This is a genomic window from Anaerohalosphaeraceae bacterium, from assembly GCA_035378985.1.
Classification (GTDB): Bacteria; Planctomycetota; Phycisphaerae; order Sedimentisphaerales; family Anaerohalosphaeraceae; genus JAHDQI01.
Map to the genome: position 1 here is coordinate 57,672 of DAOSUR010000014.1, position 42,237 is coordinate 99,908.

A 42,237-nucleotide genomic window follows, 5' to 3' on the forward strand; every position below is an offset into this window, starting at 1 on the left:
AATCCAGATTCGCCATCGGAAACGCTCGGCCGTCCACAACAATCTGACCGGCCCCGCCGATATTCAGAACGCCCATCTCCCGCCGCTGACAGAAGTACTCCGCCCGCAGCTGCTCGGCCGCCGAAAGGGTCAGCGGCGTCCCGACCGGAACCGCCGAGCCGACAATCACGCGGTCCACATCACAATACAGCATCTCAATCCGCTCGGGTGCAAAGAGCGTTTCAATCAGAAACGCATCCCGAATCTCCTGCGTCGTCATCCGGCAGAACCGCACCGGATCCGGAACATAACGTACCTGCATAGCATCCTTTCGACAAATAGGTTACGGCAGCCATTCCACCGCGACCGGATTGTCCAGCCGCTGCTTGAATGTCTTCAGATACTGCTGCCATTTTTCAAATGTACGAAACTCTTCATTTTTATCCCAGCAGGAGCCGGCATAATACACCACCGGCTTGGCAATCTTGTGGGAAAGCGTCAGGAGAAGATGTCCGTCGGCCTCTGTCGGCTCTACCGCCCAGCCGGCCCCGAAGACAACCCCGCAGCCCATATGGCCGCTGATGAAATCCGTCGGCAGCCAGTAGGCAATGCTCTGCGGGGCCTTCCAGGTCTGCTGACTGGTTTCCCGCAGGACAATGCCCGCCGCCAGCGGCAGGGTATCCGTCTGGGAACAGGTGTAGGTGCACTCGATGCGGCTTAAGCTGCTGCCCAAATCAATCGAAATCCGCTTGACTTCGCTGACGGTATAGGGACCGGCCTGCCACGGACGATACATCAGCTCAAAGACGGAACGAAGCGGGCCGTTGGCCAGAATCTTCCACTGGACAAAATTGTGCGGAGGGAGGCAGACCTTGCCGTCCACAAACGGGGCAAGACCGCCGCAGCCGAGGGTGTTGCCGACTTTGTAAAAATCCCCACCTTCACCGTGGTCATAATGATAAGGAATCTGCTTTTCATTGTAATCGCGGATGAATTTGTCGATGACCGGATACGGGACACATTTGCCCCAGGCGTCAATCCCGCTGGTGATGGTCTCATACTCCAATGCCGGGCCGTACATCCGGTACGCCGCCTTGTCGTTTTCCCATCCGAAGTCATCCTTGCGCTCCGGAATAAAGCGGCAGTACGTCCGAGCCGGTGAATCGGGCTCCGTCATCCCCTCCGGGCGCTTCAGCAGAACAAATTCTTTTTTCTGTCCGGGCTGCAAATCCGTCTGGAAAAGCAGAGTCGTACGGCCGTCAATCTCAAGGACCTGCGTGCGCAGCGGCTGCCGCGTGGAGGCATCCAGCACGGCCGTCTCCTGCGGCTTCAGGTCCGCCGAGCGATTCTGAATCTCCGCCCAATCCAGTTCGATGCTCTCCTGGACTCGCAGGATTTGGGTTGGATTGACAACAGCAACGCGAATCTCCGACTGGACCCGGCAGGCCCCTGCGAATACAATCAATCCCGCCGTCAAAAACACCTTCGACTTCATGGTTCACCTCTCTTCTCGATTCCGGCTGTTTTAGGATTCTCTATGATTCGTTGGTTTGCTTTTCCAAAAACGAAACGGGCTTGTCCTCCGCCGAGGCCGGCTGGAGAAACTCCATCTGCTTCATCCACATCAGGCAGTCCTCCAGCCAGCAGGCCGCCGGACCGGCTGTCGGACGCGTTCCGAATCCGTGCCCGCCCTTGCGGTAAATATGCAGTTCCGCCGGAATGCCCGCCTTCCGCAGCCCCTGATAAAAGAGGATGCTGTTTTCCGGCAAAACCGTCTTGTCATCGTCCGCATGGATTAAAAAAGTCGGCGGCGTATCCTTTGTAATCTGCCGCTCATTGGACAGACGCTCCAGAAGTTCCTGCGGCGGCTCCGGTCCCAGCAGATTGGCCCGGGAGCTCCGATGCGTCCATTCGTCCTGCATCGAAATCACCGGATACACCAGCACCAGAAAATTCGGCCGATAGGACACGGAACCGACGGCATCCTTTACAGCAGACGACAGAGGAATTTCTCCAAAAAACGTTCCTGCCGTCGAGGCCAGATGACCGCCCGCCGAAAAGCCCAGGATTCCGATTCGGTCCGGATGGATATTCCAGTCGCGAGCGTGAAACCGCACCGTCTGAATCGCCCGCCGCGCATCCAGAATCGGAATCGGATGCCGATAGCCGTCGCCCGGCAGGCGGTACTTCAGAACAATGGCCGCAACGTTGTCCCGCCGCAGCCGTTCGGCAATCTCCCGGCCTTCGTGGTCGATCGCCAGATGAACGTATCCGCCGCCCGGACAAATCACCACCGCCGCTGTCGGGGCGGGTGTCTCGTTCGGCAGATACACATACAGCATCGGTTTGTCCTTGTCCTGTGACCCCAGAGCCCCGGGGATGGTTTCCTGCCAGAGCGGCAGAACCAGACAATTCGTCTGCGGGCTTTCCGCCGCCCAAAGATTTGCTCCGCTGCACACGGCACAGATGGCCAGCCAATACCGCATTGTTCATCTCCCAAAATCAATTGAATAGTAAGAAAGTATCCTACCACAAACCGCACCCTTCAACAACGGGGCGAATGGGAAAAATCCGGACATGTTATCCCAGCCGACAGCCATTTTGTGCATCAAAAAAAGACAAATTGCGCAAAAATGAGCAAAAGGCCTTCCCCCGACTTTCCCGCCGTTTTCCGAATCATTATAATGCAGCAAGGGGCATTACTCCGAACCCCATATGAGGCGGACGATTCTTTGGGACAAACGTATGAAAGAACAAACGTATCAGCAGCTGTTTTTCACACTTGTCCTCCTGACTGCTTCGGCGGCCTTCTCCTCAGACCGGCCCATCGGCTTTGCCGCCCTCGACGGGCAAGGCAGTCAGTATCTGGCCGGCGGAACCACAGGCGGAGCGGGCGGAACGGTCGTAACCGTTACAACGCTGGCCGATCTGAAATACTACGCCGGACAAACCGCCAAATACATCATCCAGATTGCCGGCCCGATTATCTCCCCGACGCCGGGAACCGTTACCGTCAAAAGCAATAAAACCCTCATCGGCATCGGCAACGACGCCGCCCTCGTCAACCACGGGCTCAATCTCAACGGCGTCAGCAACATCATCATCAAAAACCTGACAATCCGCGATTATTATATGATGGGCGACTATGACGGAAAGCTGAATGATTATGATGCGATCGCCCTGCGGAATGCTCATCACGTCTGGATTGACCATTGTCACCTGAGCCGCGCCGGAGACGGGCTGCTGGATATGACCTATGCCTCCGGATACGTCACGGTCTCCTGGACGATACTCAGCCATCACAACAAAACCGCCATCGCCAACGGCCCCAGCAGCGGAAGTCCGATAGGCACCTACACCTTTCACCACTGCTGGTTTGACAACACCACCCAGCGGAATGTAACCGGCGAGTGGGCGGATGTGCATGTCTTTAACTGCTGGCTGCTGGGGCTGCGCAGCTACGGGATGCTGCCGCGCTCTCTGACCCGAATGCGGCTGGAAAACCTGTACTTCCAGCAGGGCAAAGACGCCTACTATGAGACCTCCGGCGGACTGGTGGAAGCCGTCGGCTGCATCCTCGATTCGATGACCGGGCTGGCCGTGGCCAGCGGAAACGATTTTGTCCCGCCGTATCCGTATGTCCTAAACCCTGCGGCCCAGGTGCCGGCCCTGGTCCAATCCAAAGCCGGCCCGGGCGGTTTTGACAAATGGATGGGACCGCCGGTCATTCGCATCAACTTCCGGCCTGCGGCCGCCCCGGACGTCAAAGGCATGCTCTCCGATACCGGCGCCGCATTCGCCAATCGGGGAAACGGGTATGCCTACGGATGGAACGCCGACAACACCGCCAACGCCTTCTGGCGTCATACACGCACCACCAAAGAAGGCGAAACCTACCTGGTGCCGGTCGATGCCGATTTCCGCCGCAACGCCTTCCTCACAACCGCCTCCGCAAGCCGGTTCTGGGAAATCGCACTCCCGAACGGCTGGTACCACATCACCCTGATGTGCGGCGACCCGGGCGATCCAAGAAACATCTTTCCCGAAAACAATATCCCGCGGCTCAACAGCGTCCTGCTCGAAGGCATCCTGTTCGAAGACTCGGATGGGGCCGTTCTGTGGGATTATGACGAATATCAGGCGGTGGTGCAGGTTTCAGACGGCCGGCTGACGATTGCACAGGCGCCGGGCAGTTCCGACTCCGCCGCCCTGGGTTTTGTTGAAATCCGTCCGGCGATGACGCCGGTCTCCCCGGCCGCTCGCGGGCCGGGACTGGCCTGTCGAATCTATCCGGGCAGCTGGTCGTTCCTGCCGGATTTTGACTCCCTGTCTCCCGCGGCGAAAGGAGCCGTCCGCGATTTCAATCTCAGCTCCCTGTCGGTCCCGCCTCCCTTCGGGGCGGTGCTGGAAGGTTATCTGAACGTTCCCGAAGACGGCTGGTACACCTTTTTTGTCAGCAGCTCCGACGGAAGCCGTCTATTTGTCCATTCCATCGAAGTCGTCGATAATGACGGAGTCCACGGCCCGCAGGAGGCCGCCGGCTCCATCCTGCTCCAAGCCGGTCTGCATCCGATTCGGGTCGAATGCTTCACCCGCGGCACTGCGAATCCGGCCGTCTCCTGGTCCGGCCCTTCGTTCGCCAAGCGTCCGCTCGAGGCCGAACGCCTGACGCGGGACTGGCTGTATGGAGATTTTACCGGCAGCGGACGAGTCGATCTGGAAGACCTGTCCTGCCTGGCTGAACAATGGCTGCAGGAAGCCGGCTGGGAAAGAGACGGCGGACGCATCGACCTGTCCGTCTTTGCTCGAACGGCTCAAAACTGGCTGGCGGAAACCCCCTGAGAACTGCCTGGCGTCAATTGGTGAATCTGCTCAGAAAAAAGGTCCGTATGAACACAAAAAAGCAATGTTGGTTCTGGCTGGTTTGTCTGTTTGTATTTCCATCTTTCTCATCCGCTCAGCCGCTGCGGATTGACCTGGACGTACGGCGGGATTCAACCGCCGCCGGATTTGAGTCCTGGCGGCCTGAAGAGGGGTTCCAACGGTCTTTCGGCAATGTCAAAATCTCCTTTGAGCTGCTCGAGCCGCCTGCGGGGACGAAGCTGACAATCGGCTGGCACAACAAAGACGGCCTGAAGGGCTACAAACTGGCGATGGACTGCCTGTATGCGCAGAAAGAGGATGGGAAAAATACGCACCCGAGCTTTGCCGGCGGAACCATCCGGATGACGCTGGAGGGGCTTTCTCCCGGACGGCATACCCTGTTGACTTATCACAACGCCCCCTGGCCCGCAGAGCGGTTTGGAAAGACCATCAGTCCCTGCCGAATCCGCCTCAATGGTCAGACTCTCCGGACAATCCAGCCCAGCCAGGCCACCGCAGATGACCGGCTCATCACAACGGCCTTTTTCGAAATCACCGCCGAAGACGGCAAACCGGTGATAATTGATCTGGAACCGACTGGAAAGCCGGAGGAACAGATTTGCACGGCGGTCTTAAACGGCTTGGAAATCGACCGTCCGTATGCCCCCGGCTCCGTGCCGGAAAACCCGATTCCATCAGACGGCGATTTTCACGTCTTTGCCCACAATGACCTACCCAGTCCCGGTTCGGCCGGCAAAGGCCGCACCGAATTGAGATGGTCCGCCGCTCAGGGGGCCGCTTTTTATGATGTGTATCTCGGCACAGACCGCTTATCCGTCGAAAAGGCCTCTTTAACCGATTCAGCAATTTACAAAGGGCGCCTGCCGGCCGGACAAACCGCGTTTCCCGCCGAAAATCTCCACAGCAAAGACACCTACTTCTGGCGGGTGGATGCCGTTTCCGAAGACGGCACGATTCGAAAGGGCTCCGTCTGGAGTTTCCGGGTTCGCCGTGTTGCCTTCCCCTCGGCGGAAGGATACGGACGCTTCGCCCGCGGCGGACGCGGCGGACGCGTCATCGCCGTAACCACACTGGATGATTACGACCCGCAGGCCGGCGAGCCGGTCATTGACGGTTCGCTCCGCAAGGCCCTCGAAGTGGAAAAAGGGCCGCGCGTCATCATCTTCCGGGTCGGCGGCACCATCTTCCTGAAGAACAGTTTGACTATCCCGCCGGACGGAGGCGATGTGTATGTGGCGGGCCAAACGGCTCCCGGCGACGGCATTTGTCTGGCCCGATATTCCTTTGGGATGAACAGCACCGCAGACGCTGTGATTCGATTTATTCGGACCCGTGTCGGCGATTTCGCCAAAAAACCGCTGGACGGGATGGGGATGGCCGGCTGCGACCACTGCATCATCGACCACTGTTCCATCAGCTGGAGCCTGGATGAGGGGGTCAGCACCCGCGGGGCTAAAAACATCACCTTCTCCCGCAATATCATCTCAGAAGCCCTGCACAACTCCTATCACTACGGCAAGCACTCGTTTGCGGGCTCTATCAGCGGAAACATCGGCAGTTTTCATCACAACCTGCTTGCCCATTGCGCCGGACGGAACTGGTCGCTCGCAGGAGGACTCGAACAGGACGGGCAATATGAAGGATTCTGTGATATTCGGAACAATATTGTCTACAACTGGCATCATCGAACAACCGACGGCGGTGTTTATCGCTGCAATTTTGTCAACAATCTCTATCTGCCCGGTCCGGCAACCAAACATTTTCTTCTTATGCGTCCCGATGGGGACCAAATGAAGACCGGCAATCCGCAAAAGTTCTATATCGCCGGCAATAAATTGGAAGGATACCCGCAATACGATGCGGACAACTGGAAAGGGGTCTCCCCCAATTATGCTCAGGAAACAGACATTCGAAGCGATGAGCCTTTTTTCCCGCCTTATGTGAGTACCTACCCCGCCGATGAGCTGCTCGAAAAGGTGCTCGACGATGTCGGCGCTGTTCGGCCTAAACGTGACGCCATCGACGAACGGATTGTTCGGGAGGTGCGGCAGCGCTCCTTTACCTATCGCGGCAGCAAAGACGGACTGCCCGGTATCATTGATTCGCAGGACGATGTCGGCGGCTATCCTACATTAAAAGGCGGTCCGGCTGCACCCGATTCCGACGGAGACGGCCTGCCGGACTGGTGGGAAGTCATTCATCACCTCAACCCCCATTCTCCGGCCGGCGATTTCTCCGACTCCAACGCCGACCCCGACGACGACGGCTTTACCTGCCTCGAAGACTATCTCGAATACCTGGCCCGCGGCGGCGACCCGTTCGGCAAAATTGACCGGCAAGCCCTCGTGAGCCGACACAATGTCCGACTGGATCGCTTCCATGAGTTTTCGCCCTTGTCCGTCGGGAACGGACGGTTCGCTTTTACTGCCGACTTTACCGGCCTGCAGACATTCCCGCAGGCCTATGCCAAGGGCATCCCTCTGACAACAATGGCCGAATGGGGATGGCACTCGTTCCCCAACACCGCAGGCTTCAAACTGGAGGATACATTTGTCCAGATTGACACCTACGGCCGGCTGGTCCCCTACAACAGCAACCAGAAGGGGCCGGCCGCAGACTACCTGCGGGCGAATCCGCACCAAATCACCCTCGGGCTGATTGGACTGGTTCTGCAGAAAACCGACGGCACTTTGGTTTCTTTGGAAGAGATTCAAAACATCGAACAGACCCTGGACCTCTGGGAAGGGCTTCTGGACAGTGCCTTTACAATCGAAGGACTGCCGGTTCACGTCCAAACCTGTGTGCACCCGGAACAGGACATCATCGCGTTTCGCATCGATTCGCCCCTGCTGGAAAGCGGAAGACTCCGCGTCCAAATCCGGTTTCCCTATGCCGCAGGCACCTGGGGCACCGATCCGGCGGACTGGAACAGTCCGGACAAACACACAACCATTCTAAAAAAGGAAAACGACAGGCAATTCCGCCTTGAACGGATAATGGATTCCAAGCGGTACCTGTGCACAACGATTTTATCCGGCGGAGGGGATTGGCAAAAGACCGCTGAACATCACTATCTCTGGCAGCCGAAACATTCGGGCGGCACCCTCGAGGGCCTTGTGGTTTTCCAGGAGCAGGACGGTCCTCTCCGCGCGACGGATTTCGACACCGTGCGGGCCGCCGCCCGACGCCATTGGAAAACGTTCTGGGAAACCGGCGGCGCCATCGACCTGTCCCTGAGCAAAGACCCTCGCTGGAAGGAGCTGGAACGGCGCATTGTCCTTTCCCAATACCTGACGGCCATTCAGTCCGTCCAGAAATACCCGCCGCAGGAAACGGGGCTGACCTGCAGCAGCTGGTTCGGCAAGTTTCATCTGGAGATGCACTGGTGGCACAGCGTGCATTTTGCCCTGTGGAATCGTCTGCCGATGCTGGAGTCCGCGCTCAATTGGTATCAGGAGATACTGCCTGCCGCCCGGGCCATCGCCCGCCGACAGGGCTATGAGGGGGTGCGCTGGCCTAAGATGACCAGCCCCGACGGGCAGGACTCCCCCTCCGGCATCGGGCCGCTTCTGATTTGGCAGCAGCCGCATCCGATTTATTATGCGGAACTGGTGTACCGCCAGAAACCGAATGCGGACACACTGAACAAATTCAAAGAGATTGTCTTCGAAACGGCCCGCTTTATGGCGGACTTTGCCCACTGGGACGAAAAGCAAAAGCGGTATGTCCTCGGGCCGCCCGTTATTCCGGCACAGGAAAACTACAAATACGCCGACACGTGGAATCCGACCTTTGAATTGTGCTATTGGTACTGGGGACTGAACACCGCTCAGCAGTGGCGGCAGCGGCTCGGCCTGCCGCGCGAGGAAAAATGGGACCATGTGATGAACCATCTGTCCGTCCTGCCGGTTCGCGACGGAATCTACACCGCCGTTGAACCGCAGCCTTATACGAATCTGACCGATCATCCGTCAATGCTGGCGGCGCTGGGGGTGCTGCCGAAAACCCCGCTGGTTCAGGAAGACCTCATGCGGCGAACGGCTCAATGGGTCTATGCCGAGTGGCACTGGCCGGATACCTGGGGCTGGGATTATCCGATGCTGGCGATGACCGCCGCCCGCGTAGGGCTGCCTGAACTGGCCGTGGACGCCTTCTTTATCGAATCCAAAAAGAATCTCTACTGGCCCAACGGGCACAATTATCAGCGGGAAAACCTGCCGCTGTATCTGCCGGGCAACGGCGGCCTGCTGACTGCGACGGCGATGATGGCCGCCGGCTGGGACGAAGGCCCCAAACACCATGCACCGGGGTTCCCGAACAACGGCCTCTGGGTCGTTCGCTGGGAAAATCTGCTGCCGATGCCGTAGCGGCTCCCTCATCGAGCGGGCAAAACATCAAAAAGCAAAAGAAAATTGAGGTAGCCCCTGAACTCAATTACTCAACTCGGAACCAGTCCACATCCAGATAACCGCCTGCACGGGAGCCGGCCTGCGAGACACAATACAAACCGACTTTGGCTCCCACCCATCGGCCCGGCTTGGCGGGAAACGGACGGCCTGCCGGAACGAACTCTTTCCCGTCCAGACTATAGCTGAACTGACAGAGAGCGTTTGGCGAGGACACCTGAACCCGCAGGATGAGCGTATCCGTCTGTATCGGGATTTCCGCAGCCAGTCCCTCCCGGCTGCCGGTCTCGGCCTGCATACAGACAATCAGCCGCAGAATTTTCGTCCCTTCTTTGACCGCCAGCTCGAGAGCCGAATAGTCATCTCCGAACACCACCAGCCCTCCGCGGATGTTCTGCTGTTCCGGCACAAGCCGTACCTTTGCGGTGGCGGTAAAATCTGGCGCAGGAAACTTCTGCAAAAGCAGGTTCGGCACCTGCCAGAAATTTGCTTCCGGCGCCGGCAGCGGAACAGCAAACAAACGCAGATAATCTGTTCCCCGAACTTTCGCAAACCAGGCAGGATTCGGATTTGCCTGCCACTGCCATTGAAGGCCGAGCGTATCACCGTCAAACTCATCGCTGTCAGCCGGCGTCATTTTGGGAAAAACGCCTCCGACATCCGGCTTTTTCCAGGTCAGCACCGGTTCGCCTGTTCCATCTCCATCCGAGTCTGTACCCATCACCGGCCACCCTTCTTTCCACACAACCGGCTGAAGATGAATAATCCGACCATAGGGGCCGGCATCCTGAAAATGAAGAAACCAGGATTGACCGGACGGGGTATCGACCCAGCCGCCCTGATGCGGGCCGTTGACCGGCGTAGAGCCCTGATGAAGAACGATGCGGTCCTCATACGGACCGTAAATGTCTTTGGAGCGGAGCACCACCTGCCAGCCGCCGGTTACTCCACCGCCGGGCGCAAAGATATAATAACAGCCGTCGCGCTTATAGAACTTTGGACCTTCGATTGTGGGATGCTTTTCATGGCCGTCAAAGATATGACGGGCATCCTGACTGACCCGGGTCGCCTGCCAATCCATCTCCCGCAACGTCAGCAGACTCTTCACACCCGCTCGGCTGCCCGCCCAGGCATGCACCAGCCACGCCTTGCCGTTATCGTCCCACAGCGGACAGGGGTCAATCAGTCCTTTTCCGGGAAGAATCAAAAGCGGCTCCTCCCAGGGCCCCTCCGGCCGAACGGAGCGGACCCGATAAATCCCGCTGTCCGGGTCGCCCCAGAAGATAAAAAACATCCCATCCTGAAATCGGATGCTCGGTGCCCAGATTCCTTTGCCGTGCTGAGGAACATTAAAATCCGGATTTGGATATCGCGAAACCGCATGCCCAATGAGGGTCCAATTGACCAAATCCTTCGAATGCAGAATCGGAAGCCCCGGAAAGCTGGTGAAGCTGGAGGCGGTCATATAATAATCATTGCCCACCCGGATGACATCAGGGTCGGAATAATCGGCATGCAAAACAGGATTTTTGTAACTCCCGTCCCCCTGATCCGCCGCCCATACCTTCGACACAAAAACCGCCTGGGAAGTTGAGGATTCATTCAGACCGCCGCCTGCGGCAAAGGCACACATCCATCCCGTCCACCAGAAGAAAACAACTATTCCCGACACTTTTCTCTGTCTTGTATTCATAACCATAACTATACACCATCCTCCTTTGATTTTCCAGACTTTCTAATCGAATTGAAATGATTCCCGCTCCGCTTCCGGAAGGAGCAAAAACACTGGAAAACCAAAACGGCTTCCGCTACAATCGATGTGCAAAAAGCCGGCTGTACCGATTAAGGAACATACATTGATGGAATTGTTCGGTTTTCATCCTATTGACTTGCTTATTATCCTCCTCTATTTGTCTGCCATCACTTATATCGGGCAGAAAGCCTACGGAAAAATCCGTTCTGAGGAAGATTTTTTTCTGGCCGGGCGTTCCTTTAATAAACTCCTCCAGTATTTCCTCAATATGGGCACACTCAGCGACGCCAACAGCGCTATTCGAACGGCCAGTTTTGCCTTCGAAAAGGGATTGGGGGGCGTATGGCTGATGCTGATTGGTGTCTTCACGGGTCCCTACTACTGGTTCATGGCCGGATGGTTCCGGCGCGTTCGTCTGGTCACGATGGCTGAGCTGTTCGAGGAGCGATTCAAAAGCAAAATCCTGCCGACGATTTACGCGCTCGTGGGCATCTGGCTGAGCATCCTGATTCTGGGAATCGGCTATAAGGCCTCTCTGCGAACGTTTCAGGCCATGACCATCAAACCCCCGGAAAAATACACACCGGCGGAGGCAGAAAGCGTTCAGCTGTATGAGCGGTACCGTCAGCTTTCAAAGATTCAGAAAACCACACCCCTGAATCCTCAGGAGACCGCCGAATACGAACGGCTGGACGCCCTGTATAAAAAAGGACAAATCAGTGCTTTTGTTTCCTATACAAAGCCTTTTTGGTTTTACCTGATTTATACGGTGTTCATCGGCTTCTATGTCACCATGGGCGGGTTCAGAGCAGCCGCCGTGACCGATATTCTGCAGGGCTTTCTCATCCTCCTGTTTTCCATCCTTCTGATTCCGCTGGCGCTGGTTGCCTTGGGCGGCTGGACCGAATTTACCCGGCGAATCCCGGACCACATGCTGTTTGTTTTCGGTTCCGCCGGCGATGAATTCGCCTGGAACTCGATTGCCGCCCTGGTTCTGGTCACCATCATCGGCATCACGGGCCATCAGGGCAATATGGCCCTCAACGGCTCTGCACGCGATGAGCTGACTGCCCGAATCGCCAATATCGGCGGCGCTTACACCAAACGCATCCTCACCATCATTTGGGCCCTTTGCGGTTTATTTGCCTACGCCCTCTGTTCAGACCTTGTCGCAGACCCCGATACGGCCTGGGGAATCCTCAGCCGGCATCTGCTCGGTCCCGGACTGCGCGGGCTGATGGTCGCCGGCATCCTCGCCGCCAATATGTCCACGCTGGATGCCGTCTGCGTCTATCTGTCCGCTCTCTTCGTCCGGCATATTTACAAGCCCTTCGTCCCCAACAAAAGCCCTCGCCACTACATCAATGTTTCCCGTCTGTCCATTATCGGTTTTCTGCTTTTGGGGATATATGTCTCCGTAACGACCTTCAGCATTATCCATCTGGTTAAGGCCCTGCCTTCCCTGAACATTATCTTCGGAGCGCCGGTTTTGCTGCTTTTGTTCTGGAAACGGCTGACGCGAATTGCCGTCTATGTTGAGGTAATCGCCTGCTCCATCATTCTGGCTGTTCTTCCGCATCTGCTTCCGTGCTTCGAGGCCGTCCGGCATTCGCCCTGGCTGTCGCAGCAGACGCGAGAACAGACGGTCGTCCGCTCCGTGCATGCCAGTGAAAGCGATGTCCAAAACGGGCTGGCAGAGGAAGTCGGCCAACTCATCCGCAAACCGGTGCGAATCCCGCCGGTCAGCATTTACTACGACAACATCGCCCGAATGAATCCGGAAGTTCCCGACTCCCCCTATGAAGGCATCGGCCGTCTGCATACCGAATTGATTATTGCCTATTTTCTCGGCATCGACCTGCCTTCTCTGACCCCTTCCGCCCTCCTTACGCTCCGTTATCTGATTGCGGCCGTTCTGCCCTTCGTCTTTCTGATCCCCATCAGTCTGCTCACGAAGGACAAAGGGTTTCATGCAGACATTGAACGCTTTTACGCCCGGCTGAAAACACCGGTCTATCCCGATCCGCAGAAAGATGAAGAAGAAGTTCAGAAAAGTTATGCCGACCCGCACCGGTTCGACCATCTGAAGCTGTTCCCCCGCTCCAGCTGGGAATTCTGTAAATGGACTCGGACCGATACGCTCGGCTTTTTGTGCAGCACAGCTGTCACGCTCGGAATCATCCTCTTTTTCTGGGGATTAATCCGGCTGATTGCCGGATAACAGGTTACGGACAGGCCGCCGGAACAACATCCGGCCCTGTTATCATCAGATAATCAATATTGGCCAGCCCGTTGCTGGTAGTCGGTTCCAGGCGAATCAAATGCGTTCCCGCATCCAAAACAACGCTGCCGGTCACTTCACTCCAGGTTGTCCATCCGCCGGTGGGATTAAACGCAATACTGGAAAGAACCGCTGCACCGTTCACCAATAAATCAGCCGGCCGATTGGCCGTTGTGCCGTTGGCAAACCGCCAGGTCAGCTGATACGTGCCCGGGCGGCCGATTTGAACACTCCAGTTGATTCCCATGCCCACGGCATTGGTCCCGTTGGCAAAACCGTACCCGGTGAACCCGGCATTGTTATTGTCAACCGTCCCCTCAACCAGACAGAAACCCGCCGTCCATTCCTGAACAATCACACTCACATCATTGGAATCCGCCGGCCGTGCAGAAACTTCATAACTGCGCTGAGATTCATTAAAGGATTCATCTACAGCAGTAACAACATAATGATAGAATGTGCTGTTGGAAACCGACGTATCAATAAAGTTTGACGCATCAATCAGGGCATCGTTCAGTCGGGTATAATTTCCCCCCGAAATCGTTGTCCGATAGACATTGTAGCCCGCCAAGTCGGCCTCCGTATTATCATTCCAATCCAAGAAAACCTGCCCATTGGAAGCTGATGCCCACTGTCCGGCAGGGGCCGACGGCGGAACCAAATCCACCGAACCTCTGTACAGAACGCTGTTGGAAATCAGCTGCTTGCCGAAGCCCGGCCCGGCCCAGCGTACTTCCAGCCGCTGATTGCCGTCTTTTTCAAAATAAGAAACCCGAATGGAATGCATCCCAGCCAGCAGGGCCGTACTGCCTTCCGCCTCCTGCGTTCCGTGAACGCCGTCATTGCTGACGACAATTCCGCCGTCTATGTAAAGCTTGCTGCCGTCGTCCGAGTTCAGATAAAACGTGTACAGCCCGTCCGCCGGAATCTCAATAAATCCCTCAAAAACATACGCAAAATAATCGGCGGCCGCTGCTTGCGTAATGTCAAAGTTCGCCGTCGTTCCCTGCTGCGTCGGTGTCAGGAGGGCAAAATCCGGCAAATACTCAAATGTTCCGGAATAATACCTATAGTTCAATCCCTGCGTCAGATTGGAAGGATACTTCGGCGGCAGCGCATGTCCGCCGTACTCCGAAACCAAAAGCAGCACCGTATCCGTCCAAACACAGCTGTCATTCACGGTAAAGGAAAAACGAGCCGGGCCTACGTATCCCGCATTCGGCGTAAAGCGGGCGGTATAACCGTCCGCCAGCAGCTGAACCGTTCCGTTCACCGCATCAAACACCGTATAGGCCGCCCCGGCATCGAATCCGGATGCAAACAGACGCAGGTTGATATCCCGAGGTCTGTCTTTCTGCACGTTCGCATGCGGAACCGCCAGAAAGTTCAGATAATCCTCCAGATTGGTATAACCGTTTCCGTCGGCATCCCCGTTATGGTCCGCCCCGTAAGGATTCAGTCCCGACACGGACTGCTCCCAATAATCCGGCATTCCATCCTGGTCTGTATCGGTCGGACAGATTCCTCCGTCGAGAATTCCGACCCCGTACATCGGCGAGGCATTTTCGTCTGAAATCAGCTGTCCGCTGGTTCCCAGCGACTTGAGTTCCTTAATGAGACGGCTGTCAATTCGGTCGCGTATCGGATAAACAGCCCCGGCCTGCGAAGCGGCAACCCGATAAGCCGTCGGTGCACCGAGCATTGTTTTGACACCCGGATAGTTATACGGGACCGTCTGCCAGTCTATGGTCCCGTAGGCCGCCTGGTCCAGAATGGCTCCGTCAAGCACCCCGTTTTTGTTGGAATCATGCCAGTTGTTCAGCGCGTAAATGTGAAAATTCAGATTGCCCCTTGTAAAGGCCGCCGCCCCCGTATTCGGACCGCTGATAAAATAATTGCGGATGACATTCGCATAGGAATCCGCTTCCGAATCGCCCAAGATATACGCGGCATCGTTCCAGTTGTAAACCACATTATTGATAAACTCGTTGACTCCTTTGACCTTCGGATTTCGCGTGTCGTTATCAATGTAAAGGTTGCGGAACAGACTAACCCCGTTGAAATCCTGAATCAGGCCGCCGCAGGAATGGGTTTCTAATCCCTGAGCAATAATGCAGTTTTGAATGGTGATAAAACCCGGGTCCTCGCCTGTACCGCCGCTGATGGAAAAGGTCTCATCCCGCCCCCAAGAAATCGAACAATGGTCAAAAATCATATCCGTTCCGTCGGCAATCGTCACCGCATCTTTGCCGCTGGTGCCGACCTTGCCCATTCGGTATCGCATATGCCGGGTAATCGAGCGGTTGGCATCCGTATAAGACAAGCCGTTGCCGTAAATGACAACCCCTTCGCCCGGCGCTGTCTGGCCGGCAATCGTAATATCTTTGCTGACGACAATTCGTTCGCCGATCCGTATCACACCGCCGACATCAAAAACCACGGTGCGGTTCGGAGCACTGACGGCATCACGGAAAGAGCCCGGCCCGCTGTCGTTCAGATTGGTCACATGATAAACACTGCCGCCCCGTCCGCCGGAGGCCCATTTGCCGAATCCTTCCGCCCCGGGAAAGGCCGGACGCTTGGTCTTGAAGTTCCAGACCGTTCCTTTCTCAATTCCGCTGCATCGGACTGTATCCACCCGCCAGTAATAGGTCTTGTTCGGAATTAACTGGCCGGGAGCAAAGAAAGAACCGCTAACAGCTCCCAGATAGAGCACTTCCGGTTCACTCAGCCAGCTGCGGCTAACCTGAGCTGCATCCGCCAAATCCACCCCGCCGCTGTAATCCAGGTCCGGACAGGGCGAAGACGGGCTGTCCAGCCACTGGGCGGCCACGTAAACCAGGTCCAGAATATCCACAGCGCCGCTGCCGTCCACATCACCGGTCGGCTTTTGCGCCGCCGCAACCGCCGCCGCACTCGTTCCCAGATATATCTCGCTGCGCACGGCATCCGCATCCGGCGTCCATTGAAGAGTCAGCACATCCGGGTCCACCGACTCGCCGACTGCCGGCTGCGGATTGGAAGGCGCACCCGAAATCATCCCTGCGAAAACCAAAAGACCAATCCAAACAATCCCCCATCGCTTCATAAGACAAACCCTTCTCTTCAGAGATAATCCTTCAAAGAAAAAACGGCCGGAAAGACAGACGTTTCTTTCCGGCCGCTGCCTTACTTCACAAAACACTCCCGCCTTTGAACCTTTTTATCGGCAGGGTGCTTCCATACTCGCATTGCATTCCAGCCAGCGGGAGACAAACTCCGCCAGGTCAGTCATATCCACAAAGCAGTCGTTGTTGATATCCGCCGGAATCCGCACATAGGTCGGTTTGGCCTGAGCCGCATTGCACGGCGAGGTACCAACATAAATCTGGGTGCTTGCCGAACCGATGACACTGCCATCATCCGCCGACAGTCTGAACACATACGTTCCCGTCTGCGGCAGAACCAGCGTAATGTCTTCGACATTGTTGGGAACAATCGGCACCGTCACCGGTCCGCTGAGCTGCTCCCAAAGAAGCGTATACGGCTGCGGGAAGTTATCATCCGTCACCGTCGTGTTAATGACGGCTGTGGCTGTGGCCGGATTGCCCGCATTGTTCAGCCAAATGTACTGGGAGGGCTTCTCCAGCTCCACCAGAGGTATCATATTGTTCGTATTAAACGTCCAGACAAACCCTCGCGTCGTTCCGGCAATGCTGTCATGCACATCCACCACCCAGTAATAGGTCGTGTTGACCTGAAGCATCCCCGAAGGAATCGCAACGGAATTGCCGCTGATACCGGTCGCCAGCGTGGTCAGCCCGTAGTCCGGGTCCAGCAGATTCGGCTCGGTGGTGCCGAGGAACACATCGCAGGTGATGACAGCACCTTCCTGACTGGGGGCTGGATTGGTCCAGCTCAGCTGAGCCAGCCGCGTGCTCTGGCTGGTATTGTTCGCCGGATTGGGCTTTGTGGCCCAGGTCGGGGTCGCTACATTTCCGCGGAGAATAATCCCTTTCAGACCCGTTTCGGTCTCGGTCCGGCTGTGGCTGGGAGAACAAATCTCAAAGCCGCAGCTTTCCGGATCATAAGTGATAAACATCAGCACCACACTGCCGTCCGTATCGGAATTCAGGAACTCATCCAGGGCCGGGAACTTGGCCGTGGACAGCCAGATATCGAGGGTCGGAACCGTAAAGGCCGCCAGAAGCGGAGAAATATCCTCCAGGTCCAGCGTATCAAACGTAATGGCTGAATTCAGCGGCGGCACGGGGGCATTATCCACACCCGGTGCTGTGCTCCACGTTGTGCCCTGCAGGGTAAAGTTGTCATATTCTTCTTTGATACCGTACACGTAAACATGGCTGGTGGTGTAAAGATTGCCCTTGTCCACGTTGAGCATCAAATAGCTGTTAGCAAATACTTTGCCCGCCTCTTTCTGGTCCGCTATGTTGTATCTGTAGTAGCAGACTCTTCGCCTCTGTGAAGAACCGTCGTTGAAATTTTTGACATCCGAAATTGTAGCTTTGCGAGCCGATGTCGGCCCCTGGCTGGAATCATTGCCGATTTCACAATGGTCCGCCGCCGCCAGAGCATAAGACTTTATCTGAACAGCTACTTCAACCGTCTTGACAGTCTTTTTGCCCTCACCATCGGTTACTGTCAGCTGCAGGGTATAATTGCCTTCTCCGCCCGGAAACGAGACAGAAACATCTTCCGAAGTATTGTTGGGCGAGAACACAACCTCCCCGCCGGACACTTTCTCCCACAAAACCGTTGTGGTTGTATTCTGACCGTAATCCATAATCGTTGCGTCTATCACCAGGGATTTGCCGGGCTCCACCTGTGCACTGGCGGGTACCCCCATTACCGACGGCGGCAGATTCCAGCCGGCCGGAACGGCAGCAATCAAATAGGTAATCCGGCTGGTGCCGTCGTTCTGCTCATACAGCGAAATCGTGCCGGCGCCGGAAATCGGTTTGGCATAAGCCGTCATATAAACCGTGGAGGAATCCGACGGGTTGAACACGCCGACCGTATAGCCGGTCTGCACAAAACCGTTCGTCAGGACCCAGTTCATCACCGACCCAATGGTTGGCGGGTTCGCCCCGTTGCCGTCACCGACCCGGTTGTCAATCAGCAGAAAGAGCGTGCCCGCCTTGCTGACCGTCACATCCATCTGCAGGGCTGAATTCGCTTTGTCATCGACCGCCGTCTGCACAAAATCAATGCCCTCCAAATCATTCGCATCCCGGAAAACGAATGTGCGGTCCACGTGAGTCAGGGCCCCGTTCAGAAGCCCGCTTTTAACCACAACAGGGTTGGTATCGCAGCTGGTTCCCTCAATACAATTGTACCGCACCACACCCGTAATAATATTCGGATCCGTAATACCCGCAAATCCCGCTTGGGCCAAAACCCACAAGCCCAGACATGCCATAGAAACAATCACCCACTTGCTTTTCATCATAAAAGACCTCCTAAAATGAAGTTAAGAAGAATAGGAATAAGAATAAAAAACAAGACCTCTTTTGTTTCCCAACTTGTTGTCCCCCAGTTAAGTCTCTGCAAAACAGCTTACTTATAGTCGAATGACGGGTTGCCCGCCCAATAGGGCGCTCCCCACAGCCACCGATTCAGCTGGTCGTCTCGGTCGCTCGGATTGGCGACACTGTAATCCTGCATCAGGACATTGCCGTGTGAAAAAGCACGCTGAATACTTCGTGTGCGCATCAACACCCCCAAACGCGACGGGTCGGTGGCCTCCGCGTACTTCCACAGACCGTTGGTCATATCCACCATCATCGCTCCGCTGGAACCGTTGTTCACCTGCTGAACCGACGTATCCCCATTGCGAATCTCTTTTTTCCATATCCAGGCATACGTACTCCAGAACAGCGGTCGGCGGGAATTGTCCAGAGTATCCCCCAGCTCCCGATAGATATCATCGGTGTTCCGCGGAATGGGATTTCCGCTCGTCACATCACTTAACAAATAATTGGTATCACTGGAGACGTTTTTTACTCCCGGACAAAAGAGGATTTTGCTGTCCGGAAGCAGATTGGCCTTCATTACAAAACCAATGGCGTAGGGACGCAGCTCATGGGCCAAATCCGCTGTCCCGCTTACCCAGAACCAGTGCTTTGAACGATCGGATGCAGGAATCGAATTATAACTCTTGAAATTTCGGAAATTATAACCCGTTTCCGACTCATAATTGCTAAATACCAAACCAATTTGCCGTTGGTTGGACCGGCAGACAATCTTGCGGGCATATTCAGTGGCTTTTTTTAAGCTCGGGATTATAATAGACAAAAGAAGTCCAATGATAGCAATCACCACCAGAAGCTCGATTAACGTAAAGGCAGATCTTCTTTTCATAATCCTTTCCTTGTCCAGAGGTTCTCTCTTTCTAATTGTCTCTTTATGGGATATTCCGGACAAGGCAATCTTGTGACAAAAAAAAGTGAATTTTGCGCAAAAAATCAAAAACAAAAAACCAGAGCAAATTGGTCTTTTAATGCAAAAGTTTTCAATAGCCCGTTCCGGCCCATTTGTCGGAATTCCAGAGCCATCGAACCAGTTTGGCATCATCATCCGTGGGATTTTCTACGCTGTAATCCTGCATCAGGACATTGGCATGCTGGTATTGCCGGCGAATCCCGACCGTATTCATCACCCGACCTAAGCGATCCGGGTCCCTGGCTTTGGCAAACTCCCATGCCCCGTTGGTCATATCACACATCATTGCCCCGGAGGACAGATTATTCACCGACGTCACATCCTCCCGAATTTCCTTTTTCCATATCCAGACATGGGTGCTCCAGAACATCGGCATCGGCCCCGTGCCTGCCTTCCAGCGTCTCTCCAGTTCTACGGTTTCCTGCGGAGTCAGCGAGGAAGCATCCCTCGGATAATTCTTATCATACGCCAGATTGGTATAACCCGGGCAGAAGAAAACCTTTCGATCCTGAAGAACGCCGGCATCCATAATGAACTGCACCGCAAACGGCTGCCATTCGTGGGCGTAATCCGAAGTGCCGTTCGCCCAAAACCAGCTTCTTGCAAGTTCAGTACCGGATAACCCTCTGGCCGATTTTATTTTTCGAAAATTGTATCCGGTCTGGTGCTCGTAAATCCCCATTGCAATGCCGAGTTGGTGATAGTTGGACTGACAGCTGATTTTCCGAGCATACGCCGTTGCTCTTTTCAGGGCCGGAATCAGAACGGAAAGCAGCAGACCGATAATGGCAATGACAACGAGCAGTTCGATTAACGTAAAGGCAGGCATAATTCGTCTCTTGGAGCCCATTGCTCAGTCCTTTCCTTTTTTCAACCAGACCCCAACAGCTTCCCCAAAAACTATCCCTCACTATTCTCTCTCTACCCGGAGCGGAATGCAAGTATTTATCAGATTTTACGGTTCGCTTTTCTGTTTCAAAAACGGTTTGATGGACGGTTCGGCCTCCGGCAGCTGCTGCAGAATCAGCTCCGCCATTTTCCGGGCTCCCTGCTCATTAAAATGCGTTCGGTCCTGCGGGTCATCGGACATCTTGGCGGCTTCCGCCTCTCCAAGCCGTTCAAACAATTGTCCGCTGGCTGTATGCAAATCCACCAGAGCGGCTTTCTTTTCCTCCGCCACCTTCTTCATTGCATCCGCATACGGCTTGAGGGTGTCATTCATCCTGCCGTCCGGGCTAAACTTGCGGCGGTGCATCGGTGTAATCAGGATCGGCGCTGCCCCAATCGCTCTGGCCCGCTCCACAAAATACCTCAGATTGTCCATGTATTCCTTATCCGCCGCCGTCGATTCCGGTTTTTCCGGGGCATGGTTGTCATTATGGCCGAACTGAATCAGGATAAAGAGGGGTTTCTCTTCCAGCGCCTTTTCCCAAAGCCCTTCATTTAAGAACGTCTTGGTGCTTCGCCCGCTTCGTGCGTGGTTGGCAATCTCCACTTTATCCGAAAAGTACTCGCCCAGATACTGTCCCCACCCCCGTCTCCAGTCCGGCGGCTGAAACTCACAAACCGTCGAATCCCCCGTCAGGACAATTCGGATCCTCTCGGCGGCGGAAAGACGGTCTGACCATTTCTCTTTCCATTTCTCAAAATCGCGGAAAACATCTTTGCCCCAGTCTCCATACCAGGCGTATCCCTCCGTCCGTTCCGGGTCCAGTTCATTGTAATCGTATTTTCGAACCCCGTCGCGGTCGCAGAAAAACGGCCGGTTCGTTTCAATCTCATAAAACCGAGCCCACAGCGGAGGGGCCTCGGGGTCCGGCACAGCCGTCCGCCTGCCGTTGACCCATTTGATCCGAAGGCCTTCTATTTTCGACCGCTCAAACCACCGCACGCCGCTGACAATCGCCCGTACCACAACCGGAGAGGGATTGTCCAGCCGCATCAGCAGCCGCAGAATCTCCGCACTTTCGCCTCCGCTGATTGAAACCAACTCATAACTGCGGGCCGAGCGCGGGCTTAAATCGTTTTCATCATGCTGAGCACACCAGCCGGTCAATTCCCCGTTGACGCGAATCTGACATTTCAGAATGCACCCGATGCCCCGCTGAAAGGCCGTCCGAGCCGCCTGATGCTGCTCCTCTTTCAAAAAAGCATAGTCGTCCGACCGCGCAACTTCATCGAGAAACATCAGAATCCGCACCATCGCATTGTCATTAAAGGTAATATGACGGTGATACGTTTTGGCCGGCGGGGGAAACTGCTGCGGCCAGCCGCCCGTGGGGTATTGGGCCTTCAAAATCATCTCAAACCCTTTCAGAAACGCCTGCAGATACCGCTCCTGCCCGGAGGCCTTATACACACGGGCCAGAAACCGCAGTTCCCCGGTGGTCGCCCCGTTATCAAAGGTTCCGTGAAGATTCTTGCGGTCTCCGTCATAGGGCTTGACGGCTGTATTCACATTCTTCGGCCAGCCGCCGTAGTCATCCTGCCACGTCAGAATATTGTCAGCCAAACCCAAGGCCTCCGGAGTACCGTACCAGGCGGCCTCTTTGTTAAAGTAGCTGCTCAATCGAAATGTCGGCCATTCCGAAGCCCGGCAGACCGCCGTCCCCATAACCAGCACGCTCAAAAACATTCTGAAGTTCATAATTTTGTCCCTTGGTTCGCCGTTTCTCTCTGTGTTTGTGATAATTATTCCCAGCTAAGCACATCCGGAGCACAGCCGTATTGATAATGAATCCGCTCAGAAAGATTTGAGCGGTTCGCTCCGAGAAGCCGAATATCTTTTGTCCTGCCCCCTGCCAGAACCAAAAAGCCGTCCTTGGAAGCGGAAGGTTTCAGCCGTTCCAGAAGAATGGTTCGGCTGTTTGTAAAAGTCAAATCGGGCCCTTTTTCCGGAAGAAGGGAAACCTCTGACAAGCGCAGACGCTCGGTATCCAGAAAAAGGCCGCCCAACTGAGCCGAAATGACCGTATTTTTGATTTCAACATCCCGAACCGGCATCTCCGGAAGTCCCTGCATATAGACAGCACGCTTCGCACCCCGGCAGAAAACATTTCGGATAAAAATTCGTTCAAACCGCGGTGTTCCCTCATTCACTTCCGCCGCAGGCGAATGGACACTTTCTTCCAGTGTCGGCGCAGACCCGGAATAAAACAGATTAAAATGAATTGCATCGACGGCAATATTCGCCATAAAAATATCCTGAATATAGATATTCTCCACAAGTCCCCCGCGCCCCCGAGTACTCTTGAAGCGAAGCCCGATGTCCGTCTCCAAAAAACTGCAATTGCGCACCCAGATATTCCGCACTCCGCCGGACATCTCACTGCCGACCACAAAACCGCCGTGTCCATGATAGACAATGCAGTCGGAAATAACGACGTTCTCCGTGGGTTTTCCGCGGCGCCGCCCGTATTCATCCCGGCCGGACTTCATACAAATCGCATCATCCCCCACATCAAACGTACAGTTATAGACCAGAACATTTCGGCAGGATTCCAAATCCAAACCGTCCCCGTTCTGACTCCACCAGGGATTGCGAACCTGAAGATTGCGGAGAATCATATTTTCGCAGAGCAGCGGATGAATATTCCAGGCCGGCGAGTTCTGAAACGTCGGCCCATCCAGCAGCACAGTCCGGCAGTTGACCAGCGACACCATCACCGGACGCAGAAATTCTCCTGCTGCTGCATAATCCGCCACCGGGGCTTTTCGTTTCTTCAGGTCTGCAGCGGTTTGGGGGCCGTTCATGGCTTTCTCCGAAGGCCACCACATTGTACCCGACGGCTCCACCGCTCCGCCGGAAGCCACAAGTTCCTTCCATTGCCGCTCCGTCATCTTCTCTTTTTTGACCGGGCGCCAGGCCTGACCCGACCCGTCCAAAATCCCCGAGCCGGTAATCGCAATATGTTCGAGGTTGTCCCCCGTCAAAGGAGACATCCGACGGACTTCCTGCCGACCCTCAAAACTCCTTTCCTCCAGCGGATAATCCTCGATATTCGGACTGAACAGAATCACAGCCCCTTTCTCCAGATGCAGGTCCATCCGGCTGACCAGGCGAATCGGACCCGTCAGCCACAGCCCCGCCGGAACAATGACCCGGCCGCCGCCGGCTTTGGCACAGGCCTCCATCGCGCGGGCAAAGGCCTCTGTGTTCATCGTCTGGCCGTCTCCTACCGCTCCGTAATCGGTAATCACAAATCTCTTGTCAGGAATCTGCGGTTCCTCCGGAGGCGTCATCGAAAACGGCAGCTCAGACACCGGCAAATCCGACGGCCAGGCAGCCGCAAATACCGGACAAACACACAGCAGCCCCAAAAGAGCCGAGATATTCAGAACATCTTGTCTTTTACGCATACAAACTCCTTTCTCTGTTCAGCGAACCAACACAGCAGCCATTAATCCGATAATCACCTCATTTGCCAACGCCCGCACGGTCAAAGAGCGAAGGGGCTTGGCCGGCTCCAGCGCGATATCCAAAACCGTTGCGGCTCCTCCGGGAACCATCCCGCCTTTGCCTTTGAATTCCACAGCGTCATAAACGGCCGTTTGTCCGCTTCGAAGGTACACACGAGGCGGTATGGGCTCCGGTCTGCGAAAGCCGTAATCATCCAGAAAATAATCCTGGTCAATCGGCCACCACGTGGTGGGATTGTGCAGGGCCAGCCGTTCCTGCCTGCCGTCCGCATAGGTCACAAGCACTTCGCCGTTGTCGATGCGGCTCTGCATCGAGTTCGTGGAACCGGCCATGAAAAGATACAGATGCTTTGCCTGTCCGGACAAAGGAATCGTGATTTCATCCGGAAAATTCTCCCACCGGGAAACAAAGACAATATTTTTGTCCTGCGGGTCAGCAGGCCATTCAAAAACAATGCCCTGCGGCAGTCGATAGAATCCGCCCTGCTCCTGCACGCATCGCCGCAGGCCGCTGTCGTCCACCTCAAAGGTTTTGGCAAAATCACACCAGCTGCCGATGCCTTGTTTGGGAATCGACAGCGAACAGAACGGAGAACGCGGGCTGAGATATTCATTTTGGAAGATGCGGCGGAGCTGTTCATTGAAGACCTCCGTCAGATGCACCGCTTCCATCCGCTCTTTGGGCTGAAGCGATAGTTTCCAATTGACAACCAGGCCTTCGGCACGACGGCCCTCGGAAAACTTCACGCAAACCCGATTCGAACCCGGCATCAGCGGCACTTCATCGACGGACAGGATTATCTCCTCCGACTGTCCGTAAGCCGGCACCCAAAGCGGCTGCTCCCTGTGCCAGGTGCCCACTGTCACCGCCGCCTCACTGAAAACATGGCCCGTATTGTTCCGGATGCGAAACCGAATGCTCTGGGGGTCCTGACGGACGGAAGGAATAATCTCCACAGCCGGCCGCACCTCCAGAGCAAGCGGTTCCAGCCACTTCATCCGCCCCTGCTGCACCTCCGCAAAAACCGTCCGATGGCCTTCTTTTCCGACCGTTCGGCCCTCCATCGCTGTTCCCCGAACTCGAATTTTGTCCAGCACCCCCTGCGGGTCGAAAACCTTCTGAAATCTCGCCGAGTCAATCTTCGCCGTCCATTCTTCCCCCAGTGCAGCAACGGGGATCGTCTGTGCCCGCGCCGGCGCCGGGCCCTTCCAGACTACCTGCACCTCATACGCATCCGCTAAACGCGGCGTGATTTCGATTCTTGCAGTGCCTACGGTCCCTTCCAGGACCCTCCAGAAGGCCGAGCGGCCGTTCACGGAGACCCGTTCCACATCTGTGCCGCGGGCCGGAATCTGCAGAATCAGGTTGAGCGGACACGAAAACAGCGGACGAATGCTGAAGCTGTCCGTCCACCCCGAACGCTGATAGGCAAAGACAATGTCCGGATGCCGCAGGCGAGCCCATTCCCACTCCGCCGGAAATCCCGGACAAACCACCAGCTGCCCCTGGAGGGAATCCGGACGAATGCCGAACAGACCTTCGATAACCGCCCGGCTGACAATCCCCACGGCATCCCCGAAATCCCGCTGGGCTTCCCCCCGGGCCATATCAAAATAGGTCGTCATCCCCAGATTGCCCGGACAAAGCCCCATATACATACTGTCGAGGATGCATCCTTTCAGCAGCGAAAAGGCCTTTTCCTGCCGGCCGAGCTGCCAATAGGCCAGGGCTGTATGGGCCGTTTCGGCCATCACCACATTGTTGGTGGACCAGGTATAAGGCATCCAGTTCGTCGTCGGCAGCGTACAGCAGAGCCCTTGGGGAATCTGGGGGCCGTGGATGGGAATATGCGCGATTTGCGTATCTACAAACCGGCTCATCTGCCAGGCCTGCATCGGGTCCGCCGCCCCGCAGTCTATCGTATGGTAAAACGTCCACAGCGCTGCACTCGGATGCGTCCGCTGGAGGCCCAGCCAGTCTTTCCATTCGGCATACCAGCCGTCCTCTCCAAGCCACAAATGCTTCCGCATGGCCTTGAGAATCTGTTCGGCCTCCCGCTCATAAGGCCGGGGAGACCTGCCCAGCCGCCGGGCCAGCCGCGCCGCCAGATGATTCTGATAATAATTGTAAGCGGAGGCGTGCGTGACTCCTCCGCCGCTGTACTGCAAGTCATCGCTGGCCCAGATGGCCGCATACGCCTCGTAAAGCGGAAGACGCTCCGGCCCGAAGGGACGGCGGAACAGCCGACGCTCCCACTCAAAATGCCGCTCGAGCACCGGCCAGAGTTCCTCCGCCAGCGCCCAATCTCCCGTCCACATCAGATGCCGAAACAGAGCGTCCACATACACCAGATTCATATCGTAGTGCCGGCCGCCGATGTCGCCGCGGCTCTGCTTGGCCGGATGACTGCGGGACAAATTTGAAGCCGGGTCCGGTCCGGGTTCCGCCGCCGCCTCCTGCAGATTCTGCCTTTGAGCCCAATATCGAAGGTACCGCCGGGCCCGGTCGTGCCAGCCGAGGGCATCGTTGGCATAAGCCCCCCGCCAGCCCGCCAAGGCCGTCCGCCAGGCCGCTGCACCGTGCATCACCGTACCCTGCGGTTCATCCCAAATGCCGTCCGCCGCCGCACAAAGGGCCGAAACCGCCGCATTGAGAAAGGGGTCCGGCGTATCCGCCAGCACCCGGCCGGCAATTTGTCTGCGATGCTGTTCGGTCCGCTCAAACAGCGATTCAAAATCCCCGGAAAACTCCGCCTGCTCTCCGGACGCAAGCCGATGCAAAAGAAAATAGGCGGCCTTTCCTTTCTGAAGCGGAACTGCCGCAAAAGCCACAGGATAGTCAAATGACCCGCCGGCAGAAGCCGCCACCTTTTCCAGGTTGTCCCAGTGCCGACCGTCCGCCGTCTGAACCGCCGCTTTCGGTGAAAAAAATCCCGCCAGGGAACCGATTCGGCCGGACAGAACAAAGGCATTTTCCCGAATCGAGAATGCATTCTCGCGGCAGAACTCCGGACGAAACCGGAAAAATTCCGACACGGGTTCTGTTTCACAGCCGATATCCCCTCCTCGGCGTCCGCGCCGGCCGCTTGCTCCGCCGGTAACCATCAGCCACTCGCAGGGTTCGGTTTCTGCCTGCAATTCTGCTTTGACCAAAATCCCTTCCTTTTCATAAAGGGCCAGTACGGTCAAAAGCAGAGAACCGTTTTTCAGCAGCGGGTCTTCGATTTCATAAACCATGGAACCGGCTCGGTATCGGCTGACAATTCGCCGGGCCTCATTCAGACAGCGAATGCCGTCTTTTGTGCGGATTCCAAAGCGGACATTTCCCCCATGGCCGGGCAGATATAGCGAAATCTCCGGTTTATCCCCTGCATCCGCCCGAAAGGCCGTATTGCCGCCGTACAAAGGACGATTAAAGAACTCCGGGCCGTTTTCAATCACAAAATCCCGTCCCTCCGGACGGTATCGAAGCGGCTGGGCCGTATGTCCTTCCATCGTCGGACGTTCGGCCAGAACACGTTCCGGAGGATTATACTCCCCGCCGGAAACTCTCTGGACGACTCCGGCCGTAAGCATCCCCAAAATCAGGACGCTTCGGCTAAGAAGAGAACCGCCTGTAAAACGGCAACATTGCATAGAAAACCGAATTTGTTTATTTGGCGGCAATCAGACCTGCTTTCATTTCCATTTCGAGGGAAGCCAGAATAAACGGTTCGACGGCCTTGGGGTCATTGCTTCGAACGGGCTCGCTGATGTAATAGTTAAACGAACCGTCCCGATACGGACTGCCCCCCAGCCCGGCGACGGCACAGCCCTTATGCAGATGCACTTGCCCATCCGCCGCAACCTCCACAAACTCTTTCAAAATGCCGGCATACCCCTTCTCGGCCGCCTCCGTCATACTCGAAGGCAGATATCCCTTGCGAATCCCTTTCAGCAGGGAATACACGAACATTGCCGAGCAGGAGGATTCCAGATAATTCCCTTTCTCATTTGGTTTATCGACAATTTGATACCAGACTCCGGTCTTGGGGTCCTGGACCTTGACCACAGCTTCCATCAGGCGGTTCAGAATGTCCACCAGTTCTTTGCGCTGCGGATGGTCGGTCGGGAAATAATCGAGGGTATCAATCAGGGCCATGGCATACCAGCCCATCGCCCGGCCCCAGAAATGCGGCGAACAGCCGGTTGACGGGTCCGCCCATTTCTGCGTGCGGGACTCATCCCAGCCGTGATACAACAGCCCTGTTTTGGGGTCACGGGCATGTTTTTCCATCAAAACAAACTGCCGTGCCACATCATCAAAGAGCGGCTTTTCCTCAAACACCGCCGCATACTGGGCCAGAAATGCCGCCCCCATATACAACCCGTCCAGCCACATCTGATGCGGATAAATCTTCTTATGCCAGAAGCCGCCTTCGGAGGTCCGAGGGTGCGTTCGCATCTGTTCCCGCAGGGCCTCAATCGCCTTGCGGTACTTGGCCTGCGGAGACCGCAAATACACATCAATCAGCGTCTTGCCGGGATTGATGTTGTCAATATTATAGGTGGCCGCATCATACGTCAGAATCTGCCCATCGTCGGTTATCAGTATATCGTAATAACTCTTGACATACTCCAGATACTCCGGCTTGTCATACAGAATCCCGGCCGTCCAGATGGCCTTCATCATCAGCCCGCTTGGATACTTCCATCGCGGCTTGGGCGAAAAATCAATCATCCACGCCTGCGGGTTGCGGGTCATTTCGGAGCGAATCATTCGTTCTGACCAGCGCTCCGTCGAGGCCGCCGGTTTATCCTTGGGCAGAACAAGAAACGACTCAACCGCCTCCGCCACGCCCTCTTTTTCTGCATTTTCAAACACGCACCCCTTCAAAACCACATTTTGAACCGGACTGTGCGGATAGCCGCGGATGTGCCAGGGATACTTGCTCTTGCGGCAGACCACGTTGGTCATAAAAATATCGCGGACAATCGGCTTAAACGGCCCGCTGTCTCCTTCTTCATAATAAAAGTCAATCTTCAGCGCCGCCTCCCGAACTTGTCTCATCTCCACATTGCGCATGAAAATCCGCTCAATCACCCCGCCTCGCACGGAATTGGTTTTAAAGCGAAGGCCGCGGTCCAGATTGGGACTGTCCATCAGACAATCTTCAACAAAAACATTCCGAACGCTGCCGGAAATCTCGCTGCCCAGCACAACCCCGCCGTGCCCGTCCTTCATCGTACAATTGCGGACAATAATGTTTTCCGACGGCACATTCACACGGCGGCCGTCATTGTTGCGGCCCGATTTGATGGCAATGCAGTCGTCGCCGGTATCAAAATAACAGCCCTCAATCAGCACATCCCGGCAGGATTCCGGATTGCAGCCGTCATTGTTCGGTCCGTGCCCGATGACTTTGACATTTCGTACGGTGATATTCTGACTGAGCACCGGATGAATATGCCACATCGGACTGCTGCGAATCATCACCCCTTCAATCAAAATATTCTTGCAGCGGTACGGCTGAACCATATTCGGACGCAGATAATGACCCTCGCCGTACACCCGCTCGGCCACGGGAACCCCCTGCTCTCCCTGTTTGACCAGATTCTGCACATCTGTCTTCTGCGCCGCTTTCCACGGCCACCAGGTCTTTTCATCGGCACTGCCGTCCAGAACCCCGCTGCCGGTAATCGCAATATTTTCCTGCTCAAAGGCATAAATCAGGGGCGAATAATTCATGCACTCCGTCCCCTCAAACCGCGTAAACACCACCGGAAGGTAATCCGCCGGATTGCTGGAAAACCGGACAACCGCTCCTTCCTTCAGGTGGAGATTGACCCCGCTTTTCAAATGAATCGGTCCCGTCAGGAAGGTCCCTTCCGGCACGACAACGCGTCCGCCTCCGGCCTGATGACAGGCCGCTATCGCTTTGCGGAAGGCCTCCGTACAAACCGTTTTTCCGTCGCCGACCGCCCCGTAATCCGTAATCACAAAATCCCGTTCGGGAAAGGTCGGCGGCTGAATGCGGGCCAGAATCTCCGGCACACTCTGCCAGCCCTCTTCCTCCGTCAACGCAGCAGCCGGAAAGCCGCAAATCCAAAAGACTGCAAAAACCGTCAAAAGAAACCGCCCGCTTCCGAGCATTCGTTTCTGCTTCATTGAAAAATCCTTTCGACTCTTATTGTTCCTTTCCGGACCGCTTATGGCATTAAGACGCTTTCGCGGTCAAGGTATAAATCTTTGCCGGTTGAACTTCGAATTCAATCACAGCATTTTCTTTCTGGCTGAAATCGACCCGCTGAAAGCCGGAGACAATCTCGACCGGAATTGACGTCCTGACTCGACAGACCCCTGCTTTGGAGGGGCGAATCCGGGCTCGCTTCAGCCGGCCGTTCTCCCATTCGATATCAACCTCATAGCCGCCGCGCGCCCGCAGGCCCGAAACGGAACCGTTCGGCCAGGCGCTCGGCAGGGCCGGCAGCAGGTCAATCCGGTCCAGATGGCTCTGAAGCAGCATCTCGGCAATCGCCGCTGTGCCGCCGAAGTTGCCGTCTATTTGAAACGGAGGATGAGCATCCATCAAATTGGGATAGGTATTGTTGCGGAGCGCATCCAACAAAAGCTGATGAGCATGGCCGCCCTCCTCAAACCGCGCCCACAGATTCATCTTCCAGGCCTTCGCCCATCCGGTCCCGCCGTCTCCCCGCCCCAGAAGAGACACACGGGCCGCCTGAAACGGTTCGGGCTGCTGCAGCGTAATATCCCGGCCGGGATAAACACCCCATAAATGCGAACAATGACGATGGGGTTCCTGCGGTTTGTCTTTGTCCTCCAGCCATTCCTGAAGCTGACCGTGCCGTCCAATCTGATTGGGAGCGATTCTGTCTTTTAATTGGGTTAACTGAGCGGCCAGTTCGTCATCCTTTTTTAAGAGACGGGCCGCCTGAATTGTCGCTTCGAAAAGCGAGCGGATAATCTGATGGTCCATCGTCGGGCCGGCCACAAGCCCTCCATGCTCCGGAGAATTGGACGGCGTGCTGATCAGCCAACCCGTTTTCGGGTCCTCCGTCAGAAAATCGACAAAAAACAGGCAGGCCTCTTTCATCAGCGGATAGGCGCGCTTCTCTAAAAACCGCTCATCCTGGGTAAACAAATAATGCTCCCACAAATGATGACACAGCCACGCCCCGCCCGTTACCCAAATGCCGTGATTGGAAGCATTGATAGGTGCCGTGCCCCGCCACAAATCGGTATTATGGTGCAGCACCCACCCGCGGGCTCCATAGTGGGCCTGAGCGGTCTTGCGGCCGCTGACCGCACAATCCGCAATCAAATCAAACAGCGGCTGATGGCATTCGGACAGATTACAGACTTCCGCCGGCCAATAATTCATCTCCGTATTGATATTCACCGTGTACTTGCTGCCCCACGGCGGGTTCAGCTGGTCATTCCATAAGCCCTGCAGATTGGCCGGCTGGCTTCCGGGACGAGAACTGGAAATCAGCAGGTACCGCCCATACTGAAAATACAGTGCTGCTAAAGCCGGGTCGGACTGCGGGTCTTTAAGCCGCTCATCCGTCGGTTGTTCCGCTGCCGCCGTCTGCCCCAAATCAAGCCGAACACGCCCAAAAAGATTGCGATAATCCGCCCGGTGAGCGGACAGAAGGTCCGCATAGGTCCTTCCGGCTATTTTTTCGAGGGTTTGGGCACACTTGGCCGACGGGTCGCCGCTGATATCCTGAAAGTCCTTGAAACTCGTAAAGCCGGTCAGCGCAAAAAAGGCCGCATCCGCCCGTTCCACCGCAATTGAGCCGTCCTCCTGAACCTTGACCGTTCCGGCCTCACTCCAAATGCGAAGCCGAGCCGCAAACCGCAGCTGCCCGTCCTTCACCCGACCGGTCATCTCAATCTGACCGTCATCGATTCGCCGGACGGCAATCTCTTCGTGCGGGCTTTGAAGAGAGGCCGTAAACGAAACCTGCCAGGGCCGATCTGAGGAAATCGTTCCGACAATCACCTGGTCCGGATAACTGGCAAAATAGGTTCGTTCATATTTCACACCCCCCAGCCGATACTGTATGTGGACAACGCCGGACTCCAAATCCAGCTGCCGCTGATAATCAGAAACCTCCTGATGTCCCTCAAAACGAAGGAACAAATCCCCAAACGGCTGATACGATTTCTGCCGCAGCGGCACGCTCATAAACTCCCGGGCTGCCAGCTCTTCCGCTTCTTTCTGTTTGCCCTCCGCCAGCAGCCGCCGGATTTGCGGCAAATATTGGACCGCCCCTTCGTGATGATAAAAATGCGGTTCTCCATTCCAGAGGGTATCCTCATTGAACTGAAGCCGCTCCTGGGCCGCCCCGCCGAACACCATCGCCCCCAGACGCCCGTTCCCAATCGGCAGGGCCTCTGTCCACTCCTGCGCCGCACGCGTGTACCACAGCCGCAGACCCTGAGAATCTCCGCCAGAAGCAGCAGGCACTCCCGCCGCTTTCGGATTCCATCCGTCCTGACCGCCCAAGACGGAAGGCACCGTAATTTGTCGGGCCTCCTCTTCCGTCAGCTGCCGAGACCACGACACACGCGCCGCCGGATTGGCCCCGGGACCGCGGCTCTGATATTCTGCATATCGGGCCGTCTTCTCCCGTGCCGGCTGGTTCCAGTTGTGCCAGCCCTCCGGACGGATGATGTCCGCCATCTCCGTATTCAGAAAAACCACACTCGCATAATCCCGCCATGGACGCCCCAGATAGGTCTTGGCCCGTCCCGCCGGCTCCCCTGTTATGCGGCAGTTCGAGAAGACATAGCCCCATTTCTGCTCCGGCGGGGTCGAGGCGGCTGTGATATAGCTGGCCTCCAGACAATGAATCTGACAACGGTCAAAAAACGCCGTCCCGCTGCCGAAGATAAAATCGCAATGGCCGGCAATGTAGCAGTCCTCATAATAATGCCGCCCGCGGTGGTCCAGCAGCGTATCCTGCCAGCCCAGAAACCGACACCGCCGAAAGACGCATCGGTCGCCGAAGACCGCCAGCGCGACCGCCTGCCCGACCGGCCCGGCCGTATTCTCAAAGGTCAGGTCTTCCGCGGCAAAATCGTCCGCCCGAATCGTCACCGAAGGCGTCGCAAACGTGCCGATTTCCCTGCCGCTCTCATCCCGCATCGCCGCATACAAATTGTACGTCAGAATTGTTGTGCGGGCATCCTCTCCCTTCATTCGAATCAGCCGTTTGCCCTCCGGTATGACAATCCGTTCCCGATACACGCCCGGCCGAATCCAAATCTCAACCGGCTCGGCATTGCCCGACGGAATCGAATCAATGGCCGCCTGAACGGAGGGATAATCTCCCTTTCCATCTGCACTGACAATTATGCGTCGACCGGGAACGGAGGAAGAAGTGCCGAAGGACTTCCGGAGCCAATCGGCTATTTTTTCCTTCCAGTGCGGCTCAAACCGCCCCCATTCCGTCAGACGATGTCCCGCGCCTTCTATGGTGATCAGCTCACACGGCACGCCGCATCGCTCCAGCGCCGCCTTCAAATCCAGCGACTGCTGATAGGGGACACTCTGGTCTCGGGTGCCGTGAACCAGCAGAAACGGCGGCAGTCCCGCCTGAACGTCCCAAATCGGGGAAATCTTTTTCAAAACCGCTGCGGACGCTTCGTTCAGTTCCGGCCCCAGTCCCAGCAGATTCTGCATCGAGGTGCTCAATCCGCCGCGGCGCTGATTGTCGGCCACCATATCCACCGGCGGCGCCAGGCCGATGACCCCCTGCACCCTCGTATCCTCTCTGCCCCAAATGGCCGCCGAACAGGCCAAATGCCCGCCGGCGGAGTATCCGGCCAGCACAATCCGATTGGGGTCACCGTTGTAATCGGCCGCATGCTGTTTTACCCAGCGAATCGCCGTCTGCACATCCTCCAGACACGCCGGCCACCGATGCGCAGGCGCCAGCCGATAATCAATCGAAACCCACACCCACCCCGCCTTCGTAAAGACTTCCAGCAGTTCATCTCGGTCCTGGGTCTTGTCGCCGCTGCTCCAGCCCCCCCCGTGTATATACAGAACAATCCCGAAAGGCCCCCGGCCCGACGGCACACAGACATCCAAAAGCAGCTCCTGTCCGCCTGCTTTCCCATAGAGAATATCCGTCTGCAGCCCTGCCGAGACCGCCGCCCGACAAACCTCGCTGCCCAGAAAACAGCCAAGCCAGAGAATCAAACTCTTTCGAAGCAGACTGCACCCGAAGGATGGATTCTTTGTTTTCATTGCCTTTCTACCTTGCACAGAAGCGTAAACGCAAATTCAGTATATCCTCGCCTAACCTTTCCCGCCAGACAGCACCATTTTCTTTTAGGCTGCCTTGTGTTTTCCAATAACCCGAACAGAGACAACAACATCCCCTCCATCCATCCAAGAAGAAATCAAAGCACAGACAGCCGCGGTCAGCGGCGTCAGCTTTCCCACGACACCCGCTGACCGGGAAAACTCGAATACTCCTTCATCACAATCGGACGCCCCCGACGGGCCCAGGGCACCTGAATTTCGGAAAGCAGCTGGCAGCTCGAATGGGCCCGCTGCATAATCGGCACAATATCCTTAATCAGGGTAATCGGCAGCCCGTTATGACGGCTTTTGACGACGTGCGCCGCGTCAATATCCGCCGGCTCCCCGCTCGAATCAAACGCCCCGTTCACACACAGCGTAAAGGGCCGGCACAGCGACAGCGGCACCTTATATGGACGGCCCGTCTCAAAGCAGAATGCCACATCCTTGAGCATCTCCATCCGCGGGTCTTCGGACTCTTCGAGAAACTCCGCCTGACGTCCGTCATTAAAAACAATCTGGGCCTGATTGAAATTGCGGTAGGTAATGGTCGCCCGTTCGCACTCGACGACCGTTTCGCTTCGCACCTCGGAAGCCGAACAAAGGGTAGTGTTATGAATCAGAACACAGCCGTTTTCACAGACAATCCGCATGCTGCTGGTATCCTCAGACTCAATCTCATGCACGCGGTACAGCTCGGCCTCCACCACCAGCGGATACGCCATCTGGTCCGCCTGCGAACCCGCCAGATACAGCGAATTGCTCAACACATGGGCCTGCGGATTGTTCAGCGTCCCGTCCAGCACCCATTCTCCGCAGGAGGTCCGCACCGTACCACACCAGTGATTCCGCCGAAAATAGGCATCCGGCCGCTGCCAGGCCGCCAGCGAACGAACCCGACGAACCTGCCCGAATTCGCCTGAGACAATCCGGCGCTTGAGCGTCTGAACAATCCCGCTGTACAAATATTGAAACAGCACCGCCACGCGCCGACCGGTCTGCTCCTCCAATTCAATCAAATCATCCATTTGCTGAATGGTCGGCACCGGCGGCTTTTCCAAAAAGACCTCAAATCCCTGCTCCAGACACTGCCGGGCATACTGATAATGGCTGTCAATCCCCGTGAAAACAAAAACCGCCTTCACCCGTGACTGCACCGCTTCCAGCAAACTCTTTACATCGTCGAAAACCTCTATGCCGCGTTCCACGCACATCTGGTAGCCCTTTTCGCGGCGGTTCGGTTCGCTGCAGACCCCCACCACATCAAAACAGTTGTTTAAAAAGAAAATCCGCTCCAGCTGCTTATATGCATACCCCTCTGTACCGATGACGGCAACCGGAATCATATTCAGATTTTCTTCCCTGTTTTCTGTTTCCTGACTGTGTTTGCTGGAACCCGCAAGAGGCAAAGAGATTACATCCCGCCGATCAGACGGAAGACGGTGTAATAGTATTCATTATAATCCACCTGGCTGCTGTCAAACCGGTCCCAGACCGGATGTTTAAAGATTTCCGGATTCTTGCAGTTGCTCACATGAGCATCCGCAAAAAGGGCATTGACCGAATAATTATTGGATGCCTTATACTCCGAACCGGAATCCTGAAGACGCTGATGGCTGAGATTCTTTCGCCCCCACAAGACATCCGTCGCATACGGCAGAGACGGATGCAGGTCTGTAAACTTCTTCGGAAAGGCCGCCGGGGCAAAAATCGTAGTGGACATCACCGGATTGCGGGCGATGGGAAAATAGGTAAAGCCGATGCGAATCCACTGGTTGCTGCCGTTCCGCGTATTGAAATCCTGCGGCAAAGTGCCCCACGGGGCCGGCTGGCAGTAGGATTCATATTTATAAAGTTCCAGACGATTGCCCGGACAGTAAAAAATCTTCGGCTCCTCCATAAAACCGCTTTCGTACAGTTTGGCCCAGCGAATCGGAATCGGCTTGCCGTTGGCATCAATCCATTCGGGCTTATCTCCGCGATAGACTGCATACCCATGGCCTGATTCCTGCTTGCCGTTTCTGTCCACTGCATCCGGCAGATTTTCATATGACTGGGAATACGAGCGCATCGCCACTCCCACCTGACGAAGACGGGAGGCACATATCACGCGCTTGGAAATGTCTTTTGCCGTCTTCAGTCCCGGCAGCAGAATAGACAAAAGCAGCGCGATAATCGCAATGACAACCAGCAACTCAATCAGGGTAAACGCCTTTCGTTTCATAATGTTCCCCTTTTTCCCCACAAGTTTTTCAACCTTGTTTCATACTGTCCGCCTGACCTTTTCATTTTCGATTTTCGAACAAAGATGAACAAGGCAATCTCGCGCTTAAAAAAAGACAATTTTGCGCAACGGCTTGTATTTCATAGAGATATGAGAGAAAAACCGCTTTTGTCCATCTTTTCAGGATTTAATTCATCGAGAATCGCCGGCATTCTCCTTGACTTTCTCGGAATCCCAATGTATATTCTGTCTATCGGACATTTATTTTGCGCAACAACAAATATTGTCGGCCGCCAAATGAAACCAAAAGTCAAAATTGCCTTCGCCTACAGCACTATTACCCACAACACCCAAGGAATCATGTCCGGCATCACAGAGTACATTCGGGACAAAGGGGATTGGGATTTGATAATCTGGGCAGACTCGTCTTTTGAATCCATTGAGTTCCTGAAAGAACGCGGCTGTCGCGGGGCCTTTGCCAATATTCAAACCTCGATGATGGCCCAACAAATCCTCAAAATCAAGATGCCGATTATCGCATTTTCGACTTTGCAAAATCTCCTTTCGATTCCATATATCAGCGCCGACCCGGACCAGATAGCTCAGACGGCCTACGATTATTTCAAAGGCAAAAAGTTCTCTCAGTTCGCCTTTTTTGGAATCAGTGAAGCCCGCTGGTCGATGGAAAGGATGGAATCGTTCCGGCGGTGTGTCGAGCGGGATGGGGGGACACTCCACACATTTCAAAGCAGTCCGCGTCCGATTCGAAGCGAATCAGTGCCCGCCGCCAAACTGTGGATCGACACCATCCTTCAGAAAGGTCAGCAGCCCCTGATAGACTGGCTCAGGCAGCTGCCCAAACCCATCGCCGTCCTGGTGAGCAACGATGTGCTGGCCTGTCATCTGAGCAATGTGGCGGCGGAGGCGGGGCTGCGGATTCCGGAGGAAATAGCCCTGCTGGGGGTGGATGATGACCAGGCCATCTGCAGTCTGTGCACCCCGCCGCTGTCGAGCATCGCGTTTAATTTCAAAACGGCCGGATATGAGGCGGCCCGGCTGATGGATGACATCATCAGCGGAAAAGAGCGGATGCGCGGCCAATGGATACGCATCCAGCCGGCGGGCGTGCGGGAGCGCGGCTCGACGGATATGTATGCGCTGGAGGATGAGGAGCTCATCAAGGCGCTGCGGTACATCCGAAGCCATGCGTCGCAGCCGCTGCAGGTGGACGACATCGCCGAGCAGCTGTGCCTGAGCAAGCGGACGCTGCAGATGAAGTTTCAGCGGGCCCTGGGCCGGTCTATCCATGATGAAATCATCCGGGCCCATTTTGAACTGGCCCGCACGCTGCTGGTCGAGACGAATCTGCCGATTGAGACCATTGCGATTCGCTCCGGATTTCACTACACCTCCAATATGCGGCGGGCGTTTCTGGAGATAACGGGGATGCTGCCGCACAAATACCGCCAGGTCCATCGCGGCCATTCGTGAAAGCAGAAATCCAGCAGCCCAGACGCCAGCGGTCGGCAGCCGGAGGAAAAGACGAAGCCAGAAGTTCGAAATCCGAATCTCGAAACCCGAAGCCTGAAACTCCCAACACTCACGCCGAAGGCAAATGCCCCCAAAAAAACGGAAAAAAGGGGTTGAAAAGGATTTGTAAAATATAGTAAAATTATCTTTAATAAATAATTTAAAAGACTCTGCGGATGGAGAAAGTCAGGATATGCGCAGGAGGAATCATGCAAACCATACAGCTGGCATTTCCGCCATTTGAAGGAGAAGAAGAAGGATTAAATGATGCAGGAATCGAGACATTCGAAGGAGATGTAGAGGACCATATTGCGAGAGAATGCGGTCAGAATACTTGTGATGCTGCTTTAGACAAAAAAGAAGTGCAGCTGCATTTTTCTCTTCTTACGATGCTGATTGATCAGTTGCCGTGTCTGCTTGAATTAAAAGATGTTTTTACTAGATGCATATCTTATTGGGAAGGTGATCCTAAAGCAGTCTCCTTTTTCTCAAGGGCTAAAACCTGTCTCGAGCAAAAAACAATCGGTGTCCTAAAGATAAGCGATTACGGCACAACTGGACTGACAGGGACAGATACTGACAGAACGGGCAGGTGGTATTCTCTGGTCAGGGCCAAGGGAGCCTGCAACAAAGACGCAGGTGCCGGAGGCTCTTTCGGCATAGGAAAGTACGCTCCTTTCGCCGCTTCCAAACTTCGAACTGTTTATTATTATACACGAACCTCGGAGAATGAAGCTTTTCAGGGTGTCTCCCGCTTGGTAACTCACCTCAACCCACAAAGACAAAAAGTTCACCCCACCGGCTACATTGGTGAATGTATTCAAAGGAACGGTGTATACTCCTTCAATTCTATCCGTAATGCAATACCTGAACTTTTCCGAAGACCTGTCGGCATTACAGGAACTGATATTTATGTCCCTGCCTACCGAGAAAGCGGTCATTGGGAGGAACAATTAATAATCTCTGTTCTGGAGAACTTCTGGCCGGCTATCTGCATGAAGAAAATTGTATTTAAGATAAACAACACCGCTATAGACTCTAATAACATAGCCCAATATATGGAACATTATAAACAGCATGAAGCATTCAAAGCATACCGATATTTTAATGCTTATAAAAACGGGGTCCCCTACACGCGCACTCTTGAGATTGTAGGCAACTCCGAACTGAGGCTGATAATTGATGACATGCGGGAAAGCAAACCTATTGCTGTATGCAGAAAAAGCGGAATGATTATTGATACCTGGGGACACTTCAGCAGTCGAAAGCCTATAAGCGGCATATATATCTGCCACGATGAAAACGGCAACGAAATCTTGCGGAAGTTAGAACCGCCTCGTCATGACAAATGGGATCCAAAACGAGGAGAAAACGGGAAAAAGGTAATTGATACAATTAGGTATTGGATTCGCAGTTGCATAGACAGCTTTCTGAATGACGAGATAAGTGATTCCTTTCAAATTTCTGAAATGGCTCAGTATTTACCCGACGACCAGATTTTCGGGCCGGAGGCAATACCCCCAAGCTTACCAGGAGGGCTTCCCTCGGGCCCCCAAGAAACAACTACATCGCCGATAACTGGTTTGCCCCCAAGGACCCCTCCAATTGCTGAAGGTGGTCAAAATGCAACAACTGGAGAAGAAGAAGGGACAAGCGGCGGCGGGGGCGTCAAAGAAGGAGGCGGAAAAGGGGGCGATGGACATGACGGAAGAAGCAGCGGTGCCAAGGACGGCGGCAATGGGACAAAAGGGGGCAAGAAAACTCCAAAAGGGAACTTGCGCATGCGATGCATGTATGATGAAGTTCAGCAGTCTTATACAATAGTGCTTCGGTCTGATGCCGAATTTGAAAGCAGAATATCATTCGGAGCAGTTGGAGATGACGGTGAAGTGGAAATGCTGCGGATTGAAAAAGTGATGCAGGACAACAAGGAGCTGCCTGTAGAACAAAATGGTTTCTTCGTAAAGTTAAATCCAGACAGTCCTCAGCATTATAAGCTGGTATTTGAAGAAAAGGAAAAGATGACCTTAAGGATAATAAAATGAAGACGACCGAGAGATTCCCTTATCCTGTTTTGTCAGCTTTTTCCGATGACATACAAAACTCAACATTTGAGTCGGCTGTCGTTTATCAAGCAGACAAAAACAAAAAAAACTATTGTTTCACCTACACAATCGCGTTACACAATTCCACGATAATACAGCTATTACAAGAACACCGAGCCGTTCTTGCACTTCATTTTGAATGCGGAAGGACCTTTTTTCGGGAAAAATATCAAATAGAAAACATTGCATGGTCTGACTGCATCACCATCAGCGGAACAATTGAAATCCCATGGGGTCGGATATGCGGCAAAACTGAAATCTCCGCATTTGTCTATGCTGATGATGTTATAGAGAATTACCAGCCTGAAGGGCTCCACCCAGATTATCAGCAGACCGCTTTTACAATGCACCCGGGAGAAATTTTGGCTGCAAGCGGACCGGTGATACTCGATGTGTACTCAGACTATGAGCTTATTCAAAAACCCGATTCAATTATTGTATTCAGACTCGACAAAGAAAGAGAAACAGGCGAAATACACATCAGTCTCAATTCAGACAAAATCAATGTTTTTCTTCCGAAGAATATGTTTGACAAATATGAGGCCTTGCGTACTGACAAGCAGAAAGAGGGCATCATAACATCTTTGCTCGGCATACCTGTATTGATGGAAGGACTAAAATTCATTAAAGAAACTACGGACGAGAATCTCTCAGAAAACAGGCAGTACCGATGGTTCAGATCACTTGAAAATAAACTTCGTGAGATGGGAATCAATATCAAGAATGAAGAAAACACTTTTGAAGCTGCGCAAAAGGTTTTTGCAAATCCGTATATGAGAGCGGCGGTTGATTTTGAAATGATGGATAGGTTATGAAACTCAAAGTATTTAAGCAGGAATCACTGGAACAGCTAAAAAAGGACGCTTTAAATCGAATCGATTTCTATCAAAAGAAGACCCCTTGGCTTAATGAATATTTTCGAGGCGGAGCCTATTACTATGAGACTCAGATTAATCTGCCCGACAACTTTTCTCTTTTGACTAATGAAGGTGAACCATCCGATACGGACCAGGAGAATTCGAAGCGAATATATGAAGCATTCAGGGGCAGGCTCAACCCGGTGCAAGCTGCCGAGGAGCGATTATGGGCATATCTTTGTCATGAAACATTTTGGGACTACATGATTTGGCGATGGCCTCCCAAGAAAGATGGAACCATTATCAGCAGATATTATTTTGACGGCGAAAGCAGCAGAGCATTAAGCAGAAACGGCATCTCTCGCCTTTGGTGGTTTGCTCATTTAACATATGATGAGAGCAGAGAAGACCCTTATGAACTGACAAATATTCTGCTATACTCGCAGGATATTCAGCACAATCTGCTTGAAAGAAATTTCGGCAGGAACAGAACCATTCTTCATGCTGTGCTTGATTTTTTGAAAGAGTATCCAGATATACAAGGCAAGGAACAATACGTTAAAATTGCAAAGACTTTAAACCGTCTGGGCGGAGTCAGGCTTTTAGACGCATTGGGACCTGAAAAAATCAAAGAGTATCTTAAATCGAAAATACTGAATCGATAAAAATATATGGCTGACCATTTAACAAAGGAGAAGCGAAGCTGGAACATGTCGAGAATCCGAAGCCGGGATACGGCACCGGAAAAAGCGGTAAGGTCGCTTCTTCATCGTCTGGGGTATCGGTTTCGGATATATCGGAAAGATCTGCCGGGCAAACCGGACATCGTTCTGACCAAATATAAAACGGTTATATTTGTCCACGGCTGTTTTTGGCACCGTCACAAAGGATGCCGCCGATGCACAACCCCATCCGCCAATCAGGAATATTGGCTTGCCAAATTTGAAAAAAACATTTCGAAGGATAAAAAAAATAAAATGCTTTTAAGGCGTTTGGGCTGGAAAGCCATTACTGTATGGGAATGTGAAATAAAAAAACC

The 42,237-nt window shown here is 54.6% G+C and carries 22 protein-coding genes (1 of these 22 cut by a window edge); 7 read left to right on the forward strand and 15 right to left on the reverse strand.

From position 1 onward, the window contains the following. The 3 genes in view from kduI to PKY88_10460 are tightly spaced (at most 40 nt apart) and all read right to left on the reverse strand, a layout consistent with a single transcriptional unit that may run on beyond the window. A protein-coding gene (gene kduI, locus PKY88_10450) for a 5-dehydro-4-deoxy-D-glucuronate isomerase (protein HOQ05619.1) crosses the window boundary here: on the reverse strand, positions 1-301 show its beginning. It extends 530 nt beyond the left edge of the window; only the first 301 of its 831 coding nucleotides appear in the window; it begins with the start codon at positions 299-301; the stop codon falls past the left edge of the window. Positions 302-322: 21 nt separating this feature from the next. Further along, positions 323-1,474 carry a DUF4861 family protein gene (locus tag PKY88_10455; GenBank protein HOQ05620.1) on the reverse strand — a complete coding sequence of 384 codons (1,152 nt, stop codon included), beginning with the start codon at positions 1,472-1,474 and terminating at the stop codon, positions 323-325. A 40-nt stretch (positions 1,475-1,514) separates the two neighbouring features. Beyond that, complete coding sequence (locus PKY88_10460; GenBank protein ID HOQ05621.1) at positions 1,515-2,465, reverse strand: alpha/beta hydrolase; 951 nt, start codon at positions 2,463-2,465, stop codon at positions 1,515-1,517. A gap of 259 nt (positions 2,466-2,724) precedes the next feature. Here PKY88_10460 and PKY88_10465 point away from each other — a divergent pair, with 259 nt between their 5' ends. Both PKY88_10465 and PKY88_10470 read left to right on the forward strand, forming a co-directional pair. Continuing rightward, positions 2,725-4,821, forward strand: a complete 2,097-nt coding sequence (locus PKY88_10465; protein HOQ05622.1) for a PA14 domain-containing protein — start codon at positions 2,725-2,727, stop codon at positions 4,819-4,821. Positions 4,822-4,868: 47 nt separating this feature from the next. Beyond that, positions 4,869-9,230 (forward strand): hypothetical protein, encoded by a 4,362-nt coding sequence (locus PKY88_10470; GenBank protein HOQ05623.1) that lies wholly within the window; start codon positions 4,869-4,871, stop codon positions 9,228-9,230. 67 nt (positions 9,231-9,297) lie between these two features. Here PKY88_10470 and PKY88_10475 read toward each other — a convergent pair whose 3' ends face one another. Next, positions 9,298-10,968 carry a glycoside hydrolase 43 family protein gene (locus PKY88_10475; protein HOQ05624.1) on the reverse strand — a complete coding sequence of 557 codons (1,671 nt, stop codon included), beginning with the start codon at positions 10,966-10,968 and terminating at the stop codon, positions 9,298-9,300. A gap of 160 nt (positions 10,969-11,128) precedes the next feature. On the opposite strand from PKY88_10475, the gene PKY88_10480 reads away from it, so the two are divergent. Next, positions 11,129-13,243 (forward strand): sodium:solute symporter family protein, encoded by a 2,115-nt coding sequence (locus PKY88_10480; protein HOQ05625.1) that lies wholly within the window; start codon positions 11,129-11,131, stop codon positions 13,241-13,243. Between the two features lie 4 nt (positions 13,244-13,247). On the opposite strand, the gene PKY88_10485 is transcribed toward PKY88_10480, so the two are convergent. The 11 genes from PKY88_10485 to PKY88_10535 form a co-directional block, all read right to left on the reverse strand. Next, entirely contained in the window at positions 13,248-16,391 is a 3,144-nt protein-coding gene (locus tag PKY88_10485; GenBank protein HOQ05626.1) for a PA14 domain-containing protein, read from the reverse strand. A 114-nt stretch (positions 16,392-16,505) separates the two neighbouring features. Beyond that, positions 16,506-18,752 carry a hypothetical protein gene (locus PKY88_10490; GenBank protein HOQ05627.1) on the reverse strand — a complete coding sequence of 749 codons (2,247 nt, stop codon included), beginning with the start codon at positions 18,750-18,752 and terminating at the stop codon, positions 16,506-16,508. 107 nt (positions 18,753-18,859) lie between these two features. Next, positions 18,860-19,663 carry a prepilin-type N-terminal cleavage/methylation domain-containing protein gene (locus PKY88_10495; GenBank protein ID HOQ05628.1) on the reverse strand — a complete coding sequence of 268 codons (804 nt, stop codon included), beginning with the start codon at positions 19,661-19,663 and terminating at the stop codon, positions 18,860-18,862. A gap of 151 nt (positions 19,664-19,814) precedes the next feature. Then, complete coding sequence (locus PKY88_10500; protein HOQ05629.1) at positions 19,815-20,594, reverse strand: type II secretion system protein; 780 nt, start codon at positions 20,592-20,594, stop codon at positions 19,815-19,817. Positions 20,595-20,699: 105 nt separating this feature from the next. Beyond that, positions 20,700-22,391 (reverse strand): pectate lyase, encoded by a 1,692-nt coding sequence (pelA, locus tag PKY88_10505; GenBank protein ID HOQ05630.1) that lies wholly within the window; start codon positions 22,389-22,391, stop codon positions 20,700-20,702. Positions 22,392-22,435: 44 nt separating this feature from the next. Further along, positions 22,436-24,103 (reverse strand): glycoside hydrolase family 28 protein, encoded by a 1,668-nt coding sequence (locus PKY88_10510; GenBank protein HOQ05631.1) that lies wholly within the window; start codon positions 24,101-24,103, stop codon positions 22,436-22,438. An 18-nt stretch (positions 24,104-24,121) separates the two neighbouring features. Continuing rightward, the gene (locus tag PKY88_10515) at positions 24,122-27,799 is read right to left on the reverse strand and encodes a DUF4450 domain-containing protein (protein HOQ05632.1); all 3,678 of its coding nucleotides are present in this window, start codon (positions 27,797-27,799) and stop codon (positions 24,122-24,124) included. Between the two features lie 16 nt (positions 27,800-27,815). Continuing rightward, positions 27,816-30,311, reverse strand: coding sequence for a glycoside hydrolase family 88 protein (locus PKY88_10520; GenBank protein ID HOQ05633.1), 2,496 nt, complete (start codon positions 30,309-30,311; stop codon positions 27,816-27,818). 49 nt (positions 30,312-30,360) lie between these two features. After that, positions 30,361-34,425, reverse strand: a complete 4,065-nt coding sequence (locus tag PKY88_10525) for a pectinesterase family protein (GenBank protein HOQ05634.1) — start codon at positions 34,423-34,425, stop codon at positions 30,361-30,363. 185 nt (positions 34,426-34,610) lie between these two features. After that, the gene (locus PKY88_10530; protein HOQ05635.1) at positions 34,611-35,828 is read right to left on the reverse strand and encodes a Gfo/Idh/MocA family oxidoreductase; all 1,218 of its coding nucleotides are present in this window, start codon (positions 35,826-35,828) and stop codon (positions 34,611-34,613) included. Positions 35,829-35,896: 68 nt separating this feature from the next. After that, positions 35,897-36,706 carry a prepilin-type N-terminal cleavage/methylation domain-containing protein gene (locus PKY88_10535; GenBank protein ID HOQ05636.1) on the reverse strand — a complete coding sequence of 270 codons (810 nt, stop codon included), beginning with the start codon at positions 36,704-36,706 and terminating at the stop codon, positions 35,897-35,899. A 297-nt stretch (positions 36,707-37,003) separates the two neighbouring features. Between PKY88_10535 and PKY88_10540 the strand changes: the two genes are divergently transcribed. The 4 genes from PKY88_10540 (at position 37,004) to PKY88_10555 (ending at position 41,863) form a co-directional block, all read left to right on the forward strand. Continuing rightward, positions 37,004-38,197: a substrate-binding domain-containing protein gene (locus tag PKY88_10540; protein HOQ05637.1), complete on the forward strand. Its 1,194-nt coding sequence runs from the start codon at positions 37,004-37,006 to the stop codon at positions 38,195-38,197. 215 nt (positions 38,198-38,412) lie between these two features. Continuing rightward, a complete protein-coding gene (locus PKY88_10545) occupies positions 38,413-40,281 on the forward strand; it encodes a hypothetical protein (protein HOQ05638.1) in 1,869 nt (622 codons plus the stop codon). After that, entirely contained in the window at positions 40,278-41,156 is an 879-nt protein-coding gene (locus PKY88_10550; GenBank protein ID HOQ05639.1) for a hypothetical protein, read from the forward strand. The genes PKY88_10545 and PKY88_10550 overlap by 4 nt, the downstream gene beginning before the upstream one ends. Further along, the gene (locus tag PKY88_10555; protein HOQ05640.1) at positions 41,153-41,863 is read left to right on the forward strand and encodes a DUF6339 family protein; all 711 of its coding nucleotides are present in this window, start codon (positions 41,153-41,155) and stop codon (positions 41,861-41,863) included. The genes PKY88_10550 and PKY88_10555 overlap by 4 nt, the downstream gene beginning before the upstream one ends. Positions 41,864-42,237 lie beyond the last annotated feature (374 nt).

What these genes read in the sequence shown, in the direction of transcription:
- PKY88_10500 (HOQ05629.1), bottom strand. Translation starts at nt 20,594, where the DNA reads ATGGGCTCCAAGAGACGAATTATGCCTGCCTTTACGTTAATCGAACTG.
- PKY88_10535 (HOQ05636.1), bottom strand. Translation starts at nt 36,706, where the DNA reads ATGAAACGAAAGGCGTTTACCCTGATTGAGTTGCTGGTTGTCATTGCG.
- PKY88_10460 (HOQ05621.1), bottom strand. Translation starts at nt 2,465, where the DNA reads ATGCGGTATTGGCTGGCCATCTGTGCCGTGTGCAGCGGAGCAAATCTT.
- PKY88_10525 (HOQ05634.1), bottom strand. Translation starts at nt 34,425, where the DNA reads ATGAAAACAAAGAATCCATCCTTCGGGTGCAGTCTGCTTCGAAAGAGT.
- PKY88_10545 (HOQ05638.1), top strand. Translation starts at nt 38,413, where the DNA reads ATGGAGAAAGTCAGGATATGCGCAGGAGGAATCATGCAAACCATACAG.
- PKY88_10485 (HOQ05626.1), bottom strand. Translation starts at nt 16,391, where the DNA reads ATGAAGCGATGGGGGATTGTTTGGATTGGTCTTTTGGTTTTCGCAGGG.
- PKY88_10530 (HOQ05635.1), bottom strand. Translation starts at nt 35,828, where the DNA reads ATGATTCCGGTTGCCGTCATCGGTACAGAGGGGTATGCATATAAGCAG.
- PKY88_10480 (HOQ05625.1), top strand. Translation starts at nt 11,129, where the DNA reads ATGGAATTGTTCGGTTTTCATCCTATTGACTTGCTTATTATCCTCCTC.
- PKY88_10495 (HOQ05628.1), bottom strand. Translation starts at nt 19,663, where the DNA reads ATGAAAAGAAGATCTGCCTTTACGTTAATCGAGCTTCTGGTGGTGATT.
- PKY88_10510 (HOQ05631.1), bottom strand. Translation starts at nt 24,103, where the DNA reads ATGCGTAAAAGACAAGATGTTCTGAATATCTCGGCTCTTTTGGGGCTG.
- PKY88_10540 (HOQ05637.1), top strand. Translation starts at nt 37,004, where the DNA reads ATGAAACCAAAAGTCAAAATTGCCTTCGCCTACAGCACTATTACCCAC.
- PKY88_10475 (HOQ05624.1), bottom strand. Translation starts at nt 10,968, where the DNA reads ATGGTTATGAATACAAGACAGAGAAAAGTGTCGGGAATAGTTGTTTTC.
- PKY88_10455 (HOQ05620.1), bottom strand. Translation starts at nt 1,474, where the DNA reads ATGAAGTCGAAGGTGTTTTTGACGGCGGGATTGATTGTATTCGCAGGG.
- PKY88_10520 (HOQ05633.1), bottom strand. Translation starts at nt 30,311, where the DNA reads ATGAAGCAGAAACGAATGCTCGGAAGCGGGCGGTTTCTTTTGACGGTT.
- PKY88_10550 (HOQ05639.1), top strand. Translation starts at nt 40,278, where the DNA reads ATGAAGACGACCGAGAGATTCCCTTATCCTGTTTTGTCAGCTTTTTCC.
- pelA (HOQ05630.1), bottom strand. Translation starts at nt 22,391, where the DNA reads ATGAACTTCAGAATGTTTTTGAGCGTGCTGGTTATGGGGACGGCGGTC.
- PKY88_10470 (HOQ05623.1), top strand. Translation starts at nt 4,869, where the DNA reads ATGAACACAAAAAAGCAATGTTGGTTCTGGCTGGTTTGTCTGTTTGTA.
- PKY88_10465 (HOQ05622.1), top strand. Translation starts at nt 2,725, where the DNA reads ATGAAAGAACAAACGTATCAGCAGCTGTTTTTCACACTTGTCCTCCTG.
- PKY88_10555 (HOQ05640.1), top strand. Translation starts at nt 41,153, where the DNA reads ATGAAACTCAAAGTATTTAAGCAGGAATCACTGGAACAGCTAAAAAAG.
- PKY88_10515 (HOQ05632.1), bottom strand. Translation starts at nt 27,799, where the DNA reads ATGCAATGTTGCCGTTTTACAGGCGGTTCTCTTCTTAGCCGAAGCGTC.
- PKY88_10490 (HOQ05627.1), bottom strand. Translation starts at nt 18,752, where the DNA reads ATGATGAAAAGCAAGTGGGTGATTGTTTCTATGGCATGTCTGGGCTTG.